Here is a 43,785-nt window from a genome sequence, read left to right on the forward strand (position 1 = left end):
GTCGATCTGATCGACGGGCCGCCGCCGTTTGCTCCGCCGCCGTTCGCGCGGGCCATTCCCCCGCACGGCTCGCGTGCGCCGGAATTCACCAGATCGGTCCGATGCCGCAGGCAGGATCACGCCGACCAAACCCTCTTTGCGGGAGTGCCTGGGCCCACGCCGATGCACAGCGTTGACCGACGCGAGCCACGTGGGTAACTTTCGAAATCGACCGATTTCATGGTGAACACTTTCCGCCCGGCGAAATCCCCGCCCGCAGGGAGGCCAACGTGAAGACCCGAGCGCGCCGCGCCGTTGTCGCGCTGAGCGCCATCGCCATCGGCGCCGCAGCACTTTCCGCGACCGGCGGCGCAGTCGCTCCGGCGCAACGGCTGTCACCTGACGAGCTGCTCAAGCAGATGACGCTGGAGGAAAAGGTCGGGCAGCTGTTCATCACCTACGCCTACGGCCGCACCGCGGACACCCCGCACCCGAAGAACCAGGAGGAGTTCGGCGTCGACACCCCGGCGCAAGTGGTGCAGAAGTACCACCTCGGCGGCATCATCCACTTCACCTGGACCGACAGCCTCTACGATCCCAAGCAGATCGCCGAGCTGTCCAACGGCCTGCAGGATGCCGCACTCACCTCTGGTGCGAAGGTACCGCTGCTGATCTCCACCGACCAGGAACAGGGGCAGATCACCCGCATCCTGGAGCCGGCCACCCAGTTCCCGGGCAACATGGCGCTCGGCGCCGGCCGCAACCCCGACGACGCAAGCCGCTCGGCCGCGATCACCGGGCAGGAACTGCGTGCGATGGGGCTGAACCAGAACTTCGCGCCGAGCGGCGACGTCAACGTCAACCCGGCGAACCCGGTGATCGGGGTGCGGTCGTTCTCCTCCGATCCAGCGCTCGCCGCGCAGCTCACCGCCGCGCAGGTCCGCGGCTACGAGGACTCGGCCGAACCGGGCGAAACGGTGTCGGCCTCGGTCAAGCACTTCCCCGGGCACGGTGACACCAACCAGGACAGCCACATCTCGCTGCCGGTAATCGAGCATGACCGGCAGCAGTGGGAGCAGCTGGACGCGCCGCCGTTCAGGGAAGCGATTGGCGCCGGGACCGACGTGGTGATGAGCGCGCACATCGTGGTGCCCAAGCTCGACGACTCCGGTGAGCCGTCGACGCTCGCGCCGAACGTGCTCACCGGGATGCTGCGCAACGAGCTCGGCTACCAGGGCGTGATCGTCACCGACTCGCTGAAGATGGACGGCGTGCGGCAGAAGCACCCCGACGCCGAGATCCCGGTGCTGGCGCTCAAGGCCGGCGCCGACGTGATGTTGATGCCGTTCAACGTGCAGGTCGCCATCGACGGCGTGGTCAACGCGGTGCGCACCGGCCAGCTCACCGAGCAGCGCATCGATGAGAGTGTGAAGCGCATCCTGGCGCTGAAGTCCACCCGCGGCGTGCTGGACAACCCATTCGTCGACGTGTCCAAAGTAGACAAGATCGTCGGAACCCGGGAGCACGTCTTCGAGGCGCAAACCATCACCGACCGCACCACGACGGTGCTGCGCAACGACGGGATGCTGCCGCTGAAGCCGCCGGCGACGATGTTCGTGACCGGCGCCGGGGACAAGGCGACCGCGGCACTGGCGGAGCGGATCAAGGCGCGCGGCCCGCAGACGGCGGCATTGGCGACGGGCTTGAAGCCGACCCCGCAGCAGATCAACCAGGCCGTCGAAGAGGCCAAGCGCAACGACATCGCGGTGGTGCTGACCAACGCCGCTTGGAACCCGGACAACAAGGCCCAACTCGACCTGGCCCGCGCCCTGCAGCAGACCGGGAAGCCGGTCGTCGCGGTCGCCGTGCGCGACCCGTACGACGCGGCGCACGTCGAGCTGCCCGCCTGGATCGCCACCTACTCGGACAAGGAGGTGGCGATGGAATCGCTGGCGAGGGTGCTCTTCGGCGAGAACGTCCCGGTCGGCAAGCTGCCGGTCCCGGTGCCCGACCCGAACCAGCCTGGCGTCGACAAGTACCCATTCGGCCACGGACTGAGCTGGTAAATGGGCGATTTCGCGCGAAATCGCCAGCCCGAGAACCTGAAACGGAGAATGGTGGACACGGAAAGGACGCGCATGGGTGGCGTGAATCGACGGGGCTTGCTGACCGCGGCGGCGCTGTCGGTGCCCGCGGTCGGCCTCGCGGCGAGCTCCGCGTGCGCCGCCCCGCCGGCCACCGAACGCGGCCCCGGTGTCAAGACCGGCGCGGACGTCCTCGCCGCGCGGGACTGGCAGGACGTCACCGGCCGCCGAATCGGGGTGGTGACCAACCCGACCGGCGTGCTGGCGTCGTTGGAGCACGTCGTGGACGCCATGCACGCCAGCGGCGAGGTGGACCTCGCCGCGGTCTTCGGGCCGGAGCACGGGTTCCGTGGCACGTCCCAGGCAGGCGGCTCGGAAGGCGACTACCGCGACCCGCGCACCGACCTGCCGGTGTACGACGCGTACGGGGCCGACGCCGCGAAGCTGGCCGAGATGTTTCGCAAGGCGGGCGTCGAGCAGGTGGTGTTCGACATCGCCGACGTGGGCGTCCGCTTCTACACCTACATCTGGACGATGTACACCGCGATGCAGGCCGCGCACCAGGTCGGCGCGAAGTTCCTGGTGCTGGACCGGCCGAATCCGATCGGCGCCCGGGTGGCCGGGCCGCGGCTGGACCCGCGGTTCGCCTCCGGCGTCGGGCTGCTGCCGATCGTGCAGCAGCACGGCATGACCGTCGGCGAACTGGCGCAGCTTTTCGACCGCGAGTACCTGCCGAGCCCGTTGGACCGGCTGGACGTGATCCGCGTCGAGGGCTGGCGTGGGCGCGGTGCGGACGCCGGGCTGCCGTGGGTGCCGCCCAGCCCGAACATGCCGACCCCGGACACCGCGGCGGTGTACCCCGGGACGGGGCTGTTCGAGGGCACCCTGCTGTCCGAAGGCCGGGGAACCACGAGGCCGTTCGAGATTATCGGGGCACCCGGCATCGACTGGCGGTGGGCGGAGGAGCTCAACGCCACCGGGCTGCCGGGACTCCGGTTCCGCGAAACCTACTTCGTGCCGACATTCTCCAAGCACGCCAACGAGACCTGCGGGGGCGTGCAGGTGTACCGCAACGGCGAGATCGACGCAATCGGCGCCGCGGTCACGATGATCGTCACCGCTCGCCGGCTGTACCCGCAGGTCTTCGGCTGGCGGCCGGACAACATGATCGACAAGTTGTCCGGTTCGGACCGATTGCGCACGATGGTCGATGCGGGGGCCGACGCGCACGAGATCGTCGGCGTCTGGCAGCGCGACGTGGCGGACTTCCAACGACAACGCGAGCCGTACCTGCTGTACCGCTGAGGGGGATTCGATGGGCAAGACCATTCTGGCGGCGGTGGCGCTGCTTTCGGTCACCGCACTAGCGGGGTCGGCCACGGCGGCGCCCGGCCGTGTAGGCGGCCACTTCGACCGCCCACAGGAGGACTTCGCCCCCGCCGGCACCGTGTTGCGGGACGGCACCGCCGAAGAGGCCGGGCTCGATCCCGGGCCCATCGATGCGGCGCTGCGGCAGATCGCGGTTTGGACGGACAAGACGCCCGATCTCGAACACCCGATGTACGCGGGCGCGGTCAGTATGCTGGCGCACGAGGGCATCGTGGTGCGCCGCGAAGCGGCGGGCGACGAGCTGCGCTACTCCGACGGCAAGGGCACCGAACTGCCCGCCGACCAGCGCGAACCGATGCGGCCCGACACGATCTTCGATGTCGCCTCGATCAGCAAGCTGTTCACCTCGATCGCGGTGCTGCAGCTGATCGACGACGGCGAGGTGGACCTGGACTCGCCGGTCGCCGATTACCTGCCGGAGTTCGGCGTCAACGGCAAGCAGTCGATCACCGTCCGGCAGCTGCTCACCCACACCTCCGGTCTGCAGGCCGAGGTGCAGCTCTGGAAACTGCCTGCGGACGAACGGATTCCGTCGATCATGCAGCTGACGCCGGAGTTCCCGCCCGGGACCCACTACGCCTACTCCGACCCGAACATGATCACCCTCGGCGTGCTGGTCGCGCGCGTCGCGGGCGCGCCGCTGGACCAGGTGGTGGCGGACCGGATCACCGGGCCGCTGGGCATGGCCGACACCGGCTACAACCCGCCAGCCTCGGAGCTGCACCGCATCGCGGCGACGGAGTACCAGGCCGAGCCGCCGCGCGGCATGGTGCGCGGCCAGGTCCACGACGAGAACGCGTGGTCGCTGGGCGGGGTCTCCGGCCACGCCGGGGTGTTCTCCACCGCCGACGACCTCGCGACGCTGGGGCAGGCGCTGCTCAACGGCGGCACCTACCGCGGCAACCGCATCCTGTCCAAGGACACCGTCAAGAAGATGCTGACCAACTTCAACAGCGCTTTCCCCGGCAACGCCCACGGTTTGGGCTTCGAGCTCGACCAGCGCTGGTACATGGCCGGGCTCAGCGGGCCGCGCACCGCGGGCCACACCGGCTTCACCGGCACGTCGCTGGTGATCGACCCGGCGTCCCGCTCGGTGGCGGTACTGCTCACCAACCGGGTGCACCCGTCGCGGGACTGGGGGTCGAACAACCCCGCCCGGCAGGCGCTGGCGCAGGGCATGGCGCGGTCGCTCGCCGTGGATCCGGCGCTGGGTTCGGAATCGTGGTTCTCCGAGCGCGGTGGGACGTTGACGACCGACGCGCTGGGACCGGTCAGCGGCCCGACGCAGGTGTCGTTCTTCGCGTTCGTGGACACCCAGCAGGACAGCGACGGGATGGACCCACTGCTCGTGGAGGCCAGTGTGGACGGTGGTGGGTGGCAGCCGGTGCCCGTCCGCGCGTCCGGCCCCGGGGCTCCCGACGGGCCGCAGAGCTCGTTGGCCGGGGCGGGACACCGAAGCTGGTGGAAGGTGCGCGGCACGGTCGACGCGGACGCCGGCCAGCAGGTGCGCCTGCGGTGGCGCTACGCCCCCGACGGCAAGTACTCCGGCCGGGGTGTGAACGTGGACGGCATCCTCGTGGCCGACCGCGACGCGACCTTGTTGGACGGCGAGCTCGAAGCCAACCGCCTCCACCCCGACGGCTGGGTCTCCACCGACCGCTGACGCGGAAGTCCGCAATTTCAATTGGAAATCTAAGGTCTGATTTCCATTGAGCGTTCCCGCCACGTAGCTGACTCGCAGGTCACCGAGGACGATCGAGCAGATTCCGACTACCAAGTTCCAGCGCTGTGCATATGGCAAATAATTTCGCAAAAAACTATTAAGATTGCAACAGTTCAAGCTTGCTAGACTCGCCACATGGACGAGCCGATGGCAGCGCGCGAACTCTGCGGCCTGATCAGCGAGCTCGCGCACAGCATCGACGAACACGTGCGCGGCTGCGTAGCAGGCACCAACCTCACCGCGCCCCAGGCGATCGCGCTGCGCGAGCTGAGCGAACCGCTGACCATGCGCGAACTCGCCGACCGGATGCACTGCGCGACCTCGAACGTGACCTTCGTGGTGGACCGGCTGGAGAACAACGGCCTGGTCACCCGGCAGCCGCACCCGCGCGACCGCCGCGCCAAACAACTCGCCCTGACCGCCGAAGGCGAGCGGCAGCGCGCGCAGATCATCGAACGCTTCTCGGTGAACACCCCGCTGGCCGGACTCACCCAAGCGGAACAGCGAGCCCTGCACGGCCTGCTCCAGCGGGCCCTCGCCGACCGCTGATCCCGACCGGCTGCCCCGTTCGGGAACCGTTCGAGTCGCGTGGCGGGTCGCGGGCGGGCAATGTCGGACCGCAACCGCAACCGTTGGAGGGAGTCGAAGTGTCGGCGATTCCACAGGACCGCGAAGACATCCTGAACAAGCGCGCCTTCGGCCACGTGGCCACCATCGGGCCGCACGGCGAACCCCAGTCGAACCCGGTGTGGATCGATTGGGACGGCCAGTACCTGAAGTTCAGCCAGACCAAGGCGAGGCAGAAGTACCGGAACCTCAAGCGGGAACCGCGCATCTCCGTCTCCGTGCACGACCCGGACGAGCCCTACCGGTACGTGGAGGTGCGCGGCAAGGTAGCCAAGATCGAGGACGACCCGGGCAACACGTTCATCAACAAGATGGCGAAGAAGTACCTCGACGAGAACGAGTACCCGTGGTCGCAGCCCGGCGAGCAGCGCGTGGTGGTCTACGTCGAACCGGAGCACTCGACGAAGCAGTGACCGCCGCAATCCGGCGATGCGCGAAGGGCACGTCCTGCCAAGCCACGCGGCTGTTCGGCCAAGCCACTCGGCAGGAGGTGCCCTTCACCTCGGTCACGTCGCGGGGAGGGCGCCGGTGTGGTCGGTGGTGACGCAGGGGGGAGACGATCGTGTCGGGCACCGCGTACGCCAGGCCGTCCGGGCGCTCGAAGGTCTGGTGGCAGACGTCGCAGGTGTAGGCGGTGTCGACCGGGGTGCCGTCGGCGTCGAAGCGCGGCTCCGCCATGCCGTCGTCGGTGCGCCGCAGGTAGTAGGCGGCCCGCGTGAGGACCGCCATCAGCAACGCCAGCACTGCCGCGATCACCACCGCCGCGATCGGCGAGAACGGCTGGATCACAGCGGCGAACGCGCCGAAGTACACCGCGCTCGAGATGATCGCCGACGCCAAGAACGCATCGACGCCCAGCAAAGAGGATCGCGGTTCGGACCACAAACGCGACCAGCGCGTTCAGCGTGCCGTAGCTCAGCCCGATGCCCGCGCCGATGGAGAAGTCGGCGAGGTGGGCGGTGCCGCCCAGCGCCGTCGTCGCGACAACTCCGGGCTTGCATCGACGACAGCTGCGCGGGTGGACCGGAGGGTGTAGTCCCCGCTGTCTCCCACACCGCCTGGTTCTTCTGCGGATCGCTGCGCGTTGCCTCGACGACCCTCCGCCGCTTCCTCCCGAACGCGCGTGCGGACGGCAGTGTTGGCAGAAATTTTTTCGATCAAGGACCGCAGGTGTTTCGGGGTATGACACCGGGCGTGAATTTTATCGTCACCGCGCGGACCTGCAATTACCCCTTTCGGAGTAGTTGGGTTCGGATGCAACCTGGGTATGAGTTTGCCGCGTCCGCCGAGTGGAAACCCAGAAGACGCCCATTGACCTGCGCAAGCAGCGGTTAGTAAGTTTCCCACATGGCCACTGACGACACGTTCCGCGAATCGGGCGAGTCAAGCCCGCTCGTGAAGATTCGCTCCCTGCTGCCCGGCCTCGCCCGAGCCGAACAGCGCGTGGCCAACATCGTGCTCGCCGACCCGGCTTCGATCGCCCGGCGCAGCATCACCGAGGTCGCCGAGGCCGCAGGCACCAGCGAAACCACCGTCACCCGGTTCTGCAAGGCGATCGGCGTCGGCGGCTACCCGGACCTGCGCATCGCGCTCGCCGCTGACACGGCGCGCACCTCGACCCGGGACCGCGAGCTGGGCAGCGACATCGCCCCGGAAGACGACCTCGGGCAGATCATCGAGAAGGTTGGTTACGCGGATGCCAAGGCGGTCGAGGAGACCGCGGATCAGCTGGACGTCGCGATCCTGGGGCGACTAGTCGACGACGTCGCCACGGCCCGCCGCATCGACGTCTACGGCGTCGGCGCCAGCGCCTTCGTCGCGCTAGACCTGCAGCAGAAGCTGCACCGCATCGGCCTGACCTGCTTCGCCTGGGCCGACACGCACAACGCGCTGACTTCGGCGGCAGTGCTGCGGGAAGGTGATGTCGCCATCGGCATCTCGCACACCGGCGCCACCGCCGAAACCGTCGAGGCACTCCGCGAGGCTCGGCGGCGCGGAGCAACCACCGCCGCCCTGACCAACTTCGCCCGCTCGCCCATCACCGAGGTCGCCGACCACGTGCTGACCACTGCGGTGCGCGAGACCACCTACCGCTCGGGCGCCATGGCCAGCCGCATCGGGCAGCTGACCGTGATCGACTGCCTGTTCATCGGCGTCGCGCAGCGCCACCTGGATCAGGCGAAGGCGGCGCTGGAAGCCACCTACGAAGCGGTGGGCGGCCACCGCCTCGGCAGCCGGCCAGACCGCCGGCGGCAGAAGGAGGCGTGATGCGCGACCCGCACCCCCGACCAGGTGCTCCCGCAACTGCCGCAGGAGGCGTGATGAGCCGGGACCGCGCGGTCCGCGTGGACGCTCCCACCGAGTGGAACAACCCCAGAACCAGGGATATCGACCTGCTGCCGACCCTGGACGTCCTGCACGTCCTCAACGGCGAGGACCGGACGGTGCCGGTTGCGGTCGGCCGGGTGCTGCCCGAACTGGCCCGCGCGGTGGACATGGCCGTCGCGGCGCTGCGCGCGGGCGGCCGGGTGCACTACGTCGGCGCAGGTACCTCCGGGCGGCTCGCGGTGTTGGACGCCGCCGAGCTGATCCCGACCTTCAACGTGCCGCCGAACTGGGTCATCGCGCACCAGGCCGGCGGCCCCGGGGCCTTCCGGCACGCCGTGGAGAACGCCGAGGACGATGTCGAATCCGGTGCCGCCGCAATCCGCGAGGGCGCGAGCGGACTCGACTTCGTCCTGGGGCTCGCGGCGTCCGGGCGGACGCCGTACGTGCTCGGCGCGTTGGAGGCCGCGCAGCAGCTCGGGGCGCCGACCGCGCTGGTGACGTCGAACCCGAACGTCGGGAAAGTGCCCGCCGACGTGCTGATCGCGGTGGACACCGGGCCGGAGCCGATCACTGGGTCGACGCGGATGAAGGCGGGCACCGCGCAGAAGCTGGTGCTCACCTCTTTCTCCACCGCGGTGATGATCCGGATGGGCCGGACCTACTCGAACCTGATGGTCAGCATGCTCGCCACCAACGCGAAGCTGCGCGGCCGCACGATCAGCATCCTGCAGGAAGCGACCGGAGCCTCCGAAGAGGTGTGCGCGGCAGCGCTCACGGCAGCGGACGGCGACCTCAAGACCGCGCTGGTGCACCTGCTCACCGGCGTCGACATCGAGCGAGCGGCGGCGGCGCTGGCGGTCTCCGACGGCCACGTCCGCGACGCGCTCCGAGCCGTCGAGGGCTGACCGGAAGCCCCATTCCCGCCGCTGAGGACCCCGGCACCGCCGATCAAGTCCGCCAAGCCGCCAGGGCTGCCGAACCTCACAACTCCCCGAACTGGCCCCGCAGCTGATCACGCGCCCGCGTCAAGTCGTCGATCCGCTGCTAGACCTGCGCCAACCGCTGCTGGAATACATCGATCTTGGGGGCGCAGCCGGCGAACCGCCGTTCGAAGCGAACACGATCAGCCGGTGTGCCCGTCCCGGAGGAAGACAGCCGGGTTGGTGCGGCGGCGACCAGTGCGGCCCCGGTGGTGCTGAGCAGCAGCAGCGGCAGTCCCTCGAACGCTCCGCCGATCCTCGCCGCGGTTCGCCCGACGCCGAGGTTGAACGCGGAGCTGCCTACGGTGAGCGCGGGTCAGCCCGGGAGGTTGGCGGCGACGTTGCGGTAGGCGTCGGCGACCAGGGTCCAGAAGGCTTCGGCGTCGAGGGTCGTGGCGACGTCGGCGTTGTGGACGTCGGACGGGGCCCCGAAGTCCGTGACAGTCATGCCGGAGGTGAAGCGGCCCTGCGTTTCGACGTCGACACGGGCCGACACCGTCTGGAACAGTCCCGGGTCGATCACGTAGGCGATCGCGCAGGCGTCGTGGATGGCCGGGCCTTCGTCGCGGTAGCTGACGTGGCTGCCGTAGAAGTCCAGACACGGCGTGATCAGCTCCGACTCCAGCCGACCGAGGTCGGCGAACCGCGCGCGCACCGCGGCGTTCGCCCGGGCCTGATAGGTAAGGTCCAGCCCGATCATGACCGTCCGCCAGGGCGCGTTGAACGCGACGACCGCGGCCTCGGGGTCGGCGAAGATGTTGAACTCGGCAGCCGGGTTCGTGTTGCCACGGGTGTAGGAGCCGCCCATGATGACGAATTCCCCGGCCCACTCTGCGATCCGCGGCTCCTTGCGCAGCGCGAGCGCGATGTTGGTGAGCGGCCCGACCGCCGTCAGGCTGATCTCGCCGGGCGCGGCGGCCAAGGTGTCGATGATGAAGTCGACGGCGTGCTGGTCGCCCAGCTTCGACTTCGGCTCGGGCAGCACCACGCCGCCGAGACCGGTTTTGCCGTGCACGTCCCCGGCGGTCTTCGGCTCGCGCACCAGCGGCTGACCGGCACCGCGCGCGACCGGCACGTCCATGCCGTAGAAGTCGCGCAGCCGCAGGGCGTTGTCGGTGGTGTGCTCCAACTCGACGTTGCCGCCGACGGTGGTCACGCCGACGACGTCCAGCTCGGGACTGCCGTGCGCGAACGCCAGCGCCAACGCGTCGTCGATGCCCGGATCGCAGTCGATCAAAATCTTCTTCGCCACGCCCAACCCTTCCCTCCCGGGCCCGGGGCACCCGTGCCCCGCTCGCTTGCAAGGCCAGGTCGAAGCCCGCCAGCGCTTTCGGGGCGATAACACCCGAAATACCCACGGGCCCCGACAAAACCAGGTACCCGGGCCGCTTAGCCCTCCTGGACGGCGTCGGCGATCGACTTCGCCTCGCGCGCCCCTGTCTCCAACGCCTGGCAGCAGTACACGATCCAGGCCGCGACCTCGCCGATCTCGCCGGTGGCGAAGCCGAGGGCCCGCTCGGCGTACTCCTCCTGCCGCCGGAAGTACGCGACCTCGGGAACCACCAGGCCCTTCGGGTCGAGGCCGCTGCCGATCACGCTCAGCCGCGCCGCAGCCCGCGCGACCACCCCGTCGGCGGTGCCGAACGACTGCAGCGCGAGGAGTTCGCCGTGCACGACCGCTGCCAGCACCGGGCCCGGTCCCTGTGCTTCGCGGTCGGTGATGATCTCGGCGAGCAGGTCGAGCCGCTCGGAGATCAACGGGTCTGCCTGCGGACGGCCGAGCTGGTCCGGGTCGTCGATCAGGTCGGCCGCCGCGAGCACGTGCATCCGGGCCAGCGCCTGCCGCGGCGCACGCTGCCAGGTGGGCAGCAGCGTGCCCATCGCCTCGGCGATCCGCAGCGAACCGGCGAGCAGCGGGTCGGTGACCTCGCCGGATTCCGGGATCTCGGCCGCGCCACCCGAGATGGCCGCCGACGCGCGGGCTGCCCGGACGGATGCCTCGGCGGCGGTGGCGGGCCAGCCGCGCCGGTTGGCCGGGTGCCGGTGCACCTCGTCGATCGCCGCGCGGGCGGCGGTCACGGCGTCGGCGACGCCGTCCAACTCCAGCAGCGGTGCCAGCGATGGCTTCTCGTTCACGCCCAACGACGCTACCCGGCACGCCATCCCCCGTTGCCGGCCCCGGTTGCGACATGTGACACAGTGGCCGCGCTGCCGCCCTGCGCAAGGCGATTTCGGACCGTATTGCGTGATTGGTCTGAACCATTCGGACGAACCCTCTGTTGCCCCGAGCCCGATCGCATTACGGTTCCTCTAGCACAGGCATCCCATAGCCAGGGAGGTTCTCGGCAATGAGCCAGCCCGACGGGCAGAGCAACACGCTCGACAATCTGCTCACGGAAAGCAGGACATTCCCGCCGTCCCAGGAATTCGCGGCGCAGGCAAACGCCACGTCGGCGCTGTACGAGGAAGCTTCGGCGGACCGGGAGGCGTTCTGGGCCAAGCAGGCCGAGCGGCTGCACTGGGACACCAAGTGGAACCAGGTCCTGGACTGGTCGAATGCCCCGTTCGCGAAGTGGTTCGTCGGTGGAAAGCTGAACGTGGCCTACAACTGCGCGGACCGGCACGTCGAGGCCGGCAGCGGTGACCGTGTCGCGATCCACTGGGAAGGAGAGCCCGGGGATTCGCGCACGATCACGTACGCGGAGCTGCAGCGGGAGGTCTCCCGCACCGCCAACGCCCTGGCTGCGTTGGGCGTCGGCGCCGGCGACCGGGTCGCGATCTACCTGCCGATGCTGCCCGAAGCGGTGTTCTCGATGCTGGCGTGCGCCCGGCTGGGCGCGATGCACAGCGTCGTCTTCGGCGGATTCTCCTCGGAGGCGCTGCGCACCCGCATCAACGACGCCGAGGCGAAAGTGGTCATCACCTCGGACGGCCAGTACCGGCGCGGCAAGGCGATGCCGCTGAAGGCCAACGTGGACGAAGCCGTCGCGGAGACCCCGAGCGTCAAGCACGTGGTGGTGGTCAAGCGCACCGGCGGCGAGGTCGCCTGGGACGACGCGCGCGACAAGTGGTGGGATGACGTCCTGGAGGGCCGGCCGGAGACCCACGCCCCGGAGGCCTTCGACGCCGAGCAGCCGCTGTTCATCCTCTACACCTCGGGCACCACCGGTAGGCCCAAGGGCATCCTGCACACCTCCGGCGGCTACCTCACCCAGGCCGCCTACACGCACCAGAATGTCTTCGACCTCAAGCCGGAGTCGGACGTGTACTGGTGCACCGCGGACATCGGCTGGGTCACCGGCCACACCTACATCGTCTACGGGCCGCTGGCCAACGGGGCGACCCAGGTCATCTACGAGGGCACCCCCAACGCGCCGCACGAAGGCCGGCACTGGGAGGTCGTGCAGAAGTACGGGGTGACGATCTACTACACCGCCCCGACGACGATCCGCACATTCATGAAGTGGGGCGCGGAGATCCCCGCGAAGTACGACCTGTCCTCCCTGCGCGTGCTGGGCTCGGTCGGCGAGCCGATCAATCCCGAGGCCTGGATCTGGTACCGCAAGAACATCGGCGGCGACCGCACGCCGGTGGTGGACACCTGGTGGCAGACCGAGACGGGGGCGATCATGATCTCCCCGCTTCCCGGGGTCACGGCCGCCAAGCCCGGCTCGGCGCAGCGGCCGCTGCCAGGGATCTCGGCGATGGTCGTCGACGAGACCGGGGCGGAGGTCGGCAACGGCGGCGGCGGGCTGCTGGTGCTGGACGAGCCGTGGCCGTCGATGCTGCGCGGCATCTGGGGCGACGACGACCGCTACCGGGAGACCTACTGGTCGAAGTTCACCGACCTCGGCTTCTACTTCGCTGGCGACGGTGCCAAGTACGACGCCGACGGCGACATCTGGCTTCTAGGCCGGGTCGACGACGTCATGAACGTCTCCGGGCACCGCATCTCCACCACGGAGGTCGAGTCGGCCTTGGTGTCGCACCCCAACGTCGCCGAGGCGGCCGTGGTCGGGGCCTCCGACCCCACCACCGGCCAGGGCATCGTGGCGTTCGTAATCCTGCGCGGCGGCATCGACGACACCGCCAGCGGCGAGGCCGCGCTCAAGGAGTTGCGCGAGCACGTCTCCCACGAGATCGGCCCGATCGCCAAGCCCCGCCAGATCATGGTCGTGCCCGAGCTTCCCAAGACCCGCTCCGGCAAGATCATGCGGCGACTACTGCGCGACGTCGCGGAGAACCGCGAGGTCGGCGACGTCACGACGCTCGCCGACTCCTCGGTCATGGACCTGATCTCCAAGGGGCTGAAGAAGTCCAGCGACGACTGACCGCACTGGCCAAGCGCCGGGGACGTCCTCTTCGGAGGGCATCCCCGGCGCTTTCTCCATGTCGGCGGGCCGTGAGCATTCCGGCCGAACCATCCGAGAAATACGTCTTCACCGGCACGAACATCGCTCCTGCTGTGCTTGTGAAGGCAACCAGGCGGGTCGTGGATGTTAAAATCTCGACAGGTGTGCCGGGAAGACTGGTCGGCGTTGTAGCCCGTGCTACCCGCGATCGGAGCCGACAGTGTCGAAAGCCGCCCGCAACAAGCCGCGGCCCGCCAAGGCCCCGCGATCTGTGCGAACGTTCGACTTCGGCTCCTACCTGCGGACCGAAACCGTCGGCGGCATGGTCTTGCTGGCGGCCACCGCCGTCGCGCTGCTGCTGGCGAACTCCCCCGCGGCGGGGCTCTACCACGCGATCCGCGACTTCGAGATCGGGTCGGCGGCCCTGCACCTCGACCTGTCCATCGGCGACTGGGCAAAGGACGGGTTGCTCGCGATCTTCTTCTTCGTCGCGGGGCTGGAGCTCAAGCGCGAACTCGTGGTCGGCGAGCTGTCCAACATCAAGAGCGCGCTGCTGCCGGTGATCGCCGCGATCGGCGGCATGATCGTGCCCGCCGTGCTCGCCTTCTCGATCGGACATGGCACGCCCGGCGCGCATGCCGCTTGGGCGATCCCGGTCGCCACCGACATCGCCTTCGCGCTGGGCGTGCTTTCCCTGACCGGCTCCTGGATGCCCACCGCCGCGCGTGTCTTCCTGCTGAGCCTCGCGGTCGTCGACGACCTGGGTGCGATCGTGGTGATCGCGGTGCTGTTCACCGAAGGGCTTAGTGTGCTCGCGCTGCTCGCTGCGGTCGTGCTCTGCGTCGCCTACTGGTACCTGCAGCGCAAGCGGATCACCACGCCGTGGCTGTACGTGCCGCTGGCCGTGGCCACCTGGATCGCGGTACACACCAGCGGCGTCCACGCGACGATCGCCGGCGTGGCGCTCGGGCTGCTCACGCGCGTGAAGCGCGACCCGCACGAGCCGGCCTCGCCGGCGATGCGCCTGGAACACCGACTGCAGCCCTGGTCGGCCGGGCTCATCGTGCCGGTATTCGCGTTCTTCGCCGCCGGGGTTCCGGTGAACGGCGAGGCGCTGGCCGCCATCGGCGCGGACCGGGTGGCCGTCGCGGTCATCATCGGGCTGGTGGTGGGAAAGCTGATCGGCATCTTCGGCAGCTCCTTCCTCGCGGTGAAGCTGCGCATCGGCGCGAAACCGGACTCGGTGCAGTGGCGCGACATGGCGGCGCTGGCGATGCTCGGCGGCGTCGGCTTCACGGTCAGCCTGCTGATCACCGACCTGTCGCTGGCCGGTGCGGCGGCGGAACGCGCAAAGGCCGCGGTGCTGATCGCGTCCGGCATCGCGTCGCTGCTCGCCGCGATGGCCCTGCTGCGACGCGGCCGCAAGCTCAACAACGGCAACGGCACCGACGACGCCTGAACCGCGACCTGACCTCGAGAGACCGCAGTTTCAACTGAAACTGCACCTCGAGGTCCCGGCACGAGGTTCAATTGAAACTGCGGAACACCTGCCGATGAGGGCCACTCACGGGTAACGCACCGCGAGTCGCCCGGTCGCCCGTTGATCGCCCGTGGCACGATGGGCCACGTGAACAGCGCCCAGAAGAGCACCAACGGTAGCCGTGGCGGTGCGGGGTGGACTGCGGTCACGTCCATCCCGCTGTCCGAAGAGGGCACTGCTCCCGACGGGCAGTCCATCGGCAGTTTGGTCCGCGATGCCACGACTCACCTGTCCACATTGGTCAGGTCCGAGGTAGAGCTGGCCAAGACCGAACTCGCCGGCGAGATGAAAAAGGCCGTCAAGGGCAGCGTCTACTTCGTCCTAGCGCTGACCGTGCTCGGCTTCAGCCTGTTCTTCCTGTTCTTCACGCTGGCCGAGGGGCTGGCCCAGCTCGGGCTGTGGCGGTGGGCGGCCTTCGGCATCGTGTTCCTGGTGATGTTGCTGGTGGCGGGCCTGCTGGCGCTGCTCGGCTACGTGCGGGTGCGCAAGATCCGGGCACCGAAGCGCACCATCGAAACGCTCAAGGACACCAAGCAGATCGCCAGGCGCCGCCACGACACCGAGGAAACCCCGGCAGCGTCCTGAGCGACGCGCCCAGCACCGAGGGCGATCTGTTCCGCTGCTCAAGGCCAGTGAGTGCTTTTGGGTTGCCATAGCCCCCAGAAGCACTCACGGGTTCTTTGCCTTTGAAGCGCCGATGGGCTCAGCGCGCCCTCGCAGCTTCCAGCGCCGCGGGTTCTCAGACGCCACCTGCACCGCCGCTTCGGACAAGTCCGGACGATCAGTGGGTGCAGGGGCCGGTGGCGACCCCGGTGGACAGCCGGGGTGCGGCGGCCACCTCGTCGGCGACCTGGTCCGCGGTGAGGGCGAAACCCGTCTCCGGGTCGTCCACCGCAGCGCCGAAGACCACGCCCACGACCTTGCCGCTCGGGTCGATCAGCGGCCCGCCGGAGTTCCCGCTCTGCACCTTGCCGCGCACCGTGTAGACGTCGCGGACCACGGTGTTCGCGTCGTAGATGTCCGGCCCGCGCAGCCTGATCCGCTCCCGGATGCGGCCCGCCGACGCGGTGTAGGGCCCGTCCAGCGGGTAGCCCAGCGCGATCACGTCGTCGCCCGGGCTGGCCGGACCGGGCGCGAAGGTCATCGCGTTCGCGTCCAGGTCCGGCACCGCCAGTATCGCGACGTCCTCGTCGGGTTTGTAGAGCACGACCTCCGCGTCGAACTCGCCGCGGCCGATCTCGATCGCCACCCGGTCCGTGCCCGCGACCACGTGCGCGTTCGTCATCACCCGGTGTGGCGAGATCACGAACCCCGTGCCCTCCAACGCCCGCGCGCAGGACGTGGCACGGCCGCGGACCTTCACCACGCTGGTCCGCGCGTTGCGCACCGCCGGGCTGTTGGCCAGCGCCGCGTCCGGCGGCGCAATCTCCGCGACCGGGGTCTGCGAGAACGGTTCCAGCGCCTGCGGGAATCCGGACACCCCGAGCATTTCGCGCAGGTCATCCGGTAGCGCCTTGGCCGATTCGGGCATCACCGAGTTGACTGCGGTCAGCACCTTCGACCGGCTTATGGCGGCAGCGAGGCCGGGTAGCGCGGACGCCGACGTGAACGGCAACGCGATCAGCCACGCCACCACGAGGACCGCGACGAACTGCAGGACCGCGCCCAGCGCATTGTCCACACCGGTCAGCTTTGGCGAGGTGATCCGGTCCCGCAGTTCCCGGCCCGCCCACATGCCGAAGGTCTCGCCGACGGCAACCAGCAGCACGACGATCCCGACGCCGAAGGCGAGGCGGGCGACCGGGCTGTCCAAACGGTCCAGCAGCAGCGGCGCCACCTTCAGGCCCACGACCGCGCCGACGAACACACCCAGGAACGAGAACAGGGCGGTGACCAGGCCGCTGCGAGCCCCCGAAACCGCGGCGAGCAGTGCCAGCAGCACCACTAGGAGGTCGACCCAGTTCACCCGCTCACCTCATCCTCGCCGCGACGATCGGCCTGCACCACGTTCTCAGAACTCGTCCTCGAAGCGGCGCAGCTTCGGCCCGACGCGCGCGACTCGCACCGCCGCGACGATCAGCCGAGTTCGGAGACCAGGCTCTCAAACCGCTCAAGAACGTCCGAAACCGATGTCCTCCGCCTCCTCGGCGGCCCGCCAGGCCTCGTCGAGTTCCCGCACGTCGGCGCGGTCCCAGCGGCGCGACCAGCCGGCCAGGTCCAGCAACCCGGACAGCAGTCCGCCGGTGAAACCCCACACCAGCATCCCGGGCACCAGGAACGCCGGGCTCGGATGCCGCCCGGCCAGCTCCACCCGCAGCCGGTTCTCCGGATCGGTCAGCCACGAGATAGGCACCCGGGCCACCGCCGCTGTCTCACCGGGGTCCACCGGCGCGACCGGGGATGGTTGGACCCAGTGCGCGAGCACTGGGGTCACGCGGAATCCGCTGTGCGCCACGTGCAGTTCCGGCAGCGTCGCCACCGGGCGGACGCCCTCCGGCCGCAACCCCACCTCCTCGACGGCTTCCCGCAACGCGGCGTCGACCGGTCCTCGATCGACATCGTCGAGCGAGCCACCGGGGAAAGCAACCTGGCCGGGGTGCGAGCTAAGGCCGTCGGCGCGGCGCAGCAGCAGCACGTCCGGACCGTTCGGCCCCTCCCCGAAGAGCACCAGCACCGCGGCCGGGCGGGCGTCGGCCGGCGGGCTCTCGCGCGGCCAGCCGAAGTGCCCCGGGTCCAGGTCGGCGGAGCGCTTGACCAGGCCCTGCAACCAGTCGGGCAGCTCCACCGGGTCGGTCAGCGGGCCCGTTCGTCGCTGGTTCACCGGTCGCTCCCAAGGGTTCGCTCGACGGCGGCCCGGACGTCGTCCGGTGATTTGAAAACGACCGGTGGATCGATGCGGCGAACCTCGCCGGAGGCGGTCACCACGTAGCTCACCGGCAACACGTTCGGCGCCTTCAGCGCGGCCCGGACGCGGCTGTCTCCGTCATGCACGTTGGGGAAGTGAACGCCCAGCTGGGTGAGGAGGTCAAGACCGTCCGTCGGATCGCTCTGGACCTCAACACCCAGAACCCGGATCGCGCCCGGCTGCCCCGCGTATGCCTGCAGCGCGGGCAGCTCGGTGCGGCACGGCGCGCACCAGGTCGCCCAGAGGTTGATCAGGGTGGGGCCACCGGCGACGGCGGCACCCACGTCAGCGGGCTGCCCGTCGGCCAGGCAGCTGCCGATCACCCCGGCCAGTGCACCTGGAGCGCCGCTAGCAGCCGGACAGGGTTGCAGCGCCGCCGCGGTCCGCTGCGCCGGGTCGACGGCTCGGGCCGCCGGTGCCGGGGCCGGTGCGGCGGATTGCTGTTGCTGCTGGTCCGCGCCGCGCGGCCAGAGCGCGATCACGCCCAGCACCGCGAGCACGACCACCACGATGGTCCAGCGGATCTCATTGCGGTAGGCGCGCAGGTTCACGCGACCGGCTCCTTGGCCGCAGCCTGCTCGATGGTGCGCTCCGGGACCTCGTCGACGACCCCGGCAAGCGCCAGCAGCCGCGGCGCCTCCGGGCCGCGCACCAGCTTCGCGGCCTGCGCGGGTTCGATCGGGCCCGCCCCGTAGGACGGGCAGTCCCTGGCCAGCAGGCAGGCCCCGCAGGCGGGCTTGCGGGCGTGGCAGACCCGGCGGCCGTGGAAGATCACCCGGTGCGAGAGCATCGTCCACTCCTTGCGCGGGATGAGCTCGCCGATCGCGTGCTCGACCTTGACCGGGTCCTCCTCCTCGGTCCAGCCCCAGCGCCGGACCAGGCGTCCGAAGTGGGTGTCCACGGTGATGCCCGGGACGTCGAAGGCGTTGCCGAGGATGACGTTGGCTGTCTTTCGGCCGATGCCGGGCAGCTTGACCAGCTGCTCCAGCTTCCCCGGCACCTCGCCGTCGTACTTCTCCACCAGGGCCGCGCCCAAGCCCAGCAGCGACGCCGCCTTGTTCCGGTAGAACCCGGTGGAACGGATCATCTCCTCCAGCTCGGTGCGGTCCGCCGAGGCGTAGTCGGCGGCCGTCGGGTACTTCTTGAACAGGGTCGGGGTGACCTCGTTGACGCGCTTGTCGGTGCACTGGGCGGACAGGATCGTGGCGACCGCGAGCTCCAGCGGAGTCTCGAAATCCAGCTCGCAATGCGCGTCCGGGTACGCCTCGGTCAGCGACCGCAGCATCCGGCGAGCCCGTCGGGTGAGCCCCAGCCGGGTTTCACCGCCCGAACGGGTCGCGGCACTCTTGCGCTTGTTCCGAGCCAGGTCTGACACCCCACCAGCCTACGGATCCGATCGCCCCGGAAACCCGCCGCACCGGCGCAGCCCGGGGCCGCCGGGGATGTCGAACGCTGACTGCGTTGCGCATCCGGGTTAGGCGGCGCCCCGACACGGTCCGGGGACCCAGCCTGACCATGAGAAGAGGTCGTCACGGAAGGTGGCCGAACAGTCACGCTCGCCGAGATGCCTACCCCGGTTGCACCCGCCCCGAAGGCATGAGCGAGGATTCAAATCATGATGGCTGCCTGGTTCGTCATCGTCGTGCCGCTCGTGATCATGTTCTTCACCCTCTTCATGGAGCGTGTGGAGGCCCGCCTGCGGCACGTCGCGGTGCAGGAGAACGAGGTGGAAGAGTTGCTGGAGAACGCTCGCCCCGACGAGGTGCGGGCGCTGTTCCGGCAAGGCATTGGACGCGCGCTGGAGTTGTTCCAGCTCCGCAGGGTGGGACGCGCCGGTAGACTGCGTACTCGCCGTTCCCGCGACCAGTCTTAGAATTACTGGTAGTGATCGGCGGCACACCGCTAGATTCGCACTCGCGGGTCCGGCACCACGGACAGCCGCCGCGTCTCAACATGGAGGGACGAGGTGGACGAGACACTGGCCCGGGCCGGCATCTTCCAGGGCGTTGAGCCGGCCGCGGCAGAGGCACTGGCCCAGTCGCTGGAACCCGTGGAGTTCCCGCGAGGACACGTGATCTTCGCCGAGGGCGAGCCGGGCGACCGGCTCTACATCATTCAGTCCGGCAAGGTCAAGCTCGGACGCAAGTCGCCCGACGGTCGCGAGAACCTGCTGGCGATCATGGGCCCGTCGGACATGTTCGGCGAGCTGTCCATCTTCGATCCGGGTCCGCGCACCTCGACGGCGACCACGGTCACCGAGGTTCGCGCGCTGAGCATGGACCGGTCTGCCCTTCGGCAGTGGATCGCCACGCGCCCGGAGATCGCCGAGCAGCTGCTGCGCGTGGTCGCGCGCAGGCTGCGCCGGACCAACGGCATGCTGGCCGACCTGATCTTCACCGACGTGCCGGGCCGCGTTGCCAAGGCGTTGCTGCAGCTCGCGCAGCGCTTCGGCAGCCAGGAGGCAGGACTGCTGCGGGTCACCCACGACCTGACGCAGGAAGAGATCGCGCAGTACGTCGGTGCTTCGCGGGAGACCGTGAACAAGGCGCTGGCGGACTTCGCGCACCGCGGTTGGCTGCGGCTGGAGGGCAAGAGCGTGCTCATCCTCGACCCCGAGCGGTTGGCCCGCCGCGCCCGCTGAGCACTGATGCAGGAGCGACGCCGTGAACTGACGCGCGTCGGCCGACGGGTCCGGGACCGCTTCCCGGGCTCTTCAGCTGGCGTGCGTTTTTTATGCCCGAAAGTCAACCTGATGGTCGCCTGCGGCGTGTAGAACCTTGATCGGTCGATCGAGAGGCGGGCGGCATGCACTGGATTGGTTACGTAGGGGTGGGCATGTTGCTCCTGCTCGGCATCGGCATCGTCTGGGACCGGTGGGCCGCTCACACCCGGCGGCTTCGCCGACGCGCGGGAGCCAACCACGCCGCCGCGCGTCGGCGAGCCACCGCACGCCGACAAGTTTCCGGGCGGAGCGACAGCGGCTCCAGCGGCGCCGACACGAGCTGGGGCTGGGACCAAGGCAATTCGTTCGGCGGACACCACGGCGCCGGACACCACGGCGGGTGGGATTCCGGCAGCGGGTGGGATTCGGGCGGCTCGGGCGATTCCGGCGGCGGCGGTGGCGACTGAGACTCTTTCAGTTCGTGCTCGGCTTGGAACCCCCAGTAGCGGATGGCGTCCTACGGACGACCGTCGAACAGATGATCTGAGGGGACCAACCGCTGGGCGGAATTTTCGCAATCGCGATCGTGGCGGTGTTCGCGATCTTGATCGTCGCGTCCGTACGACCCAAGGGTGGCCGCGGCCGCAGCTCTCCGGCAGTTCCGGCGGGGCCTGCTAAGGCGACATCGGCAGCTACAGCGAAACGAGCGGCGGATTCGGCGGGAGCGACGGCGGATTCCGGGGCAGCTCCGACGGCGGTGCTGGCGGTTTCAGCGGGGGCGGCGACGGCGGTGGCGGCAGCTGCTGGCATCCGAACCGGCTCCAGAGCATGTGTGAAGGGGCCGGACGCCGCCCCCGACGCGGCGCTCCGGCCCCTTCACTGTGCGTGGTTCGTCCCCCGACGACTAACCACGCTCCCCGATCCTCCGATGCGTCGGCCCCGAATCCTTGGCACCAGAGGAAAGCCTCTTCATTGAAGATGCTGGACGGCCGGTGCCGCCAGCAACCCCTCTCACCTTCCAGGACGCGGCTGCCCGCAACTCGGTTGCGAGGTTCACCCGGATTGCGTAGTAGCCACGCTTACCTGAGTGTGCCCTGTTCTGTCAGCGGACGAACCGGGTAAAAGGTCCCTTTCTGTCTCGTGTGAGGGGCTTTACCCGAATCTCCGCGGGAGGGCTACCCGGACCAATGTTGGTACTGTCGTACCAAAATTGGAATACTGTTCACGTGCCCCAGTCAACGTCCCTCACCGACTACCGCACCGCCCTGACCGCTCCCGGCGCCCGCGGGCCCGTCATCGCCTCCTTGCTCGGCCGCCTGCCGATCGCGATGGTCGGCCTCGCGCTGATGCTCTACGTACAGCAGGAGACCGGCTCGTTCGCGGCGGCCGGACTGGTGTCCGCGGGTGCGCTGATCGGTGTCGCCTGCGGCTCGGTCGCGCAGGGCCGGGTGATGGACCGGGTCGGACCGACCGTGCCGCTGTACTTCATGTCCGGCGTGTTCGCGGCACTGGTGACCGTCGAGTTGGTGGCCATCGAGCTGCACGCCCCGGTGGCGCTGATGACCGCGCTGGCGTTCCTGGTCGGAATCAGCGAGCCGATGGTGGGCCCGGCCTCGCGGGCGCTGTGGGGGCGGCTGCTGCCGCCCGGCCCGGCGCGGGAAGCGGCCTACTCATACGAGGCCATCAGCATGGAGGCCTTCTTCATCCTCGGCCCGGGCCTGGCTGGCCTGATGGTCTCGATGCCGTGGCCGGGGGCCGGGGTCGTCCTCGGTGCCGCCTGCATGGTCATCGGCAGCGTCGGCTTCGCCTCCACCCGAGCCGCCCGCGGCCACCGGCCGGACCCGGCGGAGCGGCTCGGCAGCAGCCTCCTCGGGGCGATCGCGAGCCCGGGGATGCGGACAGTGGCGCTCGCCGCGCTGGGTTTCGGCATGCTGATCGGCTTCATGGAGGTCGGCGTGCCCGCGGCGGCCGTGGAGGCGGGCCACCCCACCGCCGGCGGCCTGCTGCTGAGCCTGCTGTCGGTGAGCTCGGTGGTCGTCGGCGTCGCCTACGGGCTGCGTCCCTGGCCGCGACCGATGCACTTGCGGCTGCCCGCACTGCTGTTCGGCTTCGCCGCGCTGCTCACCCTGCTGGCTGTGCCGTCGACGCTGTGGGGCTTGTGCCTGGCGCTGCTGGTGGCGGGCAGCCTGATCACTCCGCAGTCCACCGCGCACTCGGTGGCGATCGAGATAGCGACACCGGCGGGCACCGCCACCGAGGCGTTCGGCTGGGTGGTCGCCTCGGTGACGTTGGGCACGGCCATCGGCCAGTCGATCAGCGGTCAGCTGGTCGAAATCAGCGGCCCGGCGGCGTCGTTCCTGACCGCGAGCGCGGTCGGCGTCGTACTCACGGCGGTCCTGTGGCTGCGCCGCCGCACCCTGATCTCGACGTCCCGCTCCGATCTCTCCCTGGCTGGTATCTGACCCGGTCAGCGCCGGACTGCCCCGGGCGGCCAGAGCGGCTGCCGCGGAGCGCGCGTGGTGCGTGCGGGGCGAACGGACCGCTCACCTCGATAGACGACGCGAACAGGCCGTTCGCTCCACCCACCCAACGCCACCCGACACATTCGCAGCAGGCGTGCCGCGCCTGAAAGTCGCGGGTGATCAGCTTCGGAAACGGCAGAAAAACAGCAGGGCTCGTTGAGCGGGGCACCGCGGGACCGATCAGCCGCCGATTCTCGGATCAGCCGCCGATTGCTACGGCTTTTCCAGACCGCCGTCGAGCAGCGGCTAGCTTCCTGCTGGTCAGCATCAGCACGGCATTGGCGCTGACTGCCGTGGCTCGCTGTCCATCTGACTCCTCGGCGGTAGCCTCACCACCGCTGCCGTCGCTGGCCTGCTGCAGCCTTGATCGGCTGCGGCGGCGGGCAAACCGATCTCGGCATCAGTCCCGAAGTTCGCCCTGTTCTCGCAGGTAGGCGAGTTGGGCTTGGACGGTCAGTTCCGCCGCGGGCCAGACCGAGCGGTCCACGTCCGCGTAGACGACCTCCACGACCTGGCGCGGCGTGACCGCCGGTCCGAGGTCGCGGACGGCCGCGCGGACCTGGTCGAGACGCTGTGCGCGGTGCTGCAGGTAGGCCATCGCGATCGCTTGGGCGTCGGGAAGCTCCGGGCCGTGGCCGGGGAGCACCCGCAGGCCGGGCGGCAGCGCGGCCAGTAGACGCAGCGACTTGAGGTAGGAGCCCAGGTGACCGTCGGGGTAGGCCACGACCGCCGTTCCGCAGCCGAGGATGCTGTCGCCGGTGAACACGGCGGGTTCGTCGTGGTCGGCGATGAAGCACACTGAGTCGGCGGTGTGACCCGCCGTGGCGACCGCGCGCAACTCCACGCCGCCAGCCTTGATGATCTCGCCGTCCCGGATCGCTTCCGCTCCCCAGCACAGTGCCGGGTCCAGCGCGCGCACCGGAGCGCCGGTGCGCTCGACGAACTGCTCGACTCCGTCGGTGTGGTCTCCGTGGTGGTGAGTGAGCAGCACCAGCGAGACCGAGCCCTGTTCGGCGACGCGGCGAAGGTGCTCGGCATCGGCCGGGCCGGGGTCGATCACCACGCAGTCGCCCGCGTCCCGCTCGCGCACCACCCACGTGTTCGTGCCTTCCAGCGTCATCGGCGACGGGTTGTCCGCCAGCAAGACCGATGCGTACGGCGTGACCTGGCGCAATGCCCCGTAGGCGGGGTGCTGCATCACTTCGCCTCCTTGAATCCAGGTTCGCCGGGCAGGACCGCGTGCCACCGGCCGTTGCGCCGCACCAGCTTCGGCAGGATCTTGTCCAGGGTGCGTTCGGCCGCGAATGCCGCCAGCAGGCTGCCGCACTCGGCGAGCTCGCTGAGGGTGACACGGGTCGGCGGGAGCAGGTGGCAGCGACCCTGCTCGAAGTCCTCCAATGCCTGATTCGGCGTGGCCCAGTACGCCTCGGTCGCCTCCGTGGTGACCGCGTCGGCCCGCTGCCCTTCGGGCATCGCGGCGAGGAAGAACCGCGTGTCGTAGCGCCGCGGCTCGCCTTCCGGGGTCACCCAGTTCGCCCAGGGGCGCAGCAGGTCGGCGCGCACGACCAGGCCCTCGTCGGCGAGGAATTTCGCGAGCGAAACCTCGCGGGAGACCAACGCAGCACGCGCATCGGCGTAGCGGCTCGTGTCGCCGACGACCGTCGTGTGGTCCGGCCCGGCCAGCAACACGCCGGCCTCCTCGAACGTCTCGCGCACGGCCGCGCTCACGAGCGCGCGAGCCACGTCCGGTGAGCAGCCGAACCGCTCGGCCCACCAGTCCGCATCGGGCCCGCTCCAGACCACCGAGGCGTCAGCGTCGCGATTGTCGACGCCGCCACCGGGGAAGACCGTCATGCCGCCGGCGAACGGCATGCCCTTCACTCGGCGCTGCAGGAACACCTCTGGACCCGTCGCGCCGTTGCGGAGCAACATCACGGTCGCCGCGTCCTTGGGCGCAGCCGGCTGCTCGGGCGGCGTTTCGGGGACGAATCCCGTTGGCAGGGAACGATCTTCGGGCAGTTGCACCATGCGGGTCACCCTATGCCGGAAGACACTTGGAATGTCATTGGCAGAATCAATTTCGCACGGAGAGCGCAGCGCCCGCCCGACACGCCCGCCGCGCCGGGCGACCCCAATCGCCGCAACGGCGATGAGTCAACGGCACCATTGCAGCATGGACGAAGCACTGCGGGTCGGCGTGGTAGGAGCCGGTCCCTGGGCCCACCGAGTGCACGGCCCGGGTTTGTACGAACATCCAGGAACGCGGTTGGCGGCCGTGTGGGCACGACGGCCGGATGTGGCCAAGACCTTCGCCGAACCGTACGACGCGGCGGTCGTCGACGGTTTCGACGAACTGCTGGAATCGGTGGACGCGGTGGCATTCACGGTGCCACCTGCGGTGCAAGCCGAGTTCGCGCCGGAAGCTGCCCGCGCAGGCAAGCACCTGGTGCTGGAGAAACCGTTGGCCCTCGATCCGGCCGGTGCGCGCGAGATCGTCGAAGCGGTGGACGAGGCAGGGGTAGCCGCGCTGATGATGCTCACCCGCCGGTTCGCGCCGGAGGTGCGGGAGTGGCTGGCGGCCTTGCGGGAGCGCGACAGCTGGCAGGGCGGCACCGGGCGGTGGCTGGCAGGAGGGCTGCTGGCGGGTGATTACGCGATGTCGCAATGGCGCCAAGAGCAGTGCGGCGCGTTGATCGACGCGGGCCCGCACGCGATCGACCTGCTCGACGCGGCTCTCGGCGAGATCGAGCAGGTGCACTACGCACACCGCAGCAGCGACGGCCTCTGGCAGATCGTGTTCGGCCACGCTGGCGACCTGACCAGCACGTTGACGCTGTCGCTGCGCATGCCGGTGCAGCCGTCGCTGGTCGACTTCGCGGTGTACGGCGAACACGGCCAAGCGCCGCTGCTGGGGCGGCGGACGGCGGCCCGCGAGTGCTACCTGCAGATGCTCGACGACCTCCTCGCGATGATCCACGAGGAGCGCACGGAGCACTCGTGCGACGTGCGCCGGGGCCTCCACCTGCAGCAGGTCCTCGCGGACGTCCAACAGGCGGTCTAGGTGGCTGGTGTTGTTCGGGAAGTACCCGGCAGGTGCCTCGAACTTCGAAGCCGAGCTAGGGTGGACTGATTCGATCGGCGACCGTCTTCCCGTCCGTCTGCGGCGATCTCAGAACTCCCACGATGTCCGGATAGGCCTGTCGATGAAAATGAGATCGTTGGACACCAGCCACCTAAGAGACGCTGTTTTGCTGGTCAGCTGCCGCGAATGCGTTTGGGCGCCATGGAGGCCGTTCGGGAACTGCGTTCCCCGCGCAGTGGTGCATCCCCGTTGGCTGGTGTGGAGCGAACGGCCTGTTCGCCTCGATAGGTGAACGGACCGTTCGCTCCATCCCGCCACACCGGGCTCGCGCTGCCGTGGCGGGCGGCGAACGGACCGCCCGCCTCACTAGCTGCGGGGTGGCCAGAAGCTGCGGGGTGCACAGATGGCTTCGCCGTCTCGAAGACACAAACCGCGTTACAACGACCATGTCCCACCGCATCCAAAGCACGCTCTATGGCATCTATGGCATCTCAGCGTGCTCATGAGCGTTTACCAGCTGGAACAGCGCTCCTGGGACACCTGGTCAGGAGCGCTGTTGCTGGGGGGCGTAGGCCTGGTTGTTGGCCGGGGCCGCGCCGATCGGCGGGAAGCCACCGGTGCCGCCCGGCATGGTCGACGTCCAGCCCTCCTCGCCGTTGTTCGCCCCGTTGGGCCGCCGCGTCTCGGGCCGGCCCTGCTCCCGCTGCGCGAGCTCCTCGTGCAGCTTGCGCAATAAGTTGCGCTCGCGGTCGGTCAGCTTCGCGTCGACCGCCGGCGGCACCCGCATCGCGTTCGCCTCGGCGGCGGCTGCCGCCGCAGCCGTCACCGCCTGCGCGTGCTCCGACTGCGGGATCGAGCGCTCCGGCTCAACCGGTGCTGCCCGCCGCTGCGGCTCCGCCGCGCGCTTCTCCTCCGCAGGGCGCTCCGCCGGACGCTGCGCGCTCTCCGGCGCGACCGGACGCTCCCGCGTGACCGGGCGCTGCGCTTCCTCCGTCCGGAGGCGTTCCACTGGTCGCGGGGCAGGTGCGTCGAGGCGCACCCGGTGCGCCGCCGTTAGGGCTTCGCGGTGGTATTCGGGCAGTTCGGCGCCGCTTTCGAATACGTCAACCGAGCAGTTGATGCCGACCCGCCGCATGGCCTCGATCAGTTGGTAGGCGACCGCCGTGGTCGAGCCTTCCGGGCTCACCTCGGCGAGCAAGATGCGCCGGGGCACCGGTCCGTAGCTGGCGCCGGCCGGGGTGGTCCGCGAGGCGCACCACAGCCCGCGCACGCCCTGGAGCCGCCCGGTGACCGACTCCAGCGCCGCCACCAGGTCTCCGTCGTCCTCGGCCGGTTCGCCGAACCGGTGATCATCGGATGGCAGCGAGTCCACCACGTGCACTCGGTCCGCCAGGGTGTGCGTGGAACGGGTTTCGTCCAGCACCCGGCGCAGGTGGTACTGCTCGGACGAGGTCACTGGGATGTGGCCAGCCAGCAGGCAGCCGGTGAGGAACTCGGCCGCAGCGTCCGGCTGGCCAATGCCGAGCAATTCGTGGGCGCTGTTGATCCCGTCGTCGTCCACCCGGCCGGTCATGGCCAGCAAGAGGTTGTGCAGCCGTTCCACGGGTCCGGCCCCCTCAGCCACGTCCACCACGCACGCCTCCTTCACGGATGTCGGCCGCTCAACCGCGGCGGCCGGCAAGTTCTTCGGCTCCCGCGCACACCAGCACCGATTCCGCGAGGGCGGCGTGGTGGTACGCGGTGGGTTCCAGCTCGGGCGGGAGCACCTCGACGCAGGGGGCGGGTTCACCGAGCGCTCGTAGGATGCGCTGGATCTCCCCGGTCAGGCTGACGACGGCGGCGGACGCCGTCACCAGCACGACCAGCTTCGTCGCGCCGCCCTTGTCGCGCCGCCAACTGCTGCGCACCTCGCGGACCCCGGGGCGGCGGCGCAGCGTGGCGCCGAGGACCAGCACCGCGGAGTCGCCGACGCTGCTCGCGGGGCGTTCACGGCTGAACGCGTGCTGCGGGACGGCGTCGGGTTCCACGGGGAGGACGGCGTTGACCATCGCGGGGTCGGCGCCCAGCGGCGCCAGCGCGTTGGCCAGCAGTTGGTGTTCGGCGTCGTCGAGTGCGATCCGCTCGCGGACGAGCGTGCCCGGCAGCATCTTCGCGATCACCTCGGCGGCGTCCCCGGCCAGCCAGTCGCGGAAGCGCCACAGGTGCCGGTCCGGCAGCCGCCCGGCGAGCCGGAGAAGTAATTCGTGGCACAGCAGATCGGTTTCGCGCACCGCCACGTCGGGCCCTCCCACCCTCGTACTCCATAGATTGCGGGTGTCGCTCGCCGCCCCCGACCTCTCGCTGCACCCATCGAGGTGAACTTTGGTCGCGAGAACCGGATCAATCAAGCCGTTGAACCGTCTTTCGCAACACACTGGAATCGATACCCCTATTCGGGTTATGCCAGATCTGACGAACCTAAGCAGGGGGTGATCGCAGCGTACTGGTTGTGGGCGGTGCTTCGTGGCCGAGCCACCGAAAACGCCATCCGGTATATCCGCCAACAACTCGTTGTGACGTATACGAAACGCGGCGTCACCCGGAACCGGGTAACGCCGCGCAAATTACGTCACGGGTGCTTATTCGACCTCGACGATCAGTTCCACCTCGACCGGGACGCCGAGCGGCAGTTCGGCCACACCCACCGCCGAGCGGGCGTGCTGGCCTGCCTCGCCGAAGATCTCGCCGAGCAGTTCCGACGCGCCGTTGACCACCCCGGGCTGACCGGTGAAGCCCTCCGCGGAGGCCACGAAGCCGACGACCTTGACGATCCGCACCACCGAGTCCAGGCCAACCAGCCCGTCCACCGCGGCGAGCGCGTTTAGCGCGCAGATCGCGGCGTGCTGCTTGGCCTCCTCCGGGGTGATCTCCGCGCCGACCTTTCCGATCCCGGCGGGCTTGCCGGCGACCATCGGCACCTGGCCGGCGGTGTACACCAGCGAACCGGTGCGCACGGCGGGCACGTACGCCGCTACCGGACGCACGACCTCCGGTAGCGGGATGCCGAGCTCCGCAAGGCGGTCCGTCCACCGACCCATGTCAGGCCTCCTTCGGGCGCTTCAGGTAGGCCACCATCTGCTCGCCGGTCGGACCCGGCAGGACGGAGACCAGCTCCCAACCGTCCTCGCCCCACTGGTCGAGGATCTGCTTTGTCGCGTGGATCAACAGCGGCACCGTCGCGTACTCCCACTTCTGCATGCGTGCAGCTTAGGAGACCCGCCGCCCGCCCTCTGCGTCGCCGCGCTCACGCTCCGGTCTTGACGGGCAAGCCCGCCCCGCCCCAGCCCTCGATTCTCGATTCCTTCGTTGGTACTTGCGGACGCCGGAGCAGGCGAGCCGCTCCAACTTCGCCGCGACGGCCTGGCTGTTGCCGCGGGCGGCGTTCGAGCAGTGCACGGCGATGGCAGCAAATTGCGGCAGCGCGTGCGCTCCGCCGCCACCGGCCTGTTCACCGAGCACGGCGTGGACGGCGTGACGATGGACGCGGGAGTCCGCAAGGGCACGGTGATCCGCCGGTTCGGCGACAAGTCCGGGCTAACTAATGGCCGCGCTGCTCGACGAGCGGGAACGAACGCCGCAGTACGCGGTGTTCACCGGACCGCCACCTCTCGGGCCGGGGCTGGCCGATGCGGAACTCTTGCTGGCCTTCCTCGAGGCCTATGGCGACTACCTGGCCGAGCACCTCGAACTGGTTCGGCTCCCGGAAACCGCCGCTGCGGGCGCCCGGTACCGCATCGGCTCCTACCGCCTCTGGCACCGGCGTCTGACCCTCCACTGCGGTGCGGCAACGGATCCGGAGCACCTCGCGCACGCGCTGCTGGCAGCAATCGAGGCGGACCTCAACTCCGCCCTTCGGAGGCGGACTTACAGGTGGGAGCGGCTGCGCGCGGGCGACCGCGACCTCGCGGAGCGCGCCCTGCGCTGATCGGCGCCGATCCCGACGTGTGGCGGGAGTTCGCGGTCAGCACACATCCGGGGAACTCGGCACTTACGCTGATCGTGTGACCGACTGGGACGGGGAACTGAATCAGGCCCGACTGCACGTCGTCAGCGGCAAAGGCGGCACCGGCAAGACGACCGTCGCCGCCGCGCTCGCCCTCGCCCTAGCTACCGGCGGACACAAGGTGCTCCTGATCGAGGTCGAGGGCAGGCAGGGCATCGCCCAGCTCTTCGACACCGCCCCGCTGCCCTACGGCGAGGATTGGATCGCCGCGGCACCCGACGGCGGCGAAGTCCGCGCGCTGGCCATCGACGCCGAGGCGGCGCTGCTGGAGTACCTGTCGATGTTCTACAACCTCGGCTTCGCCGGTCGCACGCTGCGCAAGATGGGTGCGATCGAGTTCGCCACGACCCTCGCGCCGGGCCTGCGCGACGTGCTGTTCACCGGGAAGATCAAAGAATGCGTCGGCCGCACCGACCAGCGCGGGCGCTACGTCTACGACGCGGTGGTCGTCGATGCGCCGCCGACCGGCCGCCTGGTCAAGTTCCTCGACGTCACACGGGCGATGGCCGACCTCGCCAAGGTCGGGCCGATCCGGGACCACAGCGACGGCGTGGTGCGCCTGCTGCACTCCAGCGACACCGCTGTACACCTGGTGACGCTGCTCGAGGAGCTGCCGGTACGGGAAACCCTGGAGGCGGTCGCCGAACTCGACGCCGCCGACCTGCGGCCGGGTGGCGTGGTCTGCAACCGGGTCCGGCCCAACCGGCTGCCGCCCCGCTCGGTCGCCGCGGCCGCAGCGGGCCGAGTGGACGCGGAGGGGGTGCGCACCGGGATGGCCGCCGCCGGGCTCCACGTCGACGACGAGACCCTGGACGGGCTGGTGCACGAGACGATCGAGCACGCCATCAGGGCCGAGACGGAGGACGACGCCCGCGCGCAGCTCGCCGAGCTCGACCTGCCGACCGTCTCGCTGCCCGACCTCACCGCCGGGATCGACGTCGCCGAGCTCTACGAACTCGCCGAGATACTCACCGAACACGGCATCCGGAGCCCACGATGAGCGAACCGCTGCGACCCGCGCAGGTCGACGTCGACGCGTTGCTGGACGACCCGAACACGCACATCGTCGTCTGCTGCGGTTCCGGCGGCGTCGGCAAGACGACCACCGCGGCCGCCCTCGCGCTGCGCGCCGCCGAACGCGGCCGCAAGACCGTGGTGCTCACCATCGACCCGGCCAAGCGGCTGGCTCAGGCGCTCGGGCTGCGGGAACTGAGCAACCAGCCCAAGCAGGTATCGATCGAGGGTTTCGAACCGGCCGGCGACCTCAACGCGATGATGCTGGACATGCGGCGCACCTTCGACGACATGGTGCTCGCGCACGCCGGCCGGGAACGCGCCGAGCAGATCCTGAACAACCACTTCTACCAAACGATCTCCACGTCGTTCTCCGGCACGCAGGAATACATGGCGATGGAGAAGCTCGGCCAGCTGTCCGCCGACGGCACCTGGGACCTGATCGTGGTGGACACCCCGCCGAGCCGGTCGGCGCTGGACTTCCTGGAAGCGCCGCAGCGGCTGTCCACCGTGCTGGACGGGCGGCTGATCAAGATGCTGTCCAGCCCGGCCCGGGTCGGCGGGAAGGGACTGCGCAAGATCGTCGGCGCCGGTTTGGGGATGTTCGCGAAGGCGGTGTCCGCCATCATCGGCGGCCAACTGCTGGCCGACGCCGCCGCGTTCGTGCAGGCCTTCGACTCGACCTTCGGCGGGTTCCGGGAGCGCGCCGCCCAAACCTACCGGCTGCTTCGCTCCCCCGGCACCGCGTTCCTGGTGGTCGCCGCGCCGGAGCCGGATGCGCTGCGGGAGGCCACCTACTTCGTGGAGCGGCTGGCCGGGGAGCACATGCCGTTGGCCGGCCTGGTCGCCAACCGGACTCACCCGGTCGTCGCCGGGCTCGCCGGCGCCCGGGCGGCCACCGCCGCCGAGGAGATGGAGGCGACCGGATCCGCGCCGCTGGCTGCGGCCGTGCTGCGGGTGCACGTCGACCGCGTTGCGGTGGCCGAGCGCGAGAAGCGGCTGCTCGCCCGGTTCACCCGGGCGCATCCGGAAGTGTCGCTGGTCGGTGTCCCGGCGCTGCCGTCGGACGTGCACGACCTGGCCGGGCTTCGGGAGATCGGCCGCCGACTGGCCGGTGAATAGCAGAAGTCGGTTCGGGCAATCCGCGGTTGCGAATTGCCCGAACCGGCCTCGAACGGACTAACTCACTTGGTACTCGGTGAAATCGGCATAATCCTGCCGGGCGGCTTCCAGCAATTCACGCCAGTTGCGGACGTCGGGCCGGCGCCTCAACAACGCACGCCGCTCCCGCTCCGTCATTCCGCCCCAAACACCGAAGTCGATCTTGTTGTCGAGCGCCTCGCTGAGGCACTCGGTGCGGACCGGGCAGCCGAAGCAGATCATTCGCGCTTTACGCTGCTCAGCCCCCCGGACGAACAATTGGTCCGGATTCTGGTCACGGCATGCGGCGTTAACCCGCCAGTCCCCCTGCTCGAACATAGAGTTCCCCCAGCTCCTCACTGGATCGTCGGCGACCGTATTTCGTCCGGAGCCCCCCGGCACCGGATGTTGTGCTCTGAACTGCTTTGACCACAACAGTGCTGTCGCTGGACGTAGACGGACTGTAGAGCCCACTGGTTCCACAACCAACCAAGGGTTGTCGCTCCGTTATCTTTCGGACTCATCACATCGGGCGGATCTTGGCCGTGACACTCCGTCACGAAGCCGCCCCGACTTACTCTGGCTGAGTGCGTGCCCGAGACGGCTTGTTGAAGCTATTCGGTCTGTGTGTGCTGGCTGGCGTCCTGGTGGCCGGTTTGCTGTTCCCGATCGCGGGGTCACTGGGAGTGGTCTCCAACCGCGCCAGCGACGCCGTCAACAGCATTTCCTCCGACTTGATGACCAAGGTACCGCCACTTGTGACGAGTGTCACAGATCGGGATGGTCGTCCGATCGCGTACCTCTTCGACCAGAACCGGACCCCGGCCCAGCCGGACCAGATCGCCGACACCATGAAGGCGGCGATCGTGGCGATCGAGGACAGGCGGTTCTTCGACCACCACGGCGTGGACTGGGCGGGCACCGTGCGCGCCGCCGTGACCAACCAGATGTCCGGCGAAATCGCGCAGGGCGGCTCGACGCTGACCCAGCAGTACGTGAAGAACTACCTGGTGCACGTCGTCGCCGCCGGCGACCCGGTGAAGCAGGCGAAGGCCATCGAGCAGACCCCGGCGCGCAAGCTGCGCGAGATCCGGATAGCGCTGCAGGTGGAGAAGCAGCTCAGCAAGGAAGACGTACTCGCCCGCTACCTCAACGTGGTGCCCTACGGGAACCAGGCCTACGGGATCGCCGCAGCCTCCCGCACCTACTTCGACACCACGCCCGACCAGCTCACGATCGCGCAGGCCGCGCTGCTGGCCGGCATGGTCAACAGCCCGAGCGCGTTGAACCCGGAGAACAACCCCAGCGAGGCGCTCAACCGCCGCAACCTGGTGATCAAGACTATGGAGGACCAGCACCGGATCACCCCGGAGGCTGCCGAGGAGGCCCGCAACTCGCCGCTGGGACTCGCCCAACCGCTGCGCGGCATCCCCAACGGCTGCGTCGGCGCCGGGCCGTCGGACGGATTCTTCTGCAAGTACGTGATCGACTACCTGGAGCGCGCCGGGTTCACCGAAGAACAGCTAAAACACGGCGGCTACACCATCCGCACCACGCTGGACAAGCACGCCACCGACGCGGCGAAGGCCGCCGCCGAGCGTGGCGTGCCCAAGACCGCCAAGGGCATCGCCAACGTGATGAGCGTGGTGGAGCCCGGCCAGGACAAGCACCGGGTACGCGCGCTGGTCGCCAACCGCGACTTCGGGCTCGACGCATCCAAGGGGCAGACCGCGTACGCGCTGCCCAGCGGCGTGGTCAAGTTCGGCGCCGGGTCGGTCTACAAGGTGTTCACCTCGGCAGCCGCGCTGGAGAAGGGGATGGGCATCTACAACACCATCCAGGCGCCGGGCTCCTACACGTCCTCGGTGTACAAGAACGGCACGGCGCCCTACACCGTGGGCAACGCCGAAGGCGTGGCAGCCGGCCCGCGAACCCTGCAAATGGCCCTGGCGACCTCGCCGAACACCGGTTTCGTGGCGTTGCAGGAACGCGTCGGGCTCGCGCAGACGGTGGACATGGCGGCGCGGCTCGGGATGCGCGAAACGCTGCTCGCCCACACCGCGGGCGGCGACCCGCTGGCGCCGAACGGGGCCAACGGGCTCTCCCAGGCCGAACAGGTCAAGCAGCGCAACATCGGCGCCTTCACGCTGGGCTACTCGCCGACCAGCCCGCTGGAGCTCAGCAACGTCGCCGCCACGATCATGAGCGGCGGCGTGTGGTGCCCGCCGACGCCGGTCGAGCAGATCCTGGACCGCAACGGCAACCCGGTGTCGATCACCGAAGACCCGTGCGAGCAGGCCGTCGACACGGGCCTGGCGAACGCGCTGGCCGTCGGGATGAGCCACGACGACCTGCCCGGCGGGACCGCCGCAGCAGCGGCCGCAGCGGCCGGGTGGAACCGGCCGCTGGCCGCGAAGACCGGCACCACCGAGGCCCACCAGTCGGCCGGGTTCCTCGGTTCCACCCCGCAGTTCGCGGGCGCGGTGCTGACCTTCAGCGACGGCACCTCGCCGCAGGGAATCTGCGACTCCGATCCGCCCCGGCTGTGCGGGGTCAATGGCGGCAACATCTACGGCGGCAAGGTGCCGGCGCGGACCTTCTTCGACGCGATGAATGTCATCCACGAGGGTCTGCCGGTGCTGCCGCTGCCGCCGACCACCAAGCGGTACGAGGACGGCGGCGACGAGTTCCAGGTGCCCAATATCGTCGGCATGGACGCGAAGCGGGCCACCGACACGCTGGAGAAGGCGGGCTACAAGGTCCAGCAGCGCTCGGTGAGCAGCACGCGCAAGCAGGGCACGGTGACCAGCCAGACGCCGCGCGGCTTCGCGCTGCCCGGCGAGGTCGTGACGATTTCGGTGAGCACCGGTTACGTGCCGCCGCCATCGCCGGAGAAGCCACCGCCCGGCCCGCCGCAGCAGGGCCAACCGCCGCAGCAGCCGGGCGACCGGCCCCCGCAGCGGCCGGAACAACCCGTGCTGCCGCCGGGTATCTTCCCGCCATGACCGACCGCAGGTTCCATTGAAATCGAACCTTCGATTTCAAGAGCGTTTCCCTCTTCTTGCGTTGCGGGCGCATGCAGACCTCACGTCGTGGGCGGAGAGGACCTTCCGCAATTTCCATGAAATTGCGGTCGGGACCGTCGCGCGATGGGTCGGGCTGGCGGTTCTTAGACTCGAGGCGTGACGAAGATGCAGGTGAGCACCAGGCGCGCGCGATCCCGCTACCGGTTGCTGGAGGTGCGGGCGACGCAGCGCGTCACGCCCCGGATGGTGCGCGTAATGCTCGGCGGCTCGGAGCTCTCGGACTTCGTAAGCAACGGCAGCGACCAGCGGATCAAGTTGTGCCTGCCGCAGTCCGGCCAGCCGATGCCGCTGGGCCGGACCCGCGCCGAGGTGTTCGCGCTGCCCCGCGAGCAACAGCCGCGGCAGCGCACCTACACGGTCCGCTGGTTCGACCCGCAGCGGCAAGAGCTGGCGATCGATTTCGTCGTGCACGACCACGACGGCCCAGGAAGCACCTGGGCGGCGCAGGCCGCGCCCGGCGAGCAGATCGTCACCGTCGGCCCCAGCCCGGCGTACCAGCCGCAGCCAGACGCCGACCCGCTGGTGCTGGTGGGAGACGAGACAGCGCTTCCCGCCATCGCGGCGATCCTGGCGGAGCTCCCCGCGGCGGCCCGCGTGCAGGTGTTCGCCGAGGTCGCCGACGCCGCGGAGGAGCAGGCGCTCCCCTCCGACGCCGATGTGGCCTGGCACTGGCTGCACCGCGACGGCGTCCTGGCGGGCGAAAGCGCGCTGCTCGTGGACGCGCTGCGGTCGGCCGAGCTCGGCCCAAACCCGCACGTGTGGATCGGCGCGGAGGCCGATGTGGTCCACCAGCTCCGCGAGCACTGCCAGCAGGAACTCGGCCTGGAACGGCGTCGCCTCTACGCCCTCGCCTACTGGCGCCGCAACGCCGCAGGCGAATAGAAACTGTTTCCAGGCTCGTTTGGCGGTGCGCCGATCCCCGATGCGTGCAAGACCAATACGCGGCTTCGGGACTGGCCTCGCCAAGAGCCCGACGGGGCGGGCATGGTCTGAAATCCGGCGGCGGTGCCGGTTGCAGAGGGTGGGCCCAGCGCCTCCGGCGCTTCAAACGGAGAACGAAAGCTGATTCCCGGATAGCTTCTCGGCTCTAGCCCGGTCCGGTGATCGCGGAGCTGAAGCTGTTGCCCTGGGTGGCATTCCGGGGCGGGGAGATCACCGGGCCCCGGCGGCGCGGCCGGGCTTGGTCGCCCGCTGGCGTGGCCCGACGTGACTTAGCTGCGTTGGGGAGGGTGCTGGTCAACTTCGAGGGGACGAATCCAAAGTCTTCCGCTGCGACCCGCGGCCTGCGGCCGTAGGCCCTGGAGAACGCCCTTGGCCACATCGAGGGGTCCAATCGGAGTTCACGGCGGTTTCACGGCGGTTTCCGTAGCCGCTCGTGGGCGTTCCGGTCGCCTTGCCGGGCCTGCCTGCTGCAGGTATGGGGCCGTGAGTCTCTTGGGCTGCTATGGCGACCGGAAAGACCCACGGCCCCGTGACCAGCTAGAACAACGCCTCGGGTGTCAGTCGGCGAGTTCGGCCTTGACCAGGGCGGCGACCTTGCCGCCTTCGGCACGGCCCGCCGCCTTGGCGTTGGCCGCCTTCATGACCTGGCCCATCTGCTTCATGCCCGGCCGCTCGCCGAGTTCGCCCTGTACTTCCGCGACGGCGTCCTTGACGAGTTGCGCCAACTCGTCGTCGCCCAGCGGCTTCGGCAGGTAGCGCCGCAGGATTACCGCCTCGCCGAGCTCGGCCTCAGCCTGCTCCGCGCGCCCGGCCCCGCGGAACGCCTCTGCGGCCTCGTCGCGCTTCTTGGCCTCCTTGTTCAGCACGCGCTGCACCTCTTCGTCGGTGAGCTCACGTGCCTGCTTGCCGGCGACCTCCTCTTTGCTGACGGCGGCCAGCGCCATCCGCAGGACCCCGGTGACGGTGGTGTCGCGTTGTTTCATCGCGGCGGAGAGGTCCGCGCGCAGCTTGTCCTTGAGCTCGGCCATGAGGCGATTATCCCGCTGTCGGCGCCCGGGCCCGCCCACGACCTCGGTCTCCGGAGCGGCACCGTCGGTGACGGGCTGTCAGTCGCCGGAGGCGGTGTCGTCGTAGGGTTGGTGGGGTGAACAAGTTCGGGCGAATTCTGCTCAGCACGGGCGCTCTCGGCGCTGCCGCGGTCACCTACTCGGCCGTGATCGAACGTCGGCACTGGACGCTGCGGCAGGCGACGCTGCCGGTGCTCGCCGAGGACGCGGCACCGCTTCGCGTGCTGCACATCTCCGACCTGCACATGACCCCGAACCAGCGGTCCAAGCAGCGGTGGGTGGCCGCCCTCGCCGAGCTGGAGCCGGATCTGGTGGTAAACACCGGTGACAACCTGGCGCACCCGCAGGCGGTGCCCGCGACGCTGCGCGCGATGGGCCCGCTGCTGGACCGGCCAGGCATCTTCGTTTTCGGCAGCAACGACTACTACGGGCCGACCGCGAAGAACCCGGCCCGCTATCTGCTGCCGTCGCGGAAGGCCAAACGCATCCACGGGGAACCGCTGCCGTGGCGCGACCTACGGGCGGCGATGACCGAGCGCGGTTGGCTGGACGCGACGCACCGGCGGCACGAGATCGAGGTCGCCGGGATGCGGATCCACCTGGCCGGGCTAGACGACCCGCACCTGCATCTGGACCGCTACGACCTGATCGGCGGGCCCGCGCCCACCGACGTCCAGCTGCGCCTAGGCGTGACGCACTCCCCCGAGCCGCGGGTGCTCGACTCGTTCGCCGAGGACGGCTACGACCTGGTGCTGGCCGGTCACACCCACGGCGGGCAGCTGCGGCTGCCCGGCTACGGGGCGCTGGTGACCAACTGCGAGCTGGACCGGTCGCGGGCACGCGGCGCGTCCACCTGGGGCGAACGCATGCATCTGCACGTGTCGGCCGGGCTGGGCACCTCGCCGTACGCGCCGGTGCGTTTCGCCTGCCCGCCGGAGGCCACCCTTCTGACCTTGCTCCCCAGGTCTGAAAAAACCACATTTACCAGCGAAGATACCGCTATTAGGACCCCGTTCGGGGCAGGTGAGAGCGTCCGCTAAACTATGATCCAGCGGTTGGACGAGCACCCGAGATGTTCACCGCTGGAAGATCGGGGTGTGGCGCAGCTTGGGAGCGCGCTTCGTTCGGGTCGAAGAGGTCGTGGGTTCAAATCCCGCCACCCCGACAGGTGAAAGGGCCTGGTCGGAGCTTCGCGAGAAGTTCCGACCAGGCCCTTTCTGCATGTCCAAAATCCCGTCCTGGCGAGTCGGGCGCGCATCTAGATGGAGTGGGGCCAGTAGGTGGCTCCGGGTTTGCGGTCGGGGCCTGACCTGGTGCAGGGGCGCTGCGATGATGCGGCCGTGGTCTTCGAGGACTAAGTAGCGGTGCTGGTCAGCATTGCCCCGTCATGCCAGCCGTTGGAAGGCTCAGCGCGCTACGGCGGCGGCGACGGCGACGGCGACGGCGACGGCGACGGCCACAACGAATCATGCAATCTCGGCTTCAATGCCGTTGAAAGCCACCGTAAGCGGACCCAGCATCATCGGAAACGCTTGTGTGCTGATCCGCCGGAGAAGCACACGCTGATCTTGAGCCTCGAACAGTTCGTTCGCGGGCAGGGCTGGGTGGCTCCGTGAGTTCCATCGCCGACGACGCCATCCCCAATCCCAGGCAGGTATATGACCTTAAGGTGACCTGCCAACCCGGTTCTTGGCGGGTGAATGCGAGGGCCTACGGCATGTTCAGCGGCGCACCGTTCGACTTCAGCGACCACCGCATAGAACGCAAGGGCATCCAAGAAGAGTGCGACAGGATGCCTCGGTAAGGAGATGGACCAACGGGAGGTATGCCACCTACCCAAGACCGCTCGGCCTGTTCGCATCGCTGAGGCGTCGTGCCAGTTGGCTGATATTCAACCTGTCTACGTTTGTGCGCTCTTGCCGGCCACCTGCGATGACCACGGCCTCGGATGACGATGCCGTGAAATGGATGCTCGAGGTTTTGGAATGATGAACATCCTGTGCAGAAGACAATTTGCATGCGGCGCGAAGCCAGACCACTGGGACAGGCGAGAACTCGCCGATTGGATGACCGGTACAAAAGGTACTGTTCGCTTTGAACAGAACACCTCGCAATGACCTCATGAGTCGAGACATGATTGAAGACCTGGCCTGATCGTTTGCCCGCGCCCGAAGGACGGCGACGTCGAGCCGCCTGACGCGTTCTCCGATGCCGCCGCCGACGCCGATGCCTGGAACGCTCTTGGAGAGATGATTCCGGGAGACGATCTTGCCCCGAAAACAGGATCACGCCACTAAGGCCAACGCAGACCAACGGCCTGACCTGCATTGATGCGCAACCGCGCAGGTAGTGCCGCATCTTGTTCTTCGTTCGGGCCGAAGAGGTCGTGGGTTCAAATCCCGCGACCCCGACGCGGGCGTCGTTTTCCTCCAGCTTCGGGCGGTTCGGGAGATCACGATCGAGGCATGGCCTTTCAGGTGATGCCCATCGACCCGACGGTGCTCGACGAACTCCCGCAAGCTGGACGATGGCGTCGCTGACGCCGCCCTGGGGTGCGCGATTTCGCGAGGATTCGACGTTCACCCCGCGTGCTGGTCGACTCATCGTGAAATCGCCCCGCTTCAGGCGAACGGGTGATGGTGCACCTGCTCCGCAGGTGGCTGCGTCATCGGGCAGTATCGAGGCGTGAGCACCTACCCCGAAGCGCAGATCCCCGAGAAGCTGTTCGACGACCCGGAGCGCGAGGCCCGCTGGCGGGCCCGGTTCAGCGCGCCCCGCGTGTCGCTGCCGGACTGGGCGCGGGACGCGCCGCAACGCAGCCTGTACGTGTCGAACGTCAGCGGTACCTGGGAGATCTACGCCTGGGACCGCGACTCCGACGAGCACCTCCAGATCACCGACCGTCCACAGGGGACGTTCCACGGCACGTTGTCCGCGGACGGCGAGCAGGTCTGGTGGTTTGACGACACCGACGGCGACGAGTTCGGCAGCTGGGTGGTCGAGCCGTTCGCCTCCGGTGAGACGCGGCCGGGCCTGCCGGACACCCACCCCGGGTACCCGGCGGGGCTGGAGCTCGGGTCGTCGGTGATCGGCGTGGGGATGTCCACTGACGACGGCGTGACGGTGTGGGTGGCGCGCGACGGCGGCCGTCCGGAGGTGCTCTACCAGCATGAGCAGGACGGCGGGTTGTCCGCCATGTCCTGGAACGAGTCGATGGTGGTGATCTCGCACTCCGAGCACGGCGACAGCCGCCACCCCGCACTGCGGGTGCTGCGCGTCGATGGCTCCGAGGTCGCCGAGAAGTGGGACGGCCCGGGCAAGGGCCTGGACGCGCTGGCGTTCGCGCCGGTCACCGGCGACCCCCGGCTGCTGGTGCTGCACGAGCGGCGCGGCAAGGAGGAGCTGCTGATCTGGGACGTCGCTGCGGACACCGAGAGCGAGATCAAGCTCGACCTGCCCGGTGAGGTCTCCGCCGACTGGTACCCGGACGGCAAGGCGCTGCTGATCGCGCACACCCACCACGCGCGGACCACGATGCACCGCTACGACCTCGCGGAAGAGACCCTCACCGAGCTGGCGACCCCGCCGGGCACGGTGGCAGGCGCGTCGGTGCGCCCAGACCACTCAGTGGAGTACGTGTGGTCGTCGGCGGCGACGCCTTCGCTGGTGCGGACGGTTTCGCGCGACGGTGAGGACCGGGTGCTGCTGACGCCGCCCGGTGACCGCGCGCCGGGTTCGGAGGCCGTCAACGACGTGTTCGTCGAAGTCCCGTACGGACCGAACGAGACGGTCCACGCGCTGGTGGCGCGTCCGGCCGACGCCGGGGAAGGGCCGTTGCCGACGGTGTTCAACCTGCACGGCGGGCCGCACGCAGCCGACGAGGACCGGTTCTCCGCCTACCGGGCGGCCTGGCTGGACGCCGGGTTCGCCGTGGTGGAGATCAACTACCGGGGTTCGACCGGGTACGGCTCGGCGTGGCGGGACGCCATCGAGGGCCGGCCGGGGCTGACGGAGTTGGCCGACGTAGCGCGGGTGCACGACTGGGCGATCGAGGCGGGGCTGACCACGCCGGCGCTGAGCGTCGTCGCGGGTGCGTCGTGGGGCGGCTACCTGACGCTGCTGGCGTTGGGGACGCAGCCGCAGCGCTGGGCCGGCGGCGTCGCCGGGGTGCCGGTGGCCGACTACGTCTCGGCGTACGCCGACGAGATGGAGCCGCTGCGGGCCTACGACCGGGCGCTCTTCGGCGGCTCGCCGGACGACGTGCCGGAGGTCTACCGGAAGGCCTCGCCGATCACCTACGTGGACGAGGTACGGGCGCCGGTGCTGGTGCTGGCCGGGGACAACGACCCGCGCTGCCCGATCCAGCAGATCCTGAACTACCTGGACCGGTTGGGTCCGCGGGAGATCCCGTTGGAGTTCTACCGCTACGACGCGGGCCACGGCTCGCTGGTGGTGGCGGAAACTCTCCGTCAGGTCGCGGCGGAGATCCACTTCGCCCGCCGCGCCGTCGGCCTCGCCTAATGGGATCTACCGGGTCGGCTGATCGGGCAGACTCGGTGCCTGGTAGCCGCTGGTGAGTGAGCACTCTCTTCGCCTGGACCTTGGAGTCCTGGGGTCAGATCGTGCCCTCACTGGTGGTCAGGGGTCTTGATCGCTGATGGGATGTCGTGCCCGCCGGGTGTTGGCGTGAGCACTTGTCCATTAGGTCGCTGACCGGCTCCTGCAGGCTGCTGGAAGGTGTTGTCGGCCATGGAGGTTCGGGTGCTGTTCGTCGGAGATGACTGGGCTGAGGATCACGTGCGCCACGAGGTGTCCGAGTTCGAGTGGAGGTGAAAGACCTGCACCGGTCAGCCGTCGCAGCGGTTGGCTGAAGCTGAGGGCAGCCGGACCCGGGAGACGCCGGTGATGGTGGGAGCAGCCCTGACAACGCCGGGACGTGTCGGCACTGCCAGACGATGCGGGTCCGGTTAGCGAGACGGGAAGGTATACGCGAGAAATCAGTGTCTGACGCCCCTTAACGGCCCACCAGCTCAAATCTGGCGGATATGGGCTGGGTGCGGTGCGTAACCGCCGCCTGTCGGGTGGCGGGGAACTCCTGGCCACGATGTGACAACCGGCCAGGAGGCCATGGTGAAGGCCTGCGGCGTAACCATGGCGATGCCGCAGGGGTAGAGCTGGATGCCTCGCTCGTCGATCGAATTCGTGATGAACGTGGGAACCGTTCGACGCCGCCCTCACCGCGCGCAGCCAGCGCGGCGGCAGGGCAGGCACGTCGTCTGCTGAGGGCGTCGGACGGGACGGAGGCTCCGTAGTAGTCCGAGGCCGGGAAAGCCGGTCGCATGGCGAAGGGAGCCAGCAAGTCTGTGGTGGAAGGATTGGAATGCCAGGAGGCCACGGGTGAATACCCGCGATCCGGAGTCGGCCCTGTATCGAGCTGAACGCCGGGTACTGGAGATCCAGACAAAGCTGCACCGTTGGGCGAACGATGATCCTCATCGTCGGTTCGACGATCTGTTCAACCTCGTCACTGATCCCGCGTTTCTGCTGATGGCGTGGGAACGGGTCGCGGGGAACAAAGGCGCACGCTCGTCCGGAGTCGACGGTAAGACCGTTGCCTTCGTTCGGGAACGGATTGGCGTGGAGAACTTCCTCGCTGAGCTGCGGGATCAGTTGCGGGCCCGCACTTTCCGTCCGCTGCCGGTCAAGGAACGGCTGATCCCGAAACCGGGGTCGCGCAAGCGACGCCGGCTGGGAATCCCGACCGTGGCCGACCGTGTGGTGCAAGCCTCGCTGAAGCTGGTGCTGGAACCGATCTGGGAGGCGGATTTCCAACCGTGCTCCTACGGTTTCCGGCCCAACCGGCGAGCACATGACGCAATGGCCGAGACGGTCTTCCTGGCGTCCAAGACCTACGAATGGGTGCTGGAAGGCGACATCGAGGCGTGCTTCGACGAGATCTCGCATTCTGCGTTGATGGATCGGGTGCGGGTTCGGATCGGAGACAGGCGGGTGCTCGCGTTGGTGAAGGCGTTTCTGAAGTCGGGCATCCTTACTCGGGACGGCTTCGCCAAGGACAGCGTCAGTGGCACTCCGCAGGGTGGGATTCTGTCGCCGCTGTTGGCCAACGTCGCCCTGTCGGTTCTCGACGAGCATATCGCCGGGTCCGCTGGTGGGCTGCGGTCGACAACGAAGCAGCGAGAGATCCGACGCCGTGTCGCCTGCCAGCCTGAAGGGACCACCGGTTTGCCATGAGCATGGGACCGGGTTGCGTCCGGTCGCGGGCCGTGTGCTGATGGTGTCCGACGACCGGGCTGTTGGTCA

At 69.2% G+C, this 43,785-nt stretch carries 39 protein-coding genes and 1 tRNA gene; 26 read left to right on the forward strand and 14 right to left on the reverse strand.

Annotation, left to right across the window (positions count from 1 at the left end; all coding sequences use genetic code 11):
* The first annotated feature begins 269 nt into the window (after positions 1-269).
* From ACWDKQ_RS17565 to murQ, 8 genes are all read left to right on the forward strand, one after another.
* Positions 270-2,045 (forward strand): glycoside hydrolase family 3 protein, encoded by a 1,776-nt coding sequence (locus tag ACWDKQ_RS17565; protein WP_450139791.1) that lies wholly within the window; start codon positions 270-272, stop codon positions 2,043-2,045.
* 72 nt (positions 2,046-2,117) lie between these two features.
* Complete coding sequence (locus tag ACWDKQ_RS17570; protein WP_450139792.1) at positions 2,118-3,368, forward strand: exo-beta-N-acetylmuramidase NamZ family protein; 1,251 nt, start codon at positions 2,118-2,120, stop codon at positions 3,366-3,368.
* Positions 3,369-3,378: 10 nt separating this feature from the next.
* Positions 3,379-5,115, forward strand: coding sequence for a serine hydrolase (locus ACWDKQ_RS17575; RefSeq protein ID WP_450139793.1), 1,737 nt, complete (start codon positions 3,379-3,381; stop codon positions 5,113-5,115).
* A gap of 207 nt (positions 5,116-5,322) precedes the next feature.
* Positions 5,323-5,724: a MarR family winged helix-turn-helix transcriptional regulator gene (locus tag ACWDKQ_RS17580; RefSeq protein WP_450139794.1), complete on the forward strand. Its 402-nt coding sequence runs from the start codon at positions 5,323-5,325 to the stop codon at positions 5,722-5,724.
* A 98-nt stretch (positions 5,725-5,822) separates the two neighbouring features.
* The gene (locus ACWDKQ_RS17585; protein WP_450139795.1) at positions 5,823-6,215 is read left to right on the forward strand and encodes a PPOX class F420-dependent oxidoreductase; all 393 of its coding nucleotides are present in this window, start codon (positions 5,823-5,825) and stop codon (positions 6,213-6,215) included.
* Between the two features lie 302 nt (positions 6,216-6,517).
* Positions 6,518-6,838, forward strand: a complete 321-nt coding sequence (locus tag ACWDKQ_RS17590; protein WP_450139796.1) for a hypothetical protein — start codon at positions 6,518-6,520, stop codon at positions 6,836-6,838.
* Between the two features lie 311 nt (positions 6,839-7,149).
* Complete coding sequence (locus ACWDKQ_RS17595) at positions 7,150-8,070, forward strand: MurR/RpiR family transcriptional regulator (protein WP_450139797.1); 921 nt, start codon at positions 7,150-7,152, stop codon at positions 8,068-8,070.
* A gap of 53 nt (positions 8,071-8,123) precedes the next feature.
* Positions 8,124-9,035 carry an N-acetylmuramic acid 6-phosphate etherase gene (gene murQ, locus ACWDKQ_RS17600; RefSeq protein ID WP_450139798.1) on the forward strand — a complete coding sequence of 304 codons (912 nt, stop codon included), beginning with the start codon at positions 8,124-8,126 and terminating at the stop codon, positions 9,033-9,035.
* A 391-nt stretch (positions 9,036-9,426) separates the two neighbouring features.
* On the opposite strand, the gene ACWDKQ_RS17605 is transcribed toward murQ, so the two are convergent.
* Together ACWDKQ_RS17605 and ACWDKQ_RS17610 are read right to left on the reverse strand one after the other, a co-directional pair.
* The gene (locus ACWDKQ_RS17605; protein ID WP_450139799.1) at positions 9,427-10,362 is read right to left on the reverse strand and encodes a nucleoside hydrolase; all 936 of its coding nucleotides are present in this window, start codon (positions 10,360-10,362) and stop codon (positions 9,427-9,429) included.
* 137 nt (positions 10,363-10,499) lie between these two features.
* Complete coding sequence (locus ACWDKQ_RS17610) at positions 10,500-11,273, reverse strand: oxidoreductase (protein WP_450139800.1); 774 nt, start codon at positions 11,271-11,273, stop codon at positions 10,500-10,502.
* Positions 11,274-11,458: 185 nt separating this feature from the next.
* On the opposite strand from ACWDKQ_RS17610, the gene acs reads away from it, so the two are divergent.
* From acs to ACWDKQ_RS17625, 3 genes are all read left to right on the forward strand, one after another.
* Positions 11,459-13,441, forward strand: coding sequence for an acetate--CoA ligase (acs, locus tag ACWDKQ_RS17615; RefSeq protein ID WP_450139801.1), 1,983 nt, complete (start codon positions 11,459-11,461; stop codon positions 13,439-13,441).
* A 241-nt stretch (positions 13,442-13,682) separates the two neighbouring features.
* Positions 13,683-14,921, forward strand: coding sequence for a Na+/H+ antiporter NhaA (gene nhaA / locus ACWDKQ_RS17620; RefSeq protein ID WP_450139802.1), 1,239 nt, complete (start codon positions 13,683-13,685; stop codon positions 14,919-14,921).
* Between the two features lie 159 nt (positions 14,922-15,080).
* Positions 15,081-15,587: a phage holin family protein gene (locus ACWDKQ_RS17625; protein WP_450139803.1), complete on the forward strand. Its 507-nt coding sequence runs from the start codon at positions 15,081-15,083 to the stop codon at positions 15,585-15,587.
* A gap of 196 nt (positions 15,588-15,783) precedes the next feature.
* Here ACWDKQ_RS17625 and ACWDKQ_RS17630 read toward each other — a convergent pair whose 3' ends face one another.
* The 4 genes from ACWDKQ_RS17630 to nth all read right to left on the reverse strand — a co-directional run bounded on the left by ACWDKQ_RS17630 (position 15,784) and on the right by nth (position 19,282).
* On the reverse strand, positions 15,784-16,968 hold the full coding sequence (locus tag ACWDKQ_RS17630; RefSeq protein WP_450139804.1) for a MarP family serine protease: 1,185 nt from the start codon (positions 16,966-16,968) through the stop codon (positions 15,784-15,786).
* A gap of 144 nt (positions 16,969-17,112) precedes the next feature.
* Positions 17,113-17,823, reverse strand: coding sequence for an NUDIX hydrolase (locus tag ACWDKQ_RS17635; RefSeq protein ID WP_450139805.1), 711 nt, complete (start codon positions 17,821-17,823; stop codon positions 17,113-17,115).
* Complete coding sequence (locus ACWDKQ_RS17640; protein ID WP_450139806.1) at positions 17,820-18,458, reverse strand: TlpA family protein disulfide reductase; 639 nt, start codon at positions 18,456-18,458, stop codon at positions 17,820-17,822. Before ACWDKQ_RS17640 ends, ACWDKQ_RS17635 begins: the two co-directional genes overlap by 4 nt.
* Positions 18,455-19,282 carry an endonuclease III gene (gene nth / locus ACWDKQ_RS17645; protein ID WP_450139807.1) on the reverse strand — a complete coding sequence of 276 codons (828 nt, stop codon included), beginning with the start codon at positions 19,280-19,282 and terminating at the stop codon, positions 18,455-18,457. The genes ACWDKQ_RS17640 and nth overlap by 4 nt, the downstream gene beginning before the upstream one ends.
* A 243-nt stretch (positions 19,283-19,525) precedes the next feature.
* Between nth and ACWDKQ_RS17650 the strand changes: the two genes are divergently transcribed.
* The 4 genes from ACWDKQ_RS17650 to ACWDKQ_RS17665 all read left to right on the forward strand — a co-directional run bounded on the left by ACWDKQ_RS17650 (position 19,526) and on the right by ACWDKQ_RS17665 (position 23,031).
* On the forward strand, positions 19,526-19,780 hold the full coding sequence (locus ACWDKQ_RS17650) for a hypothetical protein (RefSeq protein WP_029535541.1): 255 nt from the start codon (positions 19,526-19,528) through the stop codon (positions 19,778-19,780).
* Positions 19,781-19,873: 93 nt separating this feature from the next.
* A complete protein-coding gene (locus ACWDKQ_RS17655) occupies positions 19,874-20,548 on the forward strand; it encodes a Crp/Fnr family transcriptional regulator (protein ID WP_010307868.1) in 675 nt (224 codons plus the stop codon).
* 164 nt (positions 20,549-20,712) lie between these two features.
* A complete protein-coding gene (locus ACWDKQ_RS17660; protein WP_450139808.1) occupies positions 20,713-21,036 on the forward strand; it encodes a hypothetical protein in 324 nt (107 codons plus the stop codon).
* 720 nt (positions 21,037-21,756) lie between these two features.
* On the forward strand, positions 21,757-23,031 hold the full coding sequence (locus ACWDKQ_RS17665) for an MFS transporter (protein WP_450139809.1): 1,275 nt from the start codon (positions 21,757-21,759) through the stop codon (positions 23,029-23,031).
* 460 nt (positions 23,032-23,491) lie between these two features.
* Here ACWDKQ_RS17665 and ACWDKQ_RS17670 read toward each other — a convergent pair whose 3' ends face one another.
* Both ACWDKQ_RS17670 and ACWDKQ_RS17675 read right to left on the reverse strand, forming a co-directional pair.
* Positions 23,492-24,289, reverse strand: coding sequence for an MBL fold metallo-hydrolase (locus ACWDKQ_RS17670; RefSeq protein WP_450139825.1), 798 nt, complete (start codon positions 24,287-24,289; stop codon positions 23,492-23,494).
* Positions 24,289-25,119, reverse strand: a complete 831-nt coding sequence (locus ACWDKQ_RS17675; RefSeq protein ID WP_450139810.1) for an NUDIX hydrolase — start codon at positions 25,117-25,119, stop codon at positions 24,289-24,291. The genes ACWDKQ_RS17670 and ACWDKQ_RS17675 overlap by 1 nt, the downstream gene beginning before the upstream one ends.
* A gap of 145 nt (positions 25,120-25,264) precedes the next feature.
* On the opposite strand from ACWDKQ_RS17675, the gene ACWDKQ_RS17680 reads away from it, so the two are divergent.
* Positions 25,265-26,152 (forward strand): Gfo/Idh/MocA family protein, encoded by an 888-nt coding sequence (locus ACWDKQ_RS17680; RefSeq protein WP_450139811.1) that lies wholly within the window; start codon positions 25,265-25,267, stop codon positions 26,150-26,152.
* A 565-nt stretch (positions 26,153-26,717) separates the two neighbouring features.
* Here the strand turns inward: ACWDKQ_RS17680 and ACWDKQ_RS17685 are convergent.
* The 4 genes from ACWDKQ_RS17685 to ACWDKQ_RS17700 all read right to left on the reverse strand — a co-directional run bounded on the left by ACWDKQ_RS17685 (position 26,718) and on the right by ACWDKQ_RS17700 (position 29,410).
* Entirely contained in the window at positions 26,718-27,806 is a 1,089-nt protein-coding gene (locus tag ACWDKQ_RS17685) for a hypothetical protein (protein WP_450139812.1), read from the reverse strand.
* 28 nt (positions 27,807-27,834) lie between these two features.
* Entirely contained in the window at positions 27,835-28,464 is a 630-nt protein-coding gene (locus ACWDKQ_RS17690) for a hypothetical protein (RefSeq protein WP_450139813.1), read from the reverse strand.
* 327 nt (positions 28,465-28,791) lie between these two features.
* A complete protein-coding gene (locus tag ACWDKQ_RS17695; RefSeq protein ID WP_450139814.1) occupies positions 28,792-29,250 on the reverse strand; it encodes a RidA family protein in 459 nt (152 codons plus the stop codon).
* Position 29,251: 1 nt separating this feature from the next.
* On the reverse strand, positions 29,252-29,410 hold the full coding sequence (locus ACWDKQ_RS17700) for a DUF4177 domain-containing protein (protein WP_093157991.1): 159 nt from the start codon (positions 29,408-29,410) through the stop codon (positions 29,252-29,254).
* 343 nt (positions 29,411-29,753) lie between these two features.
* Here ACWDKQ_RS17700 and ACWDKQ_RS17705 point away from each other — a divergent pair, with 343 nt between their 5' ends.
* From ACWDKQ_RS17705 to ACWDKQ_RS17715, 3 genes are all read left to right on the forward strand, one after another.
* Positions 29,754-30,137: a hypothetical protein gene (locus tag ACWDKQ_RS17705; RefSeq protein ID WP_450139815.1), complete on the forward strand. Its 384-nt coding sequence runs from the start codon at positions 29,754-29,756 to the stop codon at positions 30,135-30,137.
* A gap of 76 nt (positions 30,138-30,213) precedes the next feature.
* Complete coding sequence (locus ACWDKQ_RS17710; RefSeq protein ID WP_450139816.1) at positions 30,214-31,215, forward strand: ArsA-related P-loop ATPase; 1,002 nt, start codon at positions 30,214-30,216, stop codon at positions 31,213-31,215.
* Entirely contained in the window at positions 31,212-32,351 is a 1,140-nt protein-coding gene (locus tag ACWDKQ_RS17715) for an ArsA family ATPase (RefSeq protein WP_450139817.1), read from the forward strand. The genes ACWDKQ_RS17710 and ACWDKQ_RS17715 overlap by 4 nt, the downstream gene beginning before the upstream one ends.
* Before the next feature lie 57 nt (positions 32,352-32,408).
* Here ACWDKQ_RS17715 and ACWDKQ_RS17720 read toward each other — a convergent pair whose 3' ends face one another.
* Positions 32,409-32,708, reverse strand: a complete 300-nt coding sequence (locus ACWDKQ_RS17720) for a WhiB family transcriptional regulator (protein ID WP_450139818.1) — start codon at positions 32,706-32,708, stop codon at positions 32,409-32,411.
* 266 nt (positions 32,709-32,974) lie between these two features.
* Between ACWDKQ_RS17720 and ACWDKQ_RS17725 the strand changes: the two genes are divergently transcribed.
* Together ACWDKQ_RS17725 and ACWDKQ_RS17730 are read left to right on the forward strand one after the other, a co-directional pair.
* A complete protein-coding gene (locus ACWDKQ_RS17725; RefSeq protein ID WP_450139819.1) occupies positions 32,975-35,374 on the forward strand; it encodes a penicillin-binding protein in 2,400 nt (799 codons plus the stop codon).
* Between the two features lie 186 nt (positions 35,375-35,560).
* The gene (locus ACWDKQ_RS17730) at positions 35,561-36,337 is read left to right on the forward strand and encodes a siderophore-interacting protein (protein WP_450139826.1); all 777 of its coding nucleotides are present in this window, start codon (positions 35,561-35,563) and stop codon (positions 36,335-36,337) included.
* Positions 36,338-36,954: 617 nt separating this feature from the next.
* On the opposite strand, the gene ACWDKQ_RS17735 is transcribed toward ACWDKQ_RS17730, so the two are convergent.
* Complete coding sequence (locus tag ACWDKQ_RS17735) at positions 36,955-37,425, reverse strand: GatB/YqeY domain-containing protein (RefSeq protein ID WP_450139820.1); 471 nt, start codon at positions 37,423-37,425, stop codon at positions 36,955-36,957.
* Between the two features lie 116 nt (positions 37,426-37,541).
* Here ACWDKQ_RS17735 and ACWDKQ_RS17740 point away from each other — a divergent pair, with 116 nt between their 5' ends.
* The 5 genes from ACWDKQ_RS17740 (at position 37,542) to ACWDKQ_RS17760 (ending at position 43,716) form a co-directional block, all read left to right on the forward strand.
* On the forward strand, positions 37,542-38,504 hold the full coding sequence (locus ACWDKQ_RS17740) for a metallophosphoesterase (protein ID WP_450139821.1): 963 nt from the start codon (positions 37,542-37,544) through the stop codon (positions 38,502-38,504).
* A gap of 51 nt (positions 38,505-38,555) precedes the next feature.
* Positions 38,556-38,629: transfer RNA gene (locus ACWDKQ_RS17745), tRNA-Pro, on the forward strand.
* A gap of 199 nt (positions 38,630-38,828) precedes the next feature.
* A complete protein-coding gene (locus ACWDKQ_RS17750) occupies positions 38,829-39,080 on the forward strand; it encodes a hypothetical protein (RefSeq protein WP_450139822.1) in 252 nt (83 codons plus the stop codon).
* A 1,069-nt stretch (positions 39,081-40,149) separates the two neighbouring features.
* Positions 40,150-41,985, forward strand: coding sequence for a prolyl oligopeptidase family serine peptidase (locus ACWDKQ_RS17755; RefSeq protein WP_450139823.1), 1,836 nt, complete (start codon positions 40,150-40,152; stop codon positions 41,983-41,985).
* Between the two features lie 876 nt (positions 41,986-42,861).
* Positions 42,862-43,716 (forward strand): reverse transcriptase domain-containing protein, encoded by an 855-nt coding sequence (locus ACWDKQ_RS17760; protein ID WP_450139824.1) that lies wholly within the window; start codon positions 42,862-42,864, stop codon positions 43,714-43,716.
* The last annotated feature ends 69 nt before the right edge of the window (positions 43,717-43,785 follow it).

The organism is Saccharopolyspora sp. NPDC000995 (assembly GCF_053599315.1).

What these genes read in the sequence shown, in the direction of transcription:
- ACWDKQ_RS17570 (WP_450139792.1), top strand. Translation starts at nt 2,118, where the DNA reads ATGGGTGGCGTGAATCGACGGGGCTTGCTGACCGCGGCGGCGCTGTCG.
- ACWDKQ_RS17575 (WP_450139793.1), top strand. Translation starts at nt 3,379, where the DNA reads ATGGGCAAGACCATTCTGGCGGCGGTGGCGCTGCTTTCGGTCACCGCA.
- ACWDKQ_RS17580 (WP_450139794.1), top strand. Translation starts at nt 5,323, where the DNA reads ATGGCAGCGCGCGAACTCTGCGGCCTGATCAGCGAGCTCGCGCACAGC.
- ACWDKQ_RS17595 (WP_450139797.1), top strand. Translation starts at nt 7,150, where the DNA reads ATGGCCACTGACGACACGTTCCGCGAATCGGGCGAGTCAAGCCCGCTC.
- murQ (WP_450139798.1), top strand. Translation starts at nt 8,124, where the DNA reads ATGAGCCGGGACCGCGCGGTCCGCGTGGACGCTCCCACCGAGTGGAAC.
- ACWDKQ_RS17610 (WP_450139800.1), bottom strand. Translation starts at nt 11,273, where the DNA reads ATGGCGTGCCGGGTAGCGTCGTTGGGCGTGAACGAGAAGCCATCGCTG.
- acs (WP_450139801.1), top strand. Translation starts at nt 11,459, where the DNA reads ATGAGCCAGCCCGACGGGCAGAGCAACACGCTCGACAATCTGCTCACG.
- ACWDKQ_RS17625 (WP_450139803.1), top strand. Translation starts at nt 15,081, where the DNA reads ATGGGCCACGTGAACAGCGCCCAGAAGAGCACCAACGGTAGCCGTGGC.
- ACWDKQ_RS17650 (WP_029535541.1), top strand. Translation starts at nt 19,526, where the DNA reads ATGGCTGCCTGGTTCGTCATCGTCGTGCCGCTCGTGATCATGTTCTTC.
- ACWDKQ_RS17660 (WP_450139808.1), top strand. Translation starts at nt 20,713, where the DNA reads ATGCACTGGATTGGTTACGTAGGGGTGGGCATGTTGCTCCTGCTCGGC.
- ACWDKQ_RS17665 (WP_450139809.1), top strand. Translation starts at nt 21,757, where the DNA reads ATGTTGGTACTGTCGTACCAAAATTGGAATACTGTTCACGTGCCCCAG.
- ACWDKQ_RS17670 (WP_450139825.1), bottom strand. Translation starts at nt 24,289, where the DNA reads ATGCAGCACCCCGCCTACGGGGCATTGCGCCAGGTCACGCCGTACGCA.
- ACWDKQ_RS17675 (WP_450139810.1), bottom strand. Translation starts at nt 25,119, where the DNA reads ATGGTGCAACTGCCCGAAGATCGTTCCCTGCCAACGGGATTCGTCCCC.
- ACWDKQ_RS17680 (WP_450139811.1), top strand. Translation starts at nt 25,265, where the DNA reads ATGGACGAAGCACTGCGGGTCGGCGTGGTAGGAGCCGGTCCCTGGGCC.
- ACWDKQ_RS17695 (WP_450139814.1), bottom strand. Translation starts at nt 29,250, where the DNA reads ATGGGTCGGTGGACGGACCGCCTTGCGGAGCTCGGCATCCCGCTACCG.
- ACWDKQ_RS17700 (WP_093157991.1), bottom strand. Translation starts at nt 29,410, where the DNA reads ATGCAGAAGTGGGAGTACGCGACGGTGCCGCTGTTGATCCACGCGACA.
- ACWDKQ_RS17705 (WP_450139815.1), top strand. Translation starts at nt 29,754, where the DNA reads ATGGCCGCGCTGCTCGACGAGCGGGAACGAACGCCGCAGTACGCGGTG.
- ACWDKQ_RS17715 (WP_450139817.1), top strand. Translation starts at nt 31,212, where the DNA reads ATGAGCGAACCGCTGCGACCCGCGCAGGTCGACGTCGACGCGTTGCTG.
- ACWDKQ_RS17720 (WP_450139818.1), bottom strand. Translation starts at nt 32,708, where the DNA reads ATGTTCGAGCAGGGGGACTGGCGGGTTAACGCCGCATGCCGTGACCAG.
- ACWDKQ_RS17730 (WP_450139826.1), top strand. Translation starts at nt 35,561, where the DNA reads ATGCAGGTGAGCACCAGGCGCGCGCGATCCCGCTACCGGTTGCTGGAG.
- ACWDKQ_RS17735 (WP_450139820.1), bottom strand. Translation starts at nt 37,425, where the DNA reads ATGGCCGAGCTCAAGGACAAGCTGCGCGCGGACCTCTCCGCCGCGATG.